The following is a 57671-nucleotide window of genomic DNA, read 5'->3' as shown; positions in this document are numbered from 1 at the left end:
GCGTTTCACAGACATCCGGGGTTTTTCTTCTCTGCGGAGTTGGAATCGCTCTTGATTGAAGTTGCCCAAATGTTGCCAATGGCCAGCAAGCAACCGTGTCATGTGCCATCTACTCATTCTGGGGTAAGCAAGCCTCGCATTCTTCATGTCATGACGAATGCATTTGGCACCGGAGGACATACTCGGCTTGTTGAACGTCTGGTTGTAAATACGTCTGAACAATATGAGCATTTGTTGGTTACAACCGCCCAGCGTGGGCCGTTGCCTGACAGGCTCCGCGGAATATTTTGCAGCGGTTGCAGCAAATGGACTGATCTGGCAGCCTCTGGTGCCGATTTGATTGGACGCAGTCTCAGGTTACGGCAAATAAGTCGTGAAGCTGCCGATATCGTTTTCCTGCATGCCCACCCCTACGATGTTGTTCCTCTGCTTGCGTTCGGCATCCCTGACGGACCGCCGGTTATTGTTCTGAATCACGCCGATCATCTTTTCTGGCTCGGGGTATCGGTTGCTGATGCTGTTGCTGATATACGACTGGCGGGGCAGAATCTGACCTTGACGCGTCGAAATACAAACGTTTCGGAAATTCTTCCCATCCCACTTGTAGAAAGAGAGAGCTCTGTAGACCGCCTGGCAGCCAGGAAACGTTTAGGGATTGACGATGATGCAGTCGTTCTGCTGACCATCGCCAGCCACCTAAAGTATTCTCCTTTGGGCGAGTACAATTTCCTCGACACAGTCACCGCTCTGTTGAAGCGGTCCAAGCAAGCTGTCCTGGTTGCCTGCGGTCCCCAACATGCGGGCGCATGGAAGGAAGCCTCTGATTCGGTCGGCGGACGAATTAAGGCGTATGGTGTCCAAACAAATATTTCAGATTTTCACTCCGTCGCAGATATTTACCTGGATTCCTTTCCCTATGCGTCTCTGACCTCGTTACTGGAGACCGCGTTACATGCTGTGCCTGTGATTGGATTGGCAAATACTGCAGCTCCGATATTTTCCGATGGGTCAACCGTCGAAGGCGATGCTTGGACGCATGCAACCTCGCTTGAGGAATATGTTGACCGCGTCGGTGCATTGATTGCCGACCCTGAATTGCGCAGAGTGCAAGGATCTAAAATCAGAGAGCAGGTTGCCGCACGCCATCTGCTGCCGGGCTGGCAGCATTCTTTTTCTAAATTGATGGAGGTCTTGCCGAGTAGTCATTCTATCTGTATCAAGGCGAAACAGCCACAGAGTGTTGACGCAAATGACCTGTTTCTGGCAAGTATGGGAAAGTTGACATCTGGCAGACATTCAATCAACACATCGCTTCGGAAGCATGGGGGGTGCTTTCCGGTAAAAGATCGATTCACATTGTTGGTAAAGGGGATTCTGGGGATCGATGGCATAAGGGTGCTCCCCGTTTCAACGTATGCTGGAAAAGAGTTTTTTTCGTAAATGACTCAGCTCCTTATCATCGAACCCAACCTCCGCACTCCCAGTGGTCACTATGCTGATTTTGTCCGGGCCGTAGGAGTTCGAGCCGGGGAAGCCAGCCTTGGAGTGTTCGCCCATCCCGCTGCAGACGGCATGCTGGAGGCCATGTCGGGGGTACAGGTCTGCCGGGAGCAGCCGCGCGTCGGTGAGCCGCTTGCCGAGTGGCGAACGATCCTTCGCGCGGTTCGCAAGGGATTGCCTTTCCTGGTCCTGACCGCCGATGGCCGCCATGCTGCCGCGGTTTCCATGGCGGCTGCCAGTGCCGGCTGCAGACCCGACCGTGCACGACTCTTTTTCCATCGCCCACCCACCACGTTCCGCGATAAGTGTTTCCTGCCGCTTGCCGGTCTGGCCCGCAGGCATGCGCTGGCGATCACTTCGACCGAACCGGTTGCCGATGAGCTTCGCGCCAGTGGCTGGAGGCGAGTCGCCTGCGTCCCCTATCCGGCGCTCGCGCCGGCAGAACCGCCGGTGCCGGTGCCGTTTTCGCACTTGCTCATGGCAGGGGCGGCGCGCATCAACAAGGGGCTGGACCTGGTTGCCGGACTCGCGTCGCAATGGGCGAGCGAAGGGCGTGCCGTTCCCCTGGTGGTGCAGGTATCGCAGAAGCATGCAGACCGGCATGGTCATCGAGAGGAGGCAGTGGTGCAGGAGCTCCTCTCGTCGGGCTACCGGGGGCTGCGCCCCGATGATTCGGCCCCTGGCCGCGCCGAATACCTGGCCCGTTTCCGAGGCGCACTGGTGCTGGCCCCCTATGCCCGGGAGCAGTTTGCCAGCCAGGTGAGCGGAATAGTGCTCGATGCCTTGCTGCACGGATCGCCGGTCATTGCAACCCGGGGCACCTGGCCGGGTGCCCAGGTGGAACGCTTCGGCGCCGGCGAGACGATTGCCGAGCGAACGCCCGGCGCCCTTGCTGCGGCCATAGATCGGGTGCTGGCGGATTGGCCCTCCTACGCTGGCCGCGCCTGTGACGCAGCGCGTGTACTCGCCCGGGAGCATGATCCCCGGCGTCTGCTGGAAATTCTGCTCCAGGATGCGTTTCCTGCATGAGAATCCTGCTCATCAAGCCCGGTGCCATTGGCGATCTGCTGCAGCTGTCGCCGGTAATCCGGGCGCTCAAGGAACGGATGCCGCAGGCGCGTATCTCCCTTTTGGTCGGCAGTGCCGCCTCGGTCGATCTGTTCCGGTATAATCCCCTGGTGGACGAGATCCTGATTTTCGACAAGCGGGGTGTCCACCGTTCGTGGCGGGCGTTCGCACGGTTGTGGGGAGAGCTGCGGCAGCGGCGCTTCGATCTGGTGGTCAATTTCCAGCGGAGCAACCTGAAGGCATGGCTGCTGGCGACGGCGGCTCTCCCTTGCCGGGTGCTGGTCTATCACAGGGCCAAAAACCGCATTGTGCATGCGGTGGAGAATCATCTCGAAACAGTGGCGGAGTTGGGGATCGACCCGCGGGCCGCGGACCATCGCCTGGAGCTGCATACCGGAGAAGCCGACGAGCGGTGGGCAGACGAGCTGATCGAGCGGGAATCGTTGACCGGTCGGCAACTGGTGGCCCTGAACCTCGGCGCCAGTCACCCGGTGAACCGCTGGCCGGTCGAACATTTTGCCGCCCTGGCCGGGAGGTTGAACCGGGAATTGTCATCAGCCGTGCTCCTCGTCGGCGGCGGTCAGGACCGGGAGCTTGCCGATGCGGTGGCAGCGCGGGTTGCCGCGCCGGTTATCGACCTGGTGGGGCGCACCTCGCTACTGCAACTGGGCGCGGTGCTTCGGAGATCCGCTGTACTGGTCAGTGGCGATACCGGGCCCATGCACGTGGCGACGGCCGTCGGCACGAGAGTGATCGCCCTGTTCGGCGCGGCAGACCCCGCGCGCACCGGCCCGGTCGGCGAGGGGCATTTGGTGCTCTGTGCCAGGGGAGTTGGCTGCGTACCCTGTCGAAGTCGAAAGTGTACAAATACCCGATACCTCCAGTGCATGGAGGAGATCACCGTGGATCAGGTTTTTGATGCTGTCTCCCACATGCTTGCGGCAGGAAGTTTCGGAGGAAGTGGTGGATGCGGCTCAGCGGGTGAAAACTGTGTTGGAAGTGATAAAACGAGCATGCTTTGAAATTTGCATGGCAAGCTTTCAAATTTCATGGTAAATTCCGGCCGTGCTAATACAACGTGAATATCATTACAGCGAGATATGCAGCGCCCTTGACCGCTCGCCAATAGTGGCCATACTCGGGCCGCGACAAGTCGGCAAGACGACCCTGGCCCGCGAAATTGCTACGCGCTTTGATGCCGGGTATACCCATTTTGATCTTGAAGATCCCGACGATCTTTCCCGGTTGAGTGAACCGAAACTGGCCTTGGGGCGTCTCACCGGACTGGTTGTCATCGATGAAATCCAGCTGCGCCCCGATCTATTCCCACTGCTCAGGGTACTTGTGGATCGTCCTCATCCTCCCGCGCGGTTCCTGATCCTTGGCAGCGCCTCTCCTCAACTTCTGCGACAGAGTTCCGAATCGTTGGCCGGCCGGATTGTTTATCATGAGCTTGACGGGTTTTCTCTTGACGAAGTCAAAGAAAGCGAAAAGCTCTGGCTGCGGGGGGGATTTCCCCCCTCCTTTCTGGCGCCCGATGATTCGGCGAGTTTTCAGTGGCGCCGTGATTTTATCCGCACCTTCCTTGAGAGGGACATCCCTCAACTGGGCATTCGCATCCCTGCCGCCACACTCCACAGATTCTGGAGCATGGTGGCCCACTACCATGGACAGATATGGAACGGCAATGAGTTGGCTCGTGCCTTCGGGATGTCGCATACCACCGTACGTCACTATCTCGATATATTGATCGGGGCTTTGGTGGTGCGGCAACTGTTACCCTGGCACGAAAATCTTGGGAAGAGGCAGGTCAAGGCGCCGAAAATCTATCTTGCCGACAGCGGCCTTCTGCATGCGTTGCTGAAGATCCAGGACCATGAAGATCTGGAGCGGCATCCGAAGGTGGGCGCATCCTGGGAAGGGTTCGTGCTGCATGAGATCAGGCGGCTATACAGGGCAGAACCGGAAGAATGCTTTTTCTGGGCAACCCACGGCGGGGCGGAGCTGGACCTTCTTATTATGCGGGGACAAAAGCGTTTCGGTTTCGAGATAAAACGAACTACGTCACCGAGGCTCACACCTTCCATGATCTCTTCATTAGAGAGTTTGAAGCTGGATCGGCTTGTGGTAATTCATGCGGGAGATCATGAATTCCCCCTTGCCGACGGAATAGAAGCAGTCCCCTTTGCTCGGATGAAAGAGCTGTTGCGGTTCCATGGATAAAATAAACTTGATGAATCCTGAGGCCATGGGAAATACTGCTGCACCCGCCATCAGGATCCCCTGGCTCCTGATGGCCACGGTTACGGTTCTATGGCTGTTCCCCGGCCTCTTTGGCCACGATCCCTGGAAGGCCGACGAACCTTACAGTTTCGGCATGGTGTGGCACATCCTCTCCACCGGAGATTGGGTGGTGCCGACGGTTGCCGGCGTGCCGTTCATGGAGAAGCCGCCCCTCTGCTACCTGACGGCCGCACTTTTTGCCAGGCTCTTTTCTCAGGCCCTGGCCCCCCATGACGCGGCCCGGTTGGCGAGCGCCTTCTTTATGGCCATCACCTTCGCTTTTGTCGCCCTTACAGCCAGGGAGTTGTACGGGGTGGGGCGGGGGAGGGTGGCGATATTGCTCCTGCTGAGCTGCGTGGGACTTCAAACCCATGCCCACAAGCTTATTACCGACATCCCCCTTTTGTCCGGCTTTGCCATCGCCATCTTCGGCTTCGTCCTGAGCCGGCGGTGTCCGGTTCATGGCGGTCTGTGGATCGGGACCGGGGTCGGGATCGGCTTTCTCTCCAAGGGGCTCTTTGCGCCCGGCATCCTGGGGATCACGGCCGTTGTGCTCCCCTTGGTTTCCGGGGACTGCCGGCGGCGCGAATATCTCATGACCCTTGTCGTGGCTTTCCTGGCGGCGCTTCCATGGCTTCTGATCTGGCCGCTTGCCCTGCATCGCCAAGCCCCCCGCCTGTTCCGTGAGTGGCTGCTGGTTCAGAATTTCGGCCGTTTTCTGGGGACCGCCAGGCAGGGTCCGCCCAACAAGCCGGCCTTCTACTTTTACACGCTGCCTTGGTTTGCCTGGCCGGCGTTCCCGCTGGCAGTCTGGGTAGGGTGGAAGAAGCGGCGCGCCGTCGGGGGCGGCTTCCTGCGAAGCATCCCCCTTGTGGCGTTTGCAGTGATGCTTGCCGTTCTTTCTGTTGCCTCGGACGGCCGGGGACTCTACGCCCTCCCCATGCTGGTCCCCCTCTCCATCCTGGCCGTGCCGGCCTTTGACATGGACCCGGGGCGGCCAGGCCGCGCAATCGACAGGTGGGGGGTGGCGCTGTTCGCCGTGGCAGGCCTTCTCCTCTGGCTCGGCTGGCTAGCCCTCATTTCCGGCCATCCCGCCATGGTCGCGGCAAGGCTTCGCGCCATCTCTCCGGCCTATGTCCCATCTTTTGCGCTCTTCTCCTTCGCCGTGGCAGCGGCATACACGGTTGTCTGGGGGGGGATCGCCCTCCGGACGCCAGCCACATGGGGCCATTCGCTTCTCAGGTGGGGGATGGGGACAACCATGGTCTGGGGGCTTTGCATGACCCTTTGGCTCCCGTGGACGGACGCCATGAGAAGCTATCGTTCCATGATCGCTTCCCTGCTGCCGCATATTCCCCGCAACGGGGCATGTGTTGCCAGCATGTCCATAGGGGAGTCCGAAAGGGCCATGCTGGAATATTTTGCCGGCATCCAAACGCACATGGTCGATAGCATCGCCGATGTCCCGTGTGGCTACCTGTTTGTGGGGGGAAGGCGAGGGACCTTGAAGGATAATATCGGGCCGAACTGGACACTGGCATGGCGAGGGGGGCGGCCGGGGAACACAAAAGAAGAGTTCCTGCTTTTCCGGGCTGTAAACCGTCCGCAATCGGCCAATTGAGGTTGAAGACAACAGGCATGTCCATTCGAGTCCTCATCGTCAAAGTTTCCGCCCTTGGTGACGTCATCCACGCCCTGCCGGTGCTCGACTATCTCCGTCAGGCGGTGCCGGGTGTCGAAATCGACTGGGTGGTGGAAGAAGGGAACCGGCAGGTTCTCGACGGGCACCCGCTGCTGCGGAAGGTCCACGTCGTGAAAACCAGGCAGTGGCGCCGGCATCCCTTCTCCGCGGGGACCCGCGGGGAGGTGAAGGCGCTCCGGGAGGCGTTTCGCGAGGCATCCTACGACATCGCCTTCGACATCCAGGGTAACTTCAAGAGCGGGCTCATCACCTGGCTGTCGGGGGCCCGGCGCCGCTTCGGCTTCGACCGGGAGGGGGTGAGGGAGTCCCTCAATCTCCTCTTTACCACCAACCAGGTGCCGCTCCGCCGCCAGGACCACCACGTGAGCTGCCGCTCCCTGCGGGTGGCGAGCGTTCCCTTTGGCAAGGACTACACGGGGATGGTCATCTCCTCCGATATCTTTACCCCTCCCGAGGATGACGCGACGGCCGAGGCCCTGCTGGCAACCCTGTCCGACGGCTTCGCCATCCTTTTCCATAACGGCACCACCTGGACGACCAAGCTTTGGCACGAGGAGGGGTGGGTTGACCTTGGGAGGAAGGTTCTGGAGCGGTTTCCCGAAGCGACCATTCTCCTCTCCTGGGGAAACGAAGGCGAGCGGGTCACTGCGGAGGCGATCGCGCGCGGCATCGGCAGAAACGTGCGGGTGCTGCCGAAACTTTCTCTCAAAGGGTTCTGTGCCCTCCTCAAGAAGGTGGATCTCGTCGTGGGGGGAGACACGGGGCCGATCCACATGGCTGCGGCGGTAGGCACCCCGACCGTATCCTTCTATCGGGCCACCGACGGCCGGCGCAATGCCCCCCGGGGAGAACAGCACGTCAGGGTTCAGTCCCCCCTCAACTGCCATGCCTGCCTCCGAAAGGAGTGCGACCGTGACGCCGAATGCCGCCGGAGCATCACGGTGGATCTCATGATGGCCGGGATCGTAAGGCTCCTCTCATCCTCCTTTCCATCGACGGGGTGATGTGATACACTGCGCACTTTCTGTTGCCGTTACACTTCCCGGAGGGTTATGTCCGCCATGCGCACCGTACTTGTGACCGGAGCAGCCGGCTTTATCGGCTTTCACCTCGCCACCAGGCTCCTGCAGCAGGGGGACCGGGTAGTCGGCCTCGACAACCTCAACGACTACTACGACGTGAGTCTCAAGCTCGACCGGCTCAAGCTCCTGGAAAGGGACGAAGGGTTCCGGTTCGTGAAGGGTGACCTGGCCGACCGGCAGGAGATGGAGCAACTTTTCACCACCGGGCGGTTCGACGTGGTCGTGAACCTCGCCGCCCAGGCCGGGGTCCGCTACTCCCTCACCAATCCCCACGCCTACGTGGAGAGCAACCTGGTGGGGTTCGTGAACATCCTGGAAGGATGCCGTCACCACGGGGTGAAGCACCTCGTGTACGCCTCTTCGAGCTCGGTCTACGGCGCCAACACCACGATGCCCTTTTCGGTCCACCACAACGTGGACCATCCGGTTTCCCTCTACGCCGCCACCAAGAAGGCCAACGAGCTCATGGCTCACACCTATTCGAGCCTCTACGGGCTGCCGACGACGGGGCTGCGGTTTTTTACCGTCTATGGCCCCTGGGGACGCCCCGACATGGCACTCTTTCTCTTCACCCGGGCCATTCTGGAGGGCCGGCCGATCGATGTCTACAATCACGGCAAGATGCAGCGCGACTTTACCTACATCGACGACATTATCGAGGGGGTGACGCGGGTCGTGGACCGCATTCCCGCGCCAGATACCGCCTGGAGCGGCGCCAGCCCCGATCCGGGGACGAGCTACGCGCCGTACCGCATCTACAACATCGGCAACAATAGCCCGGTGGAACTGCTTACCTTCATCGAGACCATCGAGCGCTGCCTCGGTACCACGGCACGGAAAAACCTCCTCCCGATCCAGCCGGGGGACGTCCCGGCCACCTGTGCCGATGTGGACGACCTGATGCGGGACGTCGGCTTCAGGCCGGCCACCTCCATCGAGGAGGGTATCGGCAGGTTCGTGGCCTGGTATCGGGAGTATTTCCACGTATGAAAGCGGAAAAGGGGGGGATATGGCGATACTCGTAACCGGCGGTGCGGGATACATCGGGAGTCACGTGGTCCGGCAGCTTTCGGAGGCCGGATTCACGGTGGTGGTCTACGACAATCTTTCCACCGGCTTTGCTGACGCTCTCGTTCACGGCGAGAAACTCGTGGTGGGGGATCTGTCGGACACCGCGCGGCTCGATGCGTTGTTCGTCGAGTACGGCTTCCGGACGGTCCTCCACTTTGCGGCATCCATCGTGGCCCCCGAATCGGTGTTGCTTCCCCTCAAGTACTACTCGAACAATACGCGCAATACGCTGAATCTCCTCGGTGCTTGCGTCAAGCACGGTGTCGAGCGGTTCGTCTTTTCGAGCACCGCGGCGGTTTACGGCATGCCTGCGGATGGCACTGCCGCCGAGGAGAGCCCGACGGTCCCTATCAACCCCTACGGCACCTCAAAGCTGATGAGCGAATGGATGCTGCGCGACACTGCCGCCGCCCACGGGATGAAGTATGTTGCCCTCCGCTATTTCAACGTGGCGGGGGCCGACCCCCAGGCGCGGATGGGACAGCGGACCCCGGAGGCGACCCATCTGATCAAGGTTAGCTGCCAGGCAGCCCTCGGCCTGCGGGGTAAGGTTTCGATCTACGGGACCGATTATCTGACCCCCGATGGCACCGGGATCCGCGACTACATCCATGTGGAAGACCTGGCCTCCGCCCACCTGGCCGCCCTGCGGTACCTGGAACAGGGTGGGGAGCCGACCGTCGTCAACGTAGGCTACGGTAAGGGGGCGAGCGTCCGGGAGGTGGTGGATGTCGTGCGCCGGGTCTCCGGTGTCAATTTCCCAGCCGAGGAAGCGCCGCGCCGGCCCGGCGATCCCGCCACACTTGTGGCGAAGGCGGAGCGGGTGCGCACGCTCTTTGGCTGGGAGCCCCGTTTCGACAGCCTGGATACCATCGTTGCCGATGCGTGGCGGTGGGAAAGCAAGCTTCAGAACCAGGGACCGGGGACCGGTAATTGAATCAGGCGGGTTAACCGCCCCTTTGGTTTTCGGTCCCGGATTTCAATACGGAGTTCTTCATATGGTAAAGATAAAGAGCATGACCGGCTACGGCAAGGCCGTGGTCGAGGCCGAACATGGCCGCACGACCGTCGAGATCCGCTCGGTGAATCACCGCTACGGCGAGATCGCAGTCAAGGTACCGCGCTCGCTCCTCGCCTTCGAAAACGAGGTTCGCAAGACGGTGGGAGACCGGCTCAAGCGTGGCAAGATCGATGTGTTCGTGCAGCGGGAGGAGGTGGCGGGAGTGGCGAATCTGCCGATGGTGAACCTCCCCCTCGCCAAGGCGTATCGTGATACGTTCGACCAGCTGCGCGAGGAGCTCGGTCTCTTTTCCGAGCCGGTTACTCTTCAGCTTATTCTCTCCCAGCGGGATGTCCTGGCTGCCCGCAATGAGGAGGGAGACGAGGAGCTGCTGCGCGAGGAGCTCGGTCGCGCGGTTCGCGGAGCGGTCGACGCCCTGGAGGCAATGCGACGGCGCGAGGGGGAGACGCTCCTGGCCGATCTGCTGTCACGGCGCCGGAATCTTTCCGGGCTTATCGAGCGGGTGGCGGGACGTGCCCCGGCAGTTGTGACGGAGTACGCGGTCCGGCTTCGGGAACGGCTCAACCAGCTCCTGGCCGGCACTTCTCTCGATGAGGCCCGTTTCGCCCAGGAAGTGGCGATCATGGCGGACCGGGGGGACATCACCGAAGAGCTCGTGCGATTTCGAAGCCATCTGGTGCAGTTCGATGAAACGCTGCAGTTGGAAGAGCCGGTTGGGCGCAAGCTCGATTTCCTCCTTCAGGAGCTGAACCGGGAGGTTAACACCATCGGCTCCAAGGCAAACGACGCCGAGATTGCTGCCATCGTGGTCGAACTCAAGGCAGAGCTCGAAAAGATCCGTGAACAGGTACAGAACATCGAGTGAGGGGGGAAGGGCAGGGAAACGCATGAAACGCGAAGGTGCAATCTTTATAATTTCGGCTCCATCCGGGGCAGGCAAGACCACGCTCTGCAAGGAAATAATTGACATATTCCCTGCCTTGCGGCATTCTGTCAGTTATACGACACGGGCACCCCGGGCCGGCGAAGTCCATGGAAAAGATTATTTTTTTGTCACTCCGGACGAATTCCGGCGGATGGTCGCGGAGGGTGAGTTTGCCGAGTGGGCTGAGGTCCACGGCAACTGTTACGGCACCGCCATACGGACGTTGGAGGAATGCCGTACCAACGGCGTAGACGTCATTCTTGACATCGACATCCAGGGGGCTCGTCAGTTAAAGGAGCGATATCAGGGCGGCGTTTATATCTTTATTCTCCCTCCCAGTTACGATGAGTTGCGTCGCAGGCTCAACGGCCGCTCTTCCGACAGCGACGAAGTCATCAGCCGGCGCATCGATGCCGCTGCCGGCGAGATCCGGGAATCCCGCTGGTATGATTACGTCATAGTCAACGATCAGTTTCCGAGAGCAGTCGAAGAGCTTAAGTCGATAGTCATTGCCGAGCGGTGCCGGACGTTTCGCGTTCTGGAGGCGGTGACGGAACTGTTTGATATCGGCACCGCCGATTGAAGGTTTCTCTCTGCAGGATCGATCATACTGACCGGCAGCCGGTCCCTCGGCCCTCGGTCCCCGAATCAGGAAAGGAGTTGTTTCATGGCACGCGTTACTGTCGAGGATTGTCTCGAGAAAGTGGATAACCGGTTCCTGCTGGTGATGTTGGCATCGAAGCGGGTAAAGCAGCTTTACAAGGGGTCTTCCCCCCTCATCGACAACAGGGGGAGCAACAAGAACGTCGTCCTGGCGCTGCGCGAGATTGCGGCAGGGAAAGCCCAGTACGAACTGACCTCTCGCAAAGGCCGCTGATCCATCTCTCCACGAGGGCAGAAGCACCAAGCTTCCGCCCTTTTTTTGTCTTTTTTCCCCTATGATCAGGCTAAACGACATTCTCGACAAGGTGGCGTCGTATAATCCCCAGGCCGACCTGGATCTGGTGCGCAAGGCGTATGTTTACTGCGCGAAGGTGCATCAGGGGCAGACCCGGCTTTCGGGCGAGCCGTATCTTGTCCACCCGAGGGAGGTGGCGGGGATCCTGGCGGAGTTGCGGCTGGACGCTCCCACGGTCGTGACCGGTTTTTTGCACGATACCATCGAAGATACCCTGACCACCCAGGAAGAGCTTGAGCAGGTGTTCGGGGTCGAGGTGGCAAACCTCGTCGATGGCGTGACGAAAATAAGCAAGATCCACTTCAAGACCAAGGAGGAGAGCCAGGCGGAGAACTTCCGCAAGATGCTCCTCGCCATGGCGAACGACATCCGGGTAATCCTCGTCAAGCTCGCCGACCGCCTCCACAACATGCGGACGCTGCAGTACCAGCCCGAACCGAAGCAGCGCTCCATTTCGCGCGAAACCCTCGACATCTACGCCCCCCTTGCCAATCGCCTCGGAATCTCCTGGATCAAGAGCGAGCTGGAGGATCTATCCTTCCGGTACCTGGAATCCCAGATCTACTACGACCTTGCCTCCAAGGTTGCCAAGAAGAAAAAGGAGCGGGAAAGCTACGTCGAGGAAGTCCGCTCCATAATCGTCTCCAAGCTCGCCGAGCACGAGCTGAAAGGAGAGGTCTACGGGCGGAGCAAGCATCTTTACTCCATCTGGAAGAAGATGCAGAACCGCAACGTCGATATCGATCAGATCTACGACCTTATCGCCATTCGCGTCATGGTAAACGACATCCGCGAGTGTTACGAGGTCCTCGGGATCATCCACTCCACCTGGAAGCCGATCCCGGGGCGTTTCAAGGATTACATCGCCATGCCGAAGGGAAACATGTACCAGTCCCTTCATACGACCGTCATCGGCCCCCATGGCGAGCGGATGGAAGTGCAGATCCGCACCGGCGAGATGCATAGGGTGGCGGAGGCGGGGATTGCGGCCCACTGGAAATACAAGGAGGGGAAGGGGTACGACGAGAAGGAGGTCAAGCGTTTTGCCTGGCTCCGTCAGCTCCTCGAGTGGCAGCAGGAACTCCAGGACTCCCACGAGTTCATGAACACCGTCAAGGTGGAGCTCTTCCCCGAGGAAGTCTACGTCTTCACTCCAAGAGGAGACGTGAAGAGTTTTCCCAAGGGTTCCACCCCCATTGATTTTGCCTACACCATTCACACCGACATCGGTCACCGCTGCGTTGGCGCCAAGGTGAACGGCAAGCTCGTGCCGCTCAAATACGAACTGAAAAACGGCGACATCGTGGAAGTCATCACCTCTCCCCACCACACGCCGAGCAAGGACTGGCTGAAGATCGTCCGGAGCTCGCGGGCGCGGAACAAGATCCGCGCCTGGATCAAGACAGAGGAGCGGCTCCGCAGCATCACCCTTGGTCGTGAGATCCTGGAAAAGGAGTTCAGGCGCTACTCCCTCAATCTGGCAAAGTTGCAGAAGTCGGGGGAGCTGAAACGGGTGGCCTCAGAATTCGGCCTGATTACCGACGACGACATCCTGGCTGCCGTTGGGTATGGGAAGCTTTCCCATGGTCAGGTGCTCGGCAAGCTGATCCCAGAGGAACGGCTTGCCGAGCGGCAGGAGCAGAAGGAGTCCAGGCTCGGCAAGGTGCTCGGCAAGCTTACCGGGAAGTCGACGAGTGCCATTCAGATCGGCGGCGTCGAGGATGTGCTGGTGAGATTCGGAAAGTGCTGCAATCCCGTCCCCGGGGACGATGTCGTCGGATTCATTACCCGGGGGCGTGGCGTGACCGTTCACACGGCCGATTGCCCCGTCGCCCTGGAGAACGATCCAGAACGGCGGATAGCGGTTGCCTGGAACCGGGACCGCAAGGCAGCTCTGCCGGTGAAGATCAAGGTCGCCTGTTATGACCAGAAGGGTATCCTGGCGAACATTACCCTTGCGATCACCAACTGCGAGGCGAATATCTCCAGCGCGTCCATCCAGAGCACCGTCGACAAGCGGGGAGTAAACATCTTTGAAGTTGACGTCACCGACATAGATCACCTCAACCGCGTGATGAACAACATCATGAAGGTGAAAGGGGTCATCAAGGTGGAACGGATAAAGAGCTAGCGAAAAACCAACGGCGAGGCAAAAGGAGTGCTGGTGATGAAACAGATCGTTGCAACCGACAAGGCTCCAAAGGCGATTGGACCTTATTCCCAGGCGGTGAAGGCCGGAGGGTTCCTCTTTCTGTCGGGGCAGATTCCGCTCATTCCCGGAACCGGCGAGTTGGCGGAGGGGGATATCCGGACGCAGACCGCTCAGGTGATGGCGAACATCGGCGGGGTCCTTGCCGAGGCAGGTCTCGGATTCGGGGCGATCGTAAAGACTACGATCTTTCTAACCGACCTCGCCCATTTTGCAGCGGTCAACGAGGTCTACGGCGGTTATTTTGCCGACAATCCTCCGGCACGCTCCACCGTCGAGGTGAAAGGCCTTCCTCGCGGGGCCATGGTGGAGATCGAGGTTGTCGCAGCCGTTTGATCTGTTTTCAGGTTGGCGGATGCGAACGAAAAAAGCCGCAAGACACCAGCGTGTCGCGGCTTTAATTCTTGGGTTGGGCCGGGAGATTCGAAGGGCGCATCCCCCGAATCTCGATGGGGATGTTAAAGGGCTTTGGTTACGTGGCCGGAACGGATACAGCGGGTGCAGACTTTAATGGTCTGGACGCTACCATTTCTGATGGCCTTTACTTTCTGAAGGTTCGGGTACCAGACAGTGCGGGTTTTGTTGTTGGCGTGGCTGACGTTGTTACCGAAACTGGGACCTTTGCCGCAGATTTCACATTTCCTGGACATGGTTCTACTCCCTCCTATGGTGTCTGAAGCTCTCTCTTATATCAGACTGTGATGTCGGTTGCAAGTGAAATGTTTCGATAAGGTGGTGCAATGGCGGTATTTTTCCGGGGTCTCATTTCGCTTTTCCTGGTTTTTTGTGTGGTGATGGCGGTTCTTTTCGTGGACTTCGTTTACAAAAGCTTTTCGCTCCGTCCCCGCGACTTTCGCGCCGATGCGGTAGTGGTACTCGCAGGGGGACGGGGAAGGGTGGAGGAAGGAGTCAGACTCTTTCGTGAAAAACGGGGAGAATATCTCTTTCTCGTTGGCGTCGACCCCCTGGTGAAGAAGCAGGATCTGTTCCGCGATCGGGAGGGGGAGCATCTTTCGGGGCGCGTTTACCTTGAAAAGGCATCGCGAAATACCCTGGAAAACGCGATCTACGGTCGTGAGCTCATCATGCAGAAGAATATCCGTTCCATCCACCTCATAACCTCCCGCTATCACATGAAGCGGGCGACCCTGATCTTTCGGCACCTGCTGCCGAAGGATATTGCCATTTATCCCTACCCGGTCGACAGCAAAAACCTCCGGGTACAATGGTGGAGCCATGGCGGGAGCTTCCGGCTCCTGTTCGGAGAATTCTACAAATACTGCCTCTTTCGCTTCTTCTTTCTCTTCGATTCGGGGGAGATGCGGCCCGGTGCCTCTCCCCTGTGAGGCAAGGGATTTGCGCTGCCTGATGCGAAAGGGCAACCGTTTGGGGTTGCCCTTTCGTCGATTCTATTCGCTTTTTTCCTCGATCCGCGGGAAGAGCGCTTCGGCCTTGGCTATACGAGTTCCCGCCACAAGCCCTCCCCATTGCAGATCTTCGCCTCGGGGGGAGACGCTCCAGCCGAGGTAGCCGAGCGCCTTCGCCGCCGTGCGCGGCATGAAGGCCGACAAGAGAATGTGGACGATGCGCTGGGCCTCTAGAAGCGTGTACATGATGGTGCCGAGTCGCTCTCTCTGGGCCGGGTCCTTGGCGAGGGCCCAAGGGGCGGTTTCGTCGATGTACTTGTTGCCGGCCGAGATTACCTCCCAGATGGCCTGAAGTCCCTTGCTGAAGGCGAGCTCGTCGAGGCAGGTATCGAGCTGCGCCACCATTGTTTCGGTCTTTTCCCTGAACGCGGCGTCCAGTTCGGCGAGGGGGCCGGGCTGGGGTAGAAGACCGTCGAAATATTTGTTCACCATGGCGGTGGAGCGGTTGAGGAGGTTTCCAAGGTCATTGGCCAGGTCGGAGTTGATCCGATGGACGAGGGCTGTGTGGGAAAAATCGCCATCGAGCCCGAAGGGGACCTCGCGCAGGAGGAAATAACGGACGGCGTCAATGCCGTACTTGTCAACGAGCATGTTCGGCTCCACGACGTTCTGGAGGCTCTTGCTCATCTTCTGCCCCTCCACGGTCCACCACCCGTGCGCGAAGACCTTCTTCGGCAACGGCAGCCCGGCGGCCATGAGGAACGTGGGCCAGTAGACGGCGTGGAAGCGAAGGATGTCCTTGCCGATAAGGTGGACATCCACCGGCCAGTATCTGCTGAAATTTCCTCCCTGATCCGGGTAGCCGAGGGCGGTGATGTAATTGGTGAGGGCGTCGAACCAGACGTAGATCACGTGCCGCTCGTTTTCCGGCACCGGAATTCCCCAGTTGAACGAGGTGCGGGAGATGGAGAGGTCGCGCAGCCCCTCTTTGACGAAGGCGATGATCTCGTTGCGCCGGCTCTTCGGCTGGATGAAATCGGGGGTGGCCTCGATGTGGGCCAGGAGTTGATCCTGGTACTTGCTCATCCTGAAGAAGTATGATTCTTCCTTGAGCTTCTCGACGGGGCGGTTGCAGTCGGGGCATTTGCCGTCAATGAGCTGGGTCTCGGTCCAGAAGGTCTCGCAGGGGGTGCAATACCAATCCTCGTACTCTCCCAGATAGATATCTCCCTGCGCCAGGATCTGGCGGAAGATGTGGGTGACCCCCTTCTTGTGCCGTTCCTGGGTGGTCCGGATGAAGTCGGTGGGTGCGACGTCGAGCTTGTCCCAGAGCGCCTGGAAGCGTTTCACCACCCGGTCGGCCAGTTCCAGCGGGGTTTCTCCGGCAGCGTTTGCCGCCTTCTCCACCTTCTGCCCGTGTTCGTCGGTGCCGGTCAGGAAGAAGACCTCGTAACCCTTGAGCCGCTTGTAGCGGGCGAGTACGTCCGCGGCAAGGGTCGTGTAGGCATGGCCGATGTGGGGGACGTCATTAACGTAGTAGATCGGTGTCGTGACATAGAAGGTCCGGCTCATTTCTTCTCCTTTTTATCTCGCTCCCTGCCCCGGCCGCTGCGGCGCTCCCGCCCCTGGCCGTCGGGACGCTGCTGGTCCCGCTGTCCCTTTTCTCTCGGCTCCCGGTCGGCTCCCGCTTTCTGCTCGCGCTCCTTAGGTCCTTCCTTGCGGGGCTGTTTGGGGCGGTCGGCTATGTTCTCCGGCCTGATGTCGTCACCCTTGATTTCCACTTCGCGGTCATCATCGGTCCTAACGGTCACGGATCCTTCAAGGACATTCATCTTGACCACTTCGCCTTCGATTCCGCCGCATTTGACCAGTTTACCGCACTTGGGAAGGCATTTCTTGAGGGAGCAGTAGGTTTCGTACTCGTAGCCGAGGCAGCAGAGAAGCCTGCCGCACTGGCCGGATATCTTGGTGGGGTTCAGGGCCAGGCTCTGCTCCTTCGCCATCTTGACCGATACCGGCTCGAAGTCCCGCAGAAACGACGAACAGCAGAGCTCACGGCCGCAGATGCCGATGCCGCCGATCATCTTCGCCTCGTCGCGAACGCCGATCTGGCGCATCTCGATCCGGGTGTGGAACTGGTGGGCCAGGTCCTTCACGAGTTCCCTGAAGTCCACCCGGCCGTCGGCGGTGAAGTAGAATATCGCCTTGCTGCCGTCGAAGAGATACTCCACCCTGACGAGCTTCATATCCATTCCCCGCTCCTTGATCTTGCGGAGGCAGAATTCGAAGGCGTCCTTCTCGCGGGTGGCGTTTCGGGCCGCCGACTCCACGTCGGATGCTTCGGCGAGGCGGATGATGTTCTTGAGCCCTTCGGGGAGCTGGCTTTCCTCGTATTCGCGCGGCGGCGTGACGACGGTGGCGATGCTCCGGCCCCGCTCGGTTTCCACGATGACCCGGTCACCCGGCTTGAGTTCGAACGAACCGACGCCGAAGTCATAGAGCTTGCCGGCGGTGTGAAACTGTACCTTGACGATGGTTGCCAATTCTATATCCTCCCGGGGGATCCCCGTTGCAAGTCGTTGCTGCGTTACCAGGCAAGGCGCATGAGAAGCACATCCAGCGTGAGCCGCGGATTGGCGTTGCGGCCCAGCGCCTGACGGGCCTCCATGATCCGTGCGATCCGTTCCCCGCTCTGCTCAAGCGTGGTACGACCGGCCTCCTGTTCGAGGAGCGGGAGCAGATCACGATTCACTACGTCCGTGCCTCCCCCCTGGATGAGCATGACGTCCCGCAGGAGCGAGGTGAGCTCATCGAGGGTCTCGACCGCCGTTTCCCGGTTGGCGGAAAGCTCCTCCGCGGCTTCGAAGAGGGGGGTGATGTTGCCAAGAGAAAGGGTGGCAAGCCGTTTCAGCAGTTCGCCGCGGACGGCGGTATCGCTTTGCTCCCCGAGCTCCAGCGCCCGTCCGAGACTTCCTCCGGCGAGCGAGGCGGCCATTCGGGCCGCGGCAGGGGCGGTCCCCCTGCGCAGGAGTTCGTCCTCTATGATCCGTTCGGGAAGCTGCCCGAACCGCAGGAGCTGGCAGCGTGAGCGAACGGTCGGCAATATGCCGGCAAGGCGTGACGTTAGGAGAATTATCAGGGCGTTGCCCGGAGGCTCCTCCAGGGTCTTGAGAAGCGCGTTGGCGGCGGCCGGATTGAGCCGGTCCGCCTCATCGATGATGCACGCCTTCATGGGGGCCTCGACGGGGCGTAGCACTAGCTCCCGCTGGAGATCCCGAATCTGGTCGATCTTGATGAAGGCGCCGTCCGGTCCCACGAGGTGAAGATCGGGGTGCTGACACGATGGCATCTTCCGGCAGGAGGGGCAGTGCCCACATCCTTCGCCGTCACCGCAGAAGGCCGCAGCGACGAGGGCGAGGGCCGTGGTCTTCTTGCCGCACCCTTCGATCCCCTCGAAGAGGTAGGCGTGGGCCAGCTTGCCGGTGCGAAGCGCCCGCCGCAGGACATCGACAGCGGTATCCTGGCCGAGGATGCGGGAGAAGGACATCGTCATCTCCGCGGAAGTCGCCGGGTCAGCATCTCCCGGATCGCGGCACCGGTCTCCTCAATGCCGCGGCTGCCGTCCACCAGCACGAACCGGTCCGGCTCGACGGCGGCAAGTGCCAAAAAACCGTCGTGGATCCGCTCGTGGAACAGGCGCGATTCCTGTTCGAACCGTTCCTCCCGCGCGGCGGTGGTGCCGTTTATCCGTGTCATGGCCCGGGAGAGCCCTAGCTCGACGGGGCAGTCGAGGATTACGGTAAGGTCCGGTTTCACAGTGCCGGCGGCGAGGGTGTTGAGGTGGCCGATAAGCTCCCGGTCCAGTCCCCGTCCATACCCCTGATAGGTGAGGGTCGAATCGGTGAACCGGTCGCAGAGGACCACCTTGCCCGCAGCCAGGGCCGGCGCTATGACTTCGGCGACATGCTGGGCACGGGCCGCGGCATAGAGCAGGAGCTCCGCGAGAGGGACCATGGAGCTGTTGCGCGCGTCGAGGAGAATCGCCCTGATGGCGTCGGCAATGGGGCATCCTCCGGGTTCGCGCGTCACGACCACCTCGTACCCATCCGCGGAAAGCCATTCTGCGACGCGCCGGATCTGGGTCGTCTTGCCGCACCCCTCGATCCCTTCAAATGTGATGAAAAAGCCCATGCTGGCGGCGCCACCCTTTGGTTTCATAAAGGGGGAATTATAGGGAAGAGGGGGGGACAAATCAAGGCAAAAATCCCCGTGTGACGGCATATCTATTGATAAAGACGACGGATTCAGGTTATACTGCTTCGTCTATGCGTGAACCGTCAAACCAAACACCCGATGTGGGGGCGGGCGGCGATCCGGCCGGCCTGGAACGCCGCATCGGCTATACATTCTCGAACGGCGCGCTTCTGGTCGAGGCTCTGACTCACCGTTCCTACCTGAACGAGGTACGGGAATCCGGGGTCAAGGACAATGAACGCCTTGAGTTCTTCGGCGATGCCGTTCTCGGCTTTCTTGTCGGCCGGCTCCTGCTGGAGCGGTTTCCCGAAAGTCGCGAGGGAGTGCTGGCGCGGATGAAGGCCTCGCTGGTCGGCGAGGATACGTTGGCGGAGCTGGCGCGGGAGCTGGGGCTCGGCGCGTATCTTCGGCTCGGGCGCGGCGAGGAGCGAAGCGGAGGACGGCAGCGCAAGTCCCTCCTCGCAGACGCGTACGAAGCATTGTTGGCCGCAGTTTACCTTGACGGCGGCGCGGAGCATGCCGGCCGCATGGTGGAGAGAGCTTTCGGGCCGCTTCTTTCCGGGGTGGCGGATGGGACGTCGGGCCGGGATCACAAGACCGAATTCCAGGAAAAGGTGCAGGCGCTCTGCGGCGCTCCCCCCACGTACAGGCTGCTGGCGGTGAGTGGCCCCCCCCATGACCAGCGCTTCACGGTGGCTGCGTTCGTCGGCGGTGAGAAGGTGGGCGAGGGGTGCGGCCGCAGCAAGAAAGAGGCTGAGCAGGAGGCTGCCCGCGAAGGGCTCGCCTTGCTTGCCTCCGACCATACAGGGAAGCAATGAAACCGCTCATCGTCCCCTTTTTCATCTCGCACCAGGGATGTCCCCGGCACTGCGTGTTCTGCAACCAGCGGACGATCAGCGGTCAGGGGGGGAATCTTCCGGGAAGCGATGAGATGCGCGCCGCCATCGCCGCTGCCGCTCTCTCCGGCAAAGGACGACGGGTGGAGGTTGCCTTTTACGGCGGGACGTTCACCAGTCTTCCCCTCGCCGACCAGCGGCGGCTGCTGGAGCCGCTGCAGCCACTGCTCGCTTCGGCGGAAATTGCGAGCGTGCGCCTCTCCACGCGGCCCGACGCCATCGACGGCGAAACGGCCCGTTTCCTTTGCGACCACGGAGTGAATACCGTCGAGCTGGGGGTGCAGTCGATGGATGACCGGGTCCTGACCGCCGCCGGCCGTGGACATGTCGCCGCCGACACGGAGCGGGCGTTCGCTTTCCTGAAGAAAGCGGGAATCGCGGTTGGCGCGCAACTGATGCCCGGGCTCCCCGGCGATACGGGGGAGACGACTCTGGAGTCGCTGCGGCGGGTCCTGGCACTCGGGCCGGCGTTTCTGCGCATCTACCCGACGGTGGTGGTGGCGGGGACGGAGCTGGCGGAGCTCTGGCTCTGCGGTAGGTACTCTCCGCTGGAGCTCGACGAGGCGGTATCCCTCTGCGCCCGGATGCTTCGGGTCGCCACCCGGGCTGGCGTGCCGGTGATCAGGATCGGGCTCCAGCCTACTGAAGAACTGGAGGCGCCGGGGACGATCCTGGCCGGTCCATGGCATCCCGCATTTCGCCAGCTTGTCGAGGGTGATCTGTGGTGCGAGCTTCTCCTTCGGCTGGCCGCCGGTATTCCGGAAGGGAGCGAGGTGAAACTGGCCTGCGCCCCGTCGCGGGTCTCCGACGTGGTGGGCCAGCGGCGGCGGAACCTGGAGCGGCTTGCCGCTAAGCGCGGAGTGAGGGTTGCCCGGGTTGCCGCGACCCCGGCGTGCCCGCCGTTCGATCTCGAAATATCATATTCCGGCGACACCGTCGCCGGTAGCCTGTTTCCCTGATTCGTAAATCGCATCCGATCCAAGGAGTATCCATTGCCCGATACGCAGTTTCGTTCCGGATTCGTCTCGATCATCGGCCGTCCCAACGTAGGCAAGTCGACCCTTCTGAACCGCATCCTCGGCGAAAAGATCGTCATCACCTCGGACAAGCCCCAGACCACCCGCAACCGCATCCAGGGGATCCATAACCTCCCCGGCGCCCAGATCGTCTTCATCGACACACCGGGAATCCACCGAGCCACGTCGCGCCTGAACAGGTACATGGTGGACGTTGCCCTCTCGTCCATCAAGGAGGTCGACCTGATCCTCTTCCTCGCCGAGGCCCACCGGGACCCCGGCGAACAGGAGCGGGAGATCGTCGGTTTGCTCGGGGGGGCGACGGTGCCGGTCTTCCTCGTCCTCAACAAGGCTGATCTGGCCCCCCAGGAGGATGTCTTCAAGAGAATCGACGCCTACCGGGAACTCTTTCCGTTCCGCGAGATCGTGCCGGTTTCGGCCGAGACCGGCTTCGGGGTGGCGGGGCTCGTGGAACTGGTCAAAAGCCAGCTTCCGGAGGGACCGGTCTATTTTCCCGACGACATCCTGACCGACCTGCCGGAGCGCTTCATCGTGGCGGAGATTATCCGCGAGAAGGTCTTTCGCCTGACCCGCGACGAGATTCCCTATGCCACCGCCGTGGAGGTCGACAGCTTCAAGGAGCGCCCCGACGGCAGCCTCGTCTCCATCGCCGCCACCATCACGGTGGAGCGCGATTCCCAGAAGGGGATCGTCATCGGCAGGAAGGGGGCGATGCTCCGGCGGATCGGCACCGAGGCGCGGCTCGAAATTGAACGGCTCCTCGCCGCAAAGGTCTTTCTGGAGCTCTTCGTGCGGGTCAGGCGGGACTGGAGCGAAAACCCCGCCATGCTCAGAGACCTCGGCTACGAGTGAGGGTGGAAACCTTTGCGCCGTAACGTATTTAATTAACCATGGAGACCATATGATACCGATAGTTGCCATCGTCGGCCGACCCAACGTGGGGAAGTCGACCCTCTTCAACCGGCTCGTGGGGCGGCGCAAGGCGATCGTCGACGACATGCCCGGCGTTACCCGTGACCGAAACTACGAGACCGTCACCCGCTATGAGGTGCCGTTCATCCTGATCGACACCGGCGGTTTCGAGCCGGAGAGCGAAGACCGGCTCCTGCAGCAGATGCGGGAACAGTCCCAGCTCGCCATCGAGGAAGCGGACGTGATCCTCTTTCTCATGGACGGCCGGGCGGGGCTCACCCCCTCCGACGCCGAGGTGGTGGAGATGCTGCGCCGCGTCGACAAGCCGGTCTTCTACGTGGTCAACAAGGTGGACGGCGAGAAGCTAGAGAACGAGGCGGCCGAGTTCTACACCCTCGGCGTCGAGAACATCCACACCATATCGGCCGAGCACAACCGCGGCGTCGGCGACCTGATGGACGAAGTGGTGGCGGCTCTGCCGAAGAAGAGGGGCGCGCTGGTTGACGAGGACGTGACGAAGATTGCCGTGGTGGGGCGCCCGAACGTCGGCAAGTCGTCCCTGGTGAACCGGCTCCTCGGTTTCGAACGGGTGGTGGCGAACCCGACCCCCGGCACGACCCGCGATTCGGTCGACACGCTCTTCACCTGCAACAGGAAGCGCTACCTCCTGATCGACACCGCGGGGATCAGGCGCAAGGGGAAGACCACCCAGAAGCTGGAGAAGTACAGCGTGGTCGATTCGCTGCGGAGCATCGAGCGGGCGGACGTGGTGCTGATCGTCATCAACGCCGAGGAGGGGGTGACCGAGCAGGACGAGCGGATCGCCGGCTATGCCTACGAGGCGGGACGGGGCTGCATCTTCGTGGTCAACAAGTGGGACACCCTTGTGAAAGACAATGCGACGCTCGGCAAATTCGTCGATCAGATCAGGACCGAATTCAAGTATCTGCCGTTCGCGCCGATAGTATTCGTATCGGCCAGGACAGGGCAACGGATCAACAAGGTGATGGAAGAGGTGGAGACGGTGATGGCCCAGTACTCGAAGCGGGTTTCCACCGCCGATCTCAACCGGGCGTTCTCGGAGGCGGTGGAGAAGCACCACGCGCCGCTGTTCCAGGGGAAACGGGTGAAGTTCTACTACGCGACCCAGGTGGGGACGAAGCCTCCTTCCTTCGTCATCTTCACCAACCGTCCCGAGGGGATTCATTTCTCCTATGAGCGGTATTTGATGAACAAGCTGCGGGAGGCGTTCGATTTCACCGGTTCACCGCTTCGTCTCGTCTTCCGCGGTCGGGAGCGCAAGAGGTCGTAAAGGCTGTAAAACACTTTACTTGCAAGGGTTGATGATTTATGATGGGCGCCGTTTCATCCATTGATTTTCCGACATCGGACAACGGCATCGGATGAGTCTTGTCGGTAACCTCGAAGACCTCGGGCTGGGGGAGATCCTTCAGATCGTCAGCCTCTCGCGAAAGTCGGGGATCCTGCGGCTTCGGAGCAGGGGGCGGGAAGGAACGATCCTCTTTCGGCTGGGGCAGGTCATCCACGCGACGTCGACCACTCGCCACGAGAGTATCGGCGAGGCCCTGATCCGCCGGGGCTCCATTGATCCGGCGAAGCTCCGTGGCGCGCTTTCCCTGCAGGAGCGCGAGGGGTTTCGCGATCGCCTCGGGACGATCCTCGTGCAGTATTTCGATGTGTCCGCCTCCGTCATCGACGAGGTGGTCCGGGAACTGATCGAAGACGTGGTTTACGCCCTCTTCGGCTGGGTTGAGGGGACCTTCGAATTCGAACTGCGGGAAATGGCGGAGGCGCTTGACCCCGCACTGATGGACCCGATGCAGTTCATGCTCGACCAGGGATTGAACCCTCAGTACCTGCTCATGGAGAGGTCCCGGCTTGCCGGCGGGAAGAGGGGAGGCGCCGGAGGCGAGAGCAGCCACGACCGTGACGTCGAAGGCAAACCCGGCCCGGGTGGCGTGCCGGAGGGCTCCGGTAGGGAGGGGGTTGAGGGGCCTTCTCCGGGCGAGCTGGTCAATCTAGGCGATCTGCTCCGCCGTGAACTGGGGGACGATACGGCCTCTTCCGCCGGGCGACCGGAGGGGGGGAGCGGGATGGCCCTCCTCCACAGCATGCTCAGGGAGCTCAACGACCCTGCCCTTGAAGGTGGGATCACCCTCCTCGTCCTGCGCTATGCCGCCGAATTCGTGGATCGGGCGGTAATATTCCAGGTAAGGGATGACGATCTCGTCGGCCTCGGCCAATTCGGGATCACCGACCGGCAGGGTCCTGCGGATTCCCTGATCAGGAATCTGCGGATTCCCCGCCACGAGCCCTCGCTCTTCAGCGGGGTTATGGAAGCCGGACATCCGGCAGTCCTCAGGCCCGAACCGGCCGGGTTGAACAGCTTTCTCTTCGAGCGGCTCGGCGACGGGATTCCGGACGAGGTGTTCGTCGGGCCGATCGTCAGTGGGGGAAATGTGGTGGCGCTTCTGTACGGGGACAACCTGCCGGGGCGCACATCGATCGGCGGCACCGAACCGCTGGAGATATTCCTGTCCCAGGCCGGTGTCGCCATGGAAAAGGCGCTTCTGGAACGAAAACTCAAGGAAAACAGCCGGGGGAGAGCGTGAAGAAGATCCTCATTGCCGAAGATTCATCCACCATGCGATCGCTTCTGGCCACCACTATCGAGTCCCTCGGCGGATACCAGATCGTGGAGGCTGCCAGCGGCTTCGAAGCCCTGCGTCTCCTGCCGCGGGAGCCGGTGGACCTGATCATCACCGACATCAACATGCCCGACATCAACGGGTTGGAACTGGTGAGCTTCGTCCGCTCCAGTGACAACTATCGTCATATTCCGCTCTTTATCATCTCCACCGAGGGGAGCGAGCGGGACCGGGAAAAGGGGCTCACCCTCGGTGCGAACGAGTATCTCGTCAAGCCCTTCGATCCCGCCCGGCTACAGGAGCTGATCGTGAAGTACACCGCCTGAGAAGGGACGGTTTCCATCATTCCAGCGTGCAGAGTGTCCCATGACCAATTCACACGATGAATCCGGCCGGGCCGTTGAGGACTTTCTGGCCGAAGCCGAAGAGATTGTCGAGAGGCTCAATACCGATCTGGTCACGTTGAGTGACTGTGCGGACAGCGGTGAGTGCGACCCCGATCTCCTCAATGCGATCTTTCGCGGATCCCACTCCCTCAAGGGACTTGCCGGGATGTTCGGTTTCTCCGACATCCAGCAGCTCTCCCACAATCTGGAAAACCTCCTCGATTCCCTCCGCCTCGGCAAGGTGACGCTCTCCCCCGAGGTGATGACCGTTCTGTTCGATGCCATGGAACTCCTCGGCACCGTGGTGCGGGGTCTGGGTGGCGGAGAAGACTGCTCGGCCGCCATTGCCGACGCGGTTGCCCGTCTCAATGCCTGTGCCTCGGCCGAACCAAGCGCGGGAGAATCCCCCTTGCAGAAGCTCGGCATTCCCGAGCGGATCCTCAATTCCCTTACCGAGTACGAAGAGCACCGCCTCCTGGAGAACGTGAAGAAGGGGCGGACGATCTATTCCATCCATGCGTCGTTCAGCCTCATGTCTTTCGACCAGGACCTGGGGGAAATCACCGAAGCCTTGAAGGGCGCGGGAGAGGTGGTGAGCACCCTGCCGAGTGCCAGTGCCACCCCCGAGTCGATGATCGACTTCGAGATCCTCTACGGAACGGAGCTCGACCGCGATGCCGTCGCCGCCCTCGTCGACCGCGAAAACGTCGAAATCACCACCTTCGGTGCCGCCCCGCCCTCCGCGACCCCTGCACCGGCAGCCGCCGTTTCCGTCCCCCCGGCTCTTTCCCCCTCCGCACCGTCAGCGCCGGCGGTCGTTCCCGCAGCCGGCGGCGAGGAGATGACCGCCAAGAGCATGAGCCGTACGGTGCGGGTCGACATCGGCAAGCTGGATGAGCTGATGAACATCGTCGGAGAGCTGGTCCTCTCCCACTCGACCATATCGGCGCTGGCGACACGGATGCGTCTCGAAGGATTTTCGTCCCTCGCCATCGAGCTCGGCAAGGCGGCCAAGGGGCTGGAGCGGAAGCTGACCGAGCTCCAGAAAGGGGTCATGGAGATCAGGATGATCCCGGTGGGGCAGCTCTTCGAGAAGCTTACCCGGATCGTCCGCAAGGTTTCCAGGGAGCAGGGGAAAAAGGTCGACCTCAAGCTGTTCGGTGCCGATACGGAGCTCGACAAGCTCATCATCGAGGATATCTCCGATCCGATGGTCCATATCATCCGCAACGCCATCGACCACGGACTGGAGCCCCCCGGGGAGCGTGTCGCCGCCGGCAAGCCGGAGCGGGGAACCATCCGTCTTTCCTCCTACCAGAAGGGGAACCACGTCGTCATCGAGGTGGCCGAGGACGGTCGCGGCATCAACATCGAGAAGGTGAAGAAGAAGGCTCTGGAGAAGGGACTCATCAAGACCCTGGAAGGGGTTGCCGACCGGGATGCCCTCGACTTCATCTTCCTCCCCGGCTTCTCCACCACCGACAAGGTGAGCGAGCTCTCGGGGCGCGGCGTCGGCATGGACGTGGTGAAGAACAACATCGCCGCCGTATCGGGAATGGTCGATATCGAGAGCGAATTCGGCCGGGGGACGCGGGTCATCATCACCCTCCCGATCACCCTGGCGATCATCAAGGCGCTTCTCGTCACCACCGCGGGACGCAGTTACGCGATACCGATCACCTCGGTGCTGGAGACGATCATCGCTTCCGACGTGGTTATCGACACCGTCGAGCGCAAGGAGGTCTACCAGCTCCGGCAGACGACCCTGCCGCTGGTCCGGCTGGAGCGTTTCTTCGGCATTGCGCGCCAGGCGCCTCCATCCGCTGAATTTTACATAGTCGTGGTGGGGGTCGCCGAAAAGCGCCTCGGAATCATCGTGGACGACCTGACGGGGCAGCAGGACATCGTCATCAAATCCCTTGGCGACATGTTCAAGGGCTACCGGGGGATCTCGGGAGCCGCCGACCTCGGCGACCAGCGCACGATCCTCGTTCTCGACGTGGGGGGGATCATCGGTGAGGCATTCCGGAGCGGAGGGTAGATGTACCGGGAATTTTACGGGCTGAAGGAAAAGCCGTTCTCCAAGACCCCGGACCCGCGCTACCTCTTCCTTTCCGCGGGGCATCGGGAAGCGCTCGCCCGCCTGCAGTACGCGGTGGAGGAGCGGGAACTGGCGCTTCTCACCGGCGACATCGGCTGCGGCAAGACCACCATCTCCCGAGCTCTCATGGATGCCATGGGGGAGGAGTGCCGGTTTTGCTTCATCGTCAACCCTCGGCTCACCCCCATGGAGTTTCTCCGCGTCGTGGCCCGCAGCATCGGGGTGGAGAGCCCGGGCGTCGCCAAGGACGAATTGCTGAAACAGCTCGGCGAAGCGGTCCTCGTTCTTCGCGCCGCTGGTCGCTGCCCGGTCATCGTGATCGATGAGGCCCAGCTTATCCCGGACCGGGAGCTGTTCGACGAGATCAGGCTGCTGACCAACTTCCAGCTGGATGACCAGAACCTCATGAGCGTAGTGCTGATGGGGCAGCCAGAGCTGCGGCAGATTCTGGCCGATCCGGCCCACGAGCCGCTTCGCCAGCGGATCGCCATGCATTATCACCTCCAGCCCCTGACCCTGGAGGAGACCCTCGAATATATCGATTTTCGACTCGAGGTGGCGGGGGGCCCCCCGGGGCTTTTTTCTCCTGATGCGGTACGCCGGATCTACGATCTGTCGGGGGGGGTCCCGCGCAAGATCAACATCCTCGCCACCAACGCGCTCCTGGTGGGCTACGGGAGAGACGTTTCCTGGATCGACGCGTCGCTGGTGGAGGAGTTGAGGGACGAGGCGAGCCTGTACTGACGGCACGGTGGCTCTTGCAGACCTTGTCAGGTGGGGCCGGGTCCTCCGGATTCCGTTGTCGGCGCGACCTCGTCGTCTTGGACGCTGAACCATGGTATGATTGCAAAAAGACTTCGTGTTACGGGCTTCGGGGCGAGTGATCATGATGGATATTGCCGAAATACGAAAAAAGGCTCAGAGAGAACGGGAACAGGGGAAAGGTGCTTCCCGGCCGGCTGCCGCGCCGAACCTTCGTGAGGAATCGGTTCCGGCGGCGGAGCCGTTCGAGACCGCGGATACCCCGAACTACGACGATTTCTTCCCGTCGCCGTCGCCCGGGCCGTTTCCCGTCGCCGTGCCGACGCTTCCACCGGTCCCCCAGGATCCCCTGACCATTATCCTTGAAGGGCGAAAGGCCGCCCTCGCGGAAGAACTTCTTCCCGCCGACGCTGACGCAGTGACGGTGCAAGAGGGGGTCGAATCGCTGGAAATCCTTTGTTTCCGGGTCGCTGATGAAATCTACGGCATCGACATCATGGAGCTCAGGGAGATCATCAAGCCGCGCGAGACCACGGAGATTCCCCATGCTCCGGCGTTCATCGCCGGCGTACTCTCCCTGCGCGGCATTATCATCCCGGTCTTCGTTCTCAGGCACCGTCTCGGCCTCGGCGAAGCCGCCGTCCGGAGCAAGGAGCGGATCATCGTGGTTAAGCGCGGCGACGGTTTCTGCGGCCTTCTCGTCGATGAAGTGACCCAGGTGGTGCGGATCGATGCCGACTCGGTCGAGCACCCCCCCGCCGTACTTGACGGCATAGATCGCGACTTTGTCGGTGGAATCGGGCGGCACGAAGGGAAAATCATCATTCTCCTCAATCTCGATAAAGTTCTGGACGCGGCCCTCTGCTGAGCGGGGGGAAAGGTACTGATCATGAACAGGAAAAAGATTCTGATCGTCGAGGACGAGGAGAGTCTCCTCAAGCTTGAGAGCATCCTTCTCTCCTCCCGCGGCTACGCAGTCACGGGGGTGCTGAACGGCATGGCGGCCCTTGAGCAGATCGCCGTCGTGAAACCGGATCTGGTAATTCTGGACATCATGCTTCCTGAAATGGACGGATTTGAGGTCTGCCGGCGGATCAAGGCGAATCCGGAAACCAGCCATATCCCGATCATCATGCTGACCGCCAAGAAGAGCAGCCAGGACCAGAAGAAGGGCCTCGACGCCGGCGCCGCCGCCTATGTAACCAAGCCGTTCAAGTCCGCCCGCATCATGGAGATAATACAGGGGCTCATCGCCGGCTGATTCCCGCAGCCGTACCGCAAACGCAAAAGGGATGACGATGGAAAGTGACATCCAGGAAATTCAGCTTGCCTGCTTCCGCATCGGCGATGCCTCTTTTGCCGCCGACATCATGCGGATAAAGGAGATCATCCGCCCCCAGAAAATGACGCGGCTTCCCAAGGCCCCCCCTTTTGTCGAGGGGGTCATCAACCTGCGCGGCAACGTGATTCCGGTCGTCGACTTGCGTAAGCGTTTCGACCTTCCCGAGCGTGCGGCGCTGGAAGAATCGCGGTTGCTGGTGGTTACGGTGGGGCGCCAGATGGTCGGGCTCGTGGTTGATGACGTGACCGAGGTCGTCACGGTCCAGGTCCACGACATAAAACCACCGCCGCAGGTGGTCGAAGGGGTCGGCGCCGAGTACCTCATCGGGGTCTGTCTGGTGCGCGAGGCGCTGATCATGCTCCTCAACCTCGACCGGATTCTCAGCAGCCGAGAGGCATCGGCGCTCGCCGGGATTTCCCTGATGACCGAGGGTGCCGCGGCGCACTGACGAAACCGGATTTGCAGCCGGACAGTCACCCCACCCGTCGGGGGCACTCGGTTTCCGCGCCCCTTGGATTTTCTCATGCTCCGCCGTGGCGCGGAGCATTTCTGGCGGGTCCGGTTCTCCCATCGTCATCACTTGACACCAGGCAGCAATCTCCCCGCAGGCAAGACAAGGAGCTTCTCATTGGACCAACTGCACAGCCTCAACGAACGCCTCCACGCGCTGGACGAGGAGGAGCGCCGCCGAGCGGTAATCAGCCTTGCCTCCCGTCCGTTCGCCGACGTGCGGCATCTTCTCTTCGACGCCATGGGAGACCTCAGCTGGCGGGTGCGCAAAGAGGCGGTAAGCGTCCTTCTCGGCGCTGATCTGGATGAGTCGGCAGTGGAAGGGCTCGTCGGACTCCTTGCCTCCCCCGACAATGCCGGTCTTCGAAATTCAGCGGTAGAGGCGCTGGAGCGACTCGGCAGCAGGGCGGTGTCCGCACTTCTGCGACACATCGACGATCAGGACCGGGATGTCCGAAAGTTTGTCATCGATATTCTCGGCAACATCGCCGATCGTTCGTGCATTCCCTCTCTGGTCGGCGCACTTCGGGACCATGATGCCAACGTCTCCGCAGCGGCTGCCGAAAACCTGGGCAAGATCGGAGATCCCCGTGCCGTAACGCATCTCGTGGATGCCCTGGCGGTGAACGACGTCTGGTTTCGTTATTCGGTGCTGGGCGCCCTCGCCCGCATAGGCGAGGCGGTCCCCTTTGGGGTGCTTGCCCCCCTTGCATCGGATTCCCTCCTCAAACGTCCCGTTTTCGAATGCCTGGGGGCAGTGGGAGATGCCGATGCGGTTCCATTGCTGGTCGAGGGACTCGCGGATAAGGTGCGGGCCACGCGCGAGGCAGCGGCAGTGGCTCTTGTCCGGCTGAGAGGCCGTTTGCCCGCCCCGGTCGCGACGGCAGAAATCGACACCCGGCTTGCGGCACTCAGGGGGTCGGCATGTGTCGACGGGCTGCTGGCTTCGCTGGATACCTCCGACCACGGAGTGCACGAGGCGCTCGTGAGAATTCTCGGCACCATCGGCGATGAACGTGCTGCCGTGGCCCTGCTGCAGGGATGCCGTGACGAGCGGCTCAGGCGTCTCTGTCTCCAGGGGTTCCGGGTCATGGATGAGCGTGGAATGGCTGCGCTGATGGAGTTCTACTCAGCTGCGGACGACGAGGAACGGGCCTACATCATCCAGGTCTGGGGAGAGACCGGATACGCCGGCTGTGCACCCCAGCTCTCGGAAGGGATGCACAGCGATCGGCCGATGCTTCGTCGGGTCTCGGCGCTGGCTGCCGGAAAAATCGGCCTGGTCGGTCTTCTGGAGAATGTGGCGGAGTTGCTTGACGATCACGATCCGGAGGTTCGGGAGGGAGCGGTGTCTGCCCTTGCCCAACTGGCAAACGTCGGGGGGGAGAGCGTACGGGGAATTGCCCAGGCCCTCGCCTCATCGGAGGCTTCCGAGGCGCGACACTCCGCGACGCGGCTCTACGCCGCCCTGGCCGACACGGAGCGTCTGGCGCTCCTCGTGAAGGATGAGGATCCCCTTGTGCGGCGCAGCGCGGTATGCGCATTGGGGGGGCTGCACAATCCCGAATGTCTCGGAAGCCTGGTGATGGCACTCATGGACGAAGACCCCGACGTCCGGATCTCTGCCGTTGCGGGTATCGGGGGGGTGGGAGGAAACGAGGCGCCGGAACCTCTGCTGCTTGCCCTCCGCGACGACGACCCGTGGGTGCAGAGCGCAGCTCTCAAGGCCCTGGGAAGATACGGCGGGAGCAAGGTCCTCGATGCCATCGAAGGGCTTCTTCCCACGGTTGGAGGGGTGGTGCTCATAACTGCCCTGGAGACCCTCGCCGCGATGGAGGGGGAGCGGGCCGCAGTGCTCGTCAGGCAGTGCCTCGACAATCCCGATGAAGAAGTGGTCAAGTCTGCCATCGACATCCTCGCCAAAGGGGATGGGGGATGGATTGAGGAGTATCGCGAGCGGCTCCTCGCCCACCCTCACTGGGAGGTGCGGGCGACGTTCGTCCGCGCAATGGTGCAACTTCTCGGAGCAGGGGCGCTGCCGCACCTGGAGCGTGCCCTGGAGTCCGAGAGCGACGAACTGGTTCGCGTGCAGCTTCGCGATCTGATCGGAAGGTTGGTCTGATGTTCGGCTTCGAATCCGAAATTACCATGAATGATGAGGAGTTCCGCCTCATTCGGGACCTCATCTACAGCCACTGCGGCCTCTTCTTCGACACCGATGCCGCCTATCTCCTGGAGAAGCGGCTTGGAAAGCGGCTGGAGCTCCATCATCTCTCCGGGTTCCGTGACTACTATCATTTCCTCAAGTACAACAGGAACAAGGATCAGGAACTCGCCGATATCATGGATATTCTCACGACCAACGAGACTTACTTTTTCCGTGAGGCGTTCCAGCTCAAGGCGTTTACCGACGAGATCATCCCCGAGATCCGTGAGGCCAAGCTGAAGAGCGGCGACCGTTCGCTCAGGATCTGGAGTGCCGGCTGCTCCAGCGGCGAGGAGCCTTACACCATTGCCATGCTGCTTCTGGAGATGGGGGGATTTGCCGGCTGGAACGTCGAGATTGTCGGAACGGACATCAGCCAGCGGGTAATCCAGCAGGCACGCAAGGGGCTCTACGGCAAGTCGTCGTTTCGCGTGACCGACGACACCTACATCCGCCGCTATTTCACCGAGCAGGACGGTATGCACCGGGTGAACGACAAGGTCCGGGAGCTCGTCACCATCAGTCACCTGAACCTTCTGGACAGCAACCGCATCTCCCTGCTCGGACGGATGGATGTGATCTTCTGCCGCAACGTCCTCATCTACTTCGATCAGTGTGCCCGGCGCACGGTGATCGAGTCGTTTCACCGCACCCTCCGCGACGGCGGATTCCTGCTTCTCGGACACTCCGAGTCGCTCATGAACATCACCACGGCGTTCACCCTGAGGCACCTCAAGAACGATATGGTCTACCAGAAACCCCTGCCGCCAGGCACGGGAGGTCGGCCATGAAGAAGATCAGGATCGTGGTCATCGACGATTCGGCCTTCAACCGCCGGGCCATCACCAGGATGCTGGAGGATATGCCCGAGGTGGAAGTCGTCGGATATGCGGCCGATGGCGAGGAGGGGGTCCGCAAGGTCATCGATCTCAAGCCCGACTTGGTTACCCTCGACCTCGAAATGCCGAAGATGGACGGTTTTACGCTGCTGCGGATCATCATGGGGTACAGACCGACGCCGGTAATCGTGATCAGCGCCAACAGCGACGACGAAAAGGTCTTCAAGGCCCTCGAATTCGGGGCGATTGATTTCGTTGCCAAGCCGACCAGCGCCATTTCCGAAGAACTGCTAAAGATCACCGAGGACCTCCAGCAGAAGGTCCGCAGCGCCCTTCACCTGAACATGGCCGGAATCATCAGGAGGGAGCGGCCGCCGGTTCCGGAACCGGCACCTCAGCCTGTCAGGAAAAGCGCGCCCCCATCCGAGCCGGGAGGGTGCGGACGGTTCGACGTCGTGGCAATTGGTGCTTCCACGGGGGGGCCGCCGGCACTGCAGTCGATACTCGCTTCGTTCAAGGAGCCACCCCCCTTTGCCGTGGTCGTCTCCCAGCATATGCCAGCGGGGTTTACGCGGACCTTTGCCGAGCGGCTCAACCGTCTGTCGGTTCTGGAGATCAAGGAAGCTGCCGACGGCGATCTGGTCCGCCCCGGCCGGGTGCTCATCGCGCCGGGGGGGTGGAACCTGACTTTCGTGAGAAAGGACGATGCCGTTGTGGCGCGCATCGTGAAGCCTGCCAGGAACGATCGCTATATCCCGTCGGTCGACGCCATGCTCTGTTCCTGTGCGGCGATCTTCGGGGCGAGGGTCCTGGGCGTCATCCTCACCGGCATGGGAAACGATGGCAGCAAGGGGGTGCGGGCGGTCAAGGAGTCGGGCGGGATGGTGCTGGCCGAGTCCGAAAAGAGCGCCGTGGTGTACGGCATGCCGAAAGAGGCGGCGGCCACCGGTCTGGTGGACAAGGTGCTCCCCCTTGAACGGATGTTCGGGGAGATCAGGCTCCGTTGCGGGGGAACGGCCGGAATCGGTTGACTGCCGCCGGCGGGGGACCAACGGCAGCGTCGCGCTATCATAGTGGAGACGTTTGTGGGATCGGAGGTACGGGACCATGACCGACAAGAGGATCCTGATCGTCGATGATTCGCCGACCATGCGCCAGCTCATCGCTTTTGCCCTCAAATGGCTCCCCAATGTGGAGATCCTGGAGGCGAACGATGGGGTGGAGGCCTTGAAGAAGCTTTCCGGCGAGCGCTTCGATTTGATTTTCACCGACATCAACATGCCGGTCATGGATGGGCTCAAACTGGTCAGTCTCGTGCGGAGCGATCCCGCCCTGAGCGCCATCCCCATCGCCATCATCAGCACGGAAGGTGCCGTTGAGGACCGGGAGAGGGCACTTGCTCTCGGGGCCAACGATTACATTACAAAACCGATCCAGGCTGCCCGGGTCTTCGCGGTGGCAAGGGAATTGCTTGGCATCTCCTGATACCCTGAAACCCGGCCGTGTCCCGCCATTCGGCGGAATTCGACCGCATCGGGGCCGATTTTTCCGCCGTTCAGAGGAGAAGATTCGTGAAACGCCTGATAGTTCCCTCCCTCCTGCTTCTGTTCATCCCCGTACTCCTGTTCGCCAATGACTATAAAATCGTGACCTTCTCCACCGCGAATGCCGGGAAGGTGCAGTTCAGCCATCCGGTCCACCTGGGGGCCCTGGGGAGTGACTGCACTCTCTGCCACAACTCGGTCTTCACCATAGGCGCCAAGTCGGCTCCGGTCACCATGGCCGAGATGGAGAAGGGGAAGTCGTGCGGCACCTGTCATAACGGCAAGCGCGCCTTTCCCCTCTCGGCCTGTACCCGCTGCCATGTCACGAAGGAGGTGGCGGTCGACATCCCCGATTTCGGCGCCGTGACCTTCAGCCACAAATTCCATCTCGGACTCGGCGCGTTCGGTTGCGGCGACTGCCACAACGCCATCTTCAAGGCGTCGACCGACAATCCCCACGTTACCATGGCCGAGATGGAGAGGGGGAAATCCTGTGGCGCCTGCCATGACGGGAGCACCGCCTTCACCGTGAAGGAAAACTGCACCCGTTGCCACACGGTGCGCAACATAGGGTTTGCGGCCGATGCCCAGTTCAGCCACGCCAACCATCTCGGGCTCGGCACCTTCGGTTGCCGCGACTGCCACAGCAGGCTTTTCGTCGCGGGCCCCAACAGCAAGCGCTACACCATGGCCGACATGGAAACGGGAAAGTCCTGCGGTGGCTGCCACAACGACGTCACGGCCTTTTCGGTCAAGGGGAACTGCGGCACCTGTCACGTCAACGTCAAGGATGTCGGTTTCGAGAAGAGCGATGCCTTCTTCAGCCACCAGGTCCACACCAAGATCCTCAATTGCGACAGCTGTCACAGCGGCATCTTCATCGGCGGCGTGAACAGCAGGCGCTATACCATGGCCGAGATGGAGAAGGGAGAGTCGTGCGGCGTCTGTCATGAGGGGAAGACCGTCTTCGGTGTTCAGGGCAACTGCGACAAGTGCCACGTGAAGACAAAGGATATCCCGTTCAGGACCGCCGCAGCCGGAACCGTGACGTTCAGCCATTCCGTGCACCGGGAGATGTACGGCTGCACCGATTGCCACAACGGCATCTTCACGGCCGGCAAGGGTGCAAAGCGGTACACCATGGCCGACATGGCGAAGGGTAAGTCGTGCGGCGCCTGCCACGATGGGAAGACCGCCTTCTCGGCCACGGCCGCCGATGCCTGTGCCAAGTGCCATCCGCTGCGGGACGTAACGCTGGCCCTGGATGCCCGGTTTCCGCACGCAAAGCACCTCGGGGGATTCAGTTGCGGCGACTGCCACAATGCCCTCTTCAAGGCGGGTCCCGGCAACCGGCGCTGGACAATGCCCCAGATGGAGCAGGGTAATTCCTGCGGCGCCTGTCACGACGGCAAGACCGCCTTCAGCGTGAAGGGGGATTGCGGCACGTGCCACAAGACGACTTCCGACGTTACGTTCAACTCTCCCCAGGCCGGACCGACCGTATTCAGCCACAAGTTCCACCTGGGACTCGGCGCTTACGGCTGCGGCGATTGCCACAACGGCATCTTCACCACGGGGGTGGCGCGGAAAAACCACACCATGGCCGAGATGGAGAAGGGGGAATCCTGCGGTGCCTGTCATGACGGCAAGAGCGCCTTCACCGTCAAGGAAAACTGCACGAAGTGCCATCCGGTGAAGGAGATCACCTTTGCGGCGTCGGGCGCCCGGTTCAGCCACTCCGTCCATATCGGCATGTTCCGCTGCAACGACTGCCACGACACCCTCTACAAGCCGGGAGCGGGGAACCGTCGGGTTTCAATGCCCGAAATGGAGAAGGGCCAGTCGTGCGGTGCCTGCCACGACGGCAAGAGCGCGTTTTCGGTGGCGGGGAGCTGCGAGAAGTGCCATCCGGTTACGAAGGCGATCAAGTTTGAGCTCCCTGCCGGCACGGCGAGCGTAGTGTTCAGCCACAAATCCCATCTGGCCCGCGGCCTGGGGTGCATGGACTGCCACGGCAAGATCGTGACGGCGGGGGTCAGCCGCAAGCCCCATACCATGAAGGATATGGAGAAGGGAGAGTCGTGCGGCGCCTGCCACGGGTTCAGCATGGCGTTCAGCGTCAGCGACCCGATCAACTGCGAGAAGTGTCACCAGGAACGTTTCTAGTCATCTTCCGCTGAAGGGCTGAGCATGGCCCTTCAGCAGCCGTCTGACCGGCCGCCGGCCATGCCGAACAGTTTGCATGGCCGGTTTTTTTGTGCTAATAACAGAACTTTCTGTAAATACCGAGTATGTTGTGGTGCGGAGGTTACCCGTGGAAGAAAAGTACATCCCCAGGAACGTGGAGGGGAAGTGGCAGAGGATCTGGGACGAGGGGAAGGTCTACAAGGTGGGCGAGGACCCGGCGAAGCCGAAGTATTACCTCCTGGAGATGTTTCCCTATCCCTCGGGCCGAATCCACATGGGGCACGTCCGCAACTATTCCATTGGCGATGTGGTCGCCCGCTACAAGCGGATGCGGGGCTTCAACGTCCTGCACCCCATGGGGTGGGACGCCTTCGGCATGCCGGCCGAGAATGCCGCGATCAAGAACAAGAGCCATCCCGCAAAATGGACCTACGAGAACATCGCCTACATGCGGAGCCAGCTCAAGAAGATGGGGCTCTCCTACGACTGGGACCGGGAGCTGGCAACCTGCGACCTCGACTACTACAAGTGGGAACAGAAGATATTCCTCGAAATGTACGAAAAGGGGCTGGTCTACAAGAAGAGCTCCTTTGTGAACTGGTGCCCCGCCTGCGAGACGGTGCTCGCCAACGAGCAGGTCGAAGACGGTGCCTGCTGGCGCTGCGACAGCGAGGTGGTTCAGAAGGAGCTGGAGCAGTGGTTCTTCCGCATCACCCAGTACGCCGAGGAGCTGCTGGAGCAGACCTATCATCTTCCCGGTTGGCCCGAGCGGGTTCTGGTCATGCAGCGGAACTGGATCGGCAAGAGCTTCGGCTGCGAGATCGATTTTCCCGTGGAGGGGAAACTTGAGAAGATAACCGTCTTCACCACCCGCCAGGACACCCTGTATGGCGCCACATTCATGTCCCTTGCTCCCGAGCACCCGCTGGCGCTGCAGCTCACCACCCCCGAGCGGCGCGCTGAAGTGGAGGCGTTCATCGAGAAGGTGAAGAAGACCGACAAGGTGAAACGGACCGCCGAGGATTTCGAGAAGGAGGGGGTCTTCACCGGCAGCTACTGCATCAACCCCGTGACTAACCGCAAGATGCCGATCTATCTGGCGAATTTCGTCCTCCTCGACTACGGGACCGGGGCGGTCATGGCGGTGCCGACCCACGACCAGCGCGACTTTGAATTCGCCCACAAGTACGATCTCCCGCTCCAGGTGGTGATCCAGCCCGAAGGCGAAACCCTCGACCCCGCGACCATGACTGCCGCTTACACCGAGGCCGGGGTCATGGTCAATTCCGGTCCCTTCGACCAGCTCCGGAGCGATGAGGCCAAGGAGAAAATCGCCGACTATCTGCAGAAGGAGAGGATCGGCACCAAAACCGTCAATTACCGTCTCCGCGACTGGGGAATTTCACGCCAGCGTTACTGGGGGAACCCGATCCCGGTCATCAACTGCGACATCTGCGGCGTGGTGCCGGTGCCGGAGAAGGATCTGCCGGTGGTCCTGCCGATGGATGCCGAGTTTACCGGCGAGGGGGGGAACCCCCTGGCGAAGGTCCCTTCCTTCGTCAACGTCTCCTGTCCGCAGTGCGGGGCGGAGGCCCGGCGCGAGACCGACACCATGGACACCTTCGTCCAGTCGTCGTGGTATTTCCTCCGCTACTGCTCCCCCGATTTTGCCGCAGCCCCCCTCGACAAGGCCCGGGCCGAGTACTGGATGCCGGTGGACCAGTACATCGGTGGCATCGAGCACGCGGTGCTCCATCTCCTCTACGCCCGCTTCTTCACCAAGGCCCTCCGCGACCTCGGCTATGTCGATGTCGACGAGCCGTTCCGGAATCTCCTCACCCAGGGAATGGTCATCAAGGATGGCGCCAAGATGAGCAAGTCAAAGGGAAACGTCGTCGACCCCGACGCCCTGATTGACCGCTACGGTGCCGACACGGCCAGACTCTTCTCCCTCTTCGCCGCTCCGCCGGAAAAGGACCTCGACTGGAGCGACCAGGGGGTGGAGGGAAGCTACCGCTTCCTCTCCCGTGTCTGGCGTCTGGTGTATGAGACGCTCCCCCTGATCGCGGCGGCCGGTCCCGTTGATGCGACAGCCCTCACCGCCGATGCAAAGGTGCTGCGCCGGGTGGTCCACAAAACCATCCGCAAGGTGACGGACGACGTGGATGAGCGGTTCCATTTCAACACCGCCATTGCCGCGGTCATGGAGCTGGTGAACGCCCTCTATTCCTTCGAGCCGAAAAATGTGCCCGAGAATGCCGCTGTCCTGCAGGAGGCGGTGGAGAGCGTAGTTCTCCTGCTTGCTCCCTTTGTCCCCCACATGGCCGATGAGCTTTGGGAGTCCCTCGGGCATCGAGGGGGGATCGAGGCGGCGGGGTGGCCGGTGTGGGACGAGGCTGCCTGCGTCGAGGAGGAGCTCCTGGTTGTCGTTCAGGTGAACGGCAAGCTGCGGGGGAAGGTTACGGTCCCTGCCGCAGCCTCGGAGGAGGAGGTTAAGGCAGCGGCCTTCGCCGACGATAAAGTAAAGCCGTGGCTTGACGGAAAGCAGATCCGGAAGGCGATCTACGTCCCGGGAAAGCTTTTCAATATCGTGGTCGGGTAGTGGCGGGGGTAAAACGGTGAAGGTGCGTACGATGCGCGCATGGTTGCCGACGGCGCTTTGCGCGATGCTCATCTCCGGTTGCGGCTATCATGTTGCGAAGGTGAACCAGGAACTCGCCGGCAAGACGGTGGAGATAGCCATCTTTGCCAACAAGAGCTACCGCCCCAATATCGAGGCGAAAGTGGCCGATCTCCTGGTGGACGAATTCGTCAGGCGGGAAGGGGGCTCCGTCGTCGAGTCGGGGGGGGAAACCGTCATCGAGGGGACGATTCTCTCCTACGGGACGACGGCGGTTTCCTATACCGCAGCCGATACGGTCAAGGAGTACCGCGCCACCATGACGACCGAAGTCATCATCAGAAAGCGGGAAACCGGCCGGGTCCTCTGGAAGGGGACCCTGGCGGCAACGCAGGACTTTCCCGCCAACGATGATCTCGTGCTGCAACAAAACAGCGAGGATACCGCCATCAGGGAGATCTGCCGCAAGCTTGCGCGCGACGTATTCATGCACGTCGTCGAGGATTTCTGAACCATGAAAGTCGAAGAATTCGACAAGGCATCCGCACGGGGGGAAATTGCCCCCCTTTATTATTTCTATGGTGATGAGCCCTATCTCATGGAACGGGCGGTAAAGCGTCTCCAGGAGCTTGTGGTTGCGCCGGATTTCAGGGACTTCAATCTCGATGTCTTTCACGGCAATGAATGCAAGGGAGACGAAATCGCCATGGCGGCCCAGACCCTGCCGATGTTCGCCGACCGCCGGCTGGTCCTCGTCAAGCGGGCAGGGGAGCTCTCTGCCGCCGCCTTGGAGACCCTCACCCCCTGCATCACCGACCCGTCGCCAGGAACCTGCCTCGTTTTCGTGGGGGAGAAGATCGATCAGAGGAAAAAGTTTTTCCTGGAACTGAAGAAGCGGGGAGAGCTTGTGGAATGCAAGCGCCCCTACGAGAATCAGCTTGGCAACTTCATTCGGGAAGAGGCGCGGGGGCTGGGGAAACGCATCGAGCCGGCGGCCGCCGAGATGCTCGTGTATCTCGCCGGGAACAATCTGAGCGAGCTTGCCGCGCAGCTCGGGAAGGTCACCACGTTCGTCGGTTCCCGCGATACGGTGACGGTGGGGGATGTTCGCGAGGTGGTCTCCGACACCAGGGTGGAGAGTGTCTTCGATCTTGCCAACGCGCTCGGCGAGCGCGACCTGGCCAGGTCGCTCCGCAGTCTCTCGACAATCCTGCGCGATGGAGAGGCGCCGCTCATGCTCCTGGCCATGATCGCCCGCCATTTTCGCCAGCTCTGGCGCGTCCGGGAGCTCTTGGCGCAGAAGGTGTCACCTCCGGATATTGCCAGGGCAACCGGGATCAATCCCTACTTTCTCAAGGGGGTGGTGGAACAGGCGCGCAAATTCACCGTCAGGGAGCTTGCGGCTGTTTTCGAAGCGCTCTACAAGTCCGATCTGGCCCTCAAGGGGGGGGAGCGAAAGCCGGCCCTGACGATGGAGCGACTAGTCATGGATATCTGCGGAGGGCGCTAAAGGGCGCTTGCCGACAGGGCTGCTGCGGGTGGAAACAAGAAAAGGGGCACCACGGGAGGTGCCCCTTTTCTTGTTGTGTGCGAGCTTCCTGTCAGCCGAGGGTGTTTACGAGCTTGGAGAGGCGGGAAACGTTGCGCGACGCGTTGGAGCTGTGGATGATCCCCTTGGAGGCTGCCTTGTCGATGACCGGTATGGCTGCCTGGAGAGCTTCCTTGGCAAGGGTGGCGTCTTTAGCCTCTACAGCCTCGCGTACACGCTTTATGAAAGTCCGCAGGGTAGAGCGGATATGTTTGTTTCTCAGGCACTTCTTCTTGTTTTGCTTGATTCTCTTAAGGGCCGACTTGTGATGAGCCAAACTGCACCTCCGTTGCGTATGTGTCTATGGTGATTGAAGTGATTATCGAAAGTGAAATAAATATCACCGGGGTGCCTTGCTGTCAATAAAAAAATACCCGAGGACGGGGCGGCGTGGGAGAAAAAAGAGGGGGTGGGAAGTCCCACCCCCTGATTGCAGGAAGGAGGTTACTGCGGGTGTTACCAATCTTCTTGCTGCTTCTTGATCATAAAGTTGAAGTAGATCTCCGGATTGGTCAGCTTGCTGATCTCCTTGTCCGAGTAGCCAAGGGCCTTGAAGTTGAGCACGCCGTTGACGCCGTGGCAATTGACGCAGTTCAGCGCCTTGCTCTTGGTTATCAGGTGATTGCTGCCGAAATAGATCGTCTGCCAGCCGGGGACCGGTTTGTAATCCTTGATTCCCAGCGTCTTGGCGGCGGAGGCTACGCCGGCAAGGGTGTCGCCGGTCGCCATGGGGGGGGCAAAATCCATCGACATTAGCTTGCCGTCTTTCTGATTGTAAAAGGCCTTGCCGATAAAAATCTTGAACGGATAGATCTTGCTCGACTTGTCCTTGCGGCTCCCCTTGGGGCCGATGAAGTGGGGGGTGTTGCTGACCGTCTTGTTGTACCATGCATAGACTGGCACGGTTTCGTTCGCTTCTTTCTTGAGGGTGGTCGGTTCATAGAAGCCGTCGGAACCCTTCTCCCACTTGGTGAAATCCTTGGCTACGGCGCCGCCGGTCCTGGGGATGTGGCAGGTCTGACAGGCGATGCGCGCCGTGTGACGGTTGTATGCTTCATCCTTGTGGGGCTTCTCGGTGTGACAGCCGACGCAGCTTAAATGAACGCCGTCGTTGGCCCAGTTGTTCGGATCGAAACCGGTCGGGATCTTGTGGTCCCTGGTCTTATGGCAGTCGACGCAGGTCATCCCTTTGGCGGCATGCACATCGGTGTCAGCGGTGAAGGCAAAGCCGCGCTTCACCAATACCCCGCCGCCGGCCGACTCGTGACAGACCATGCAGTTTTTCACGGTCGGTTTGGTAATGCTGAGGGCCGCCTTGGTGCTGCGGTCCTGCCCCATGACGATCCGCCCCTGCTCATCCTTGGAAGGCTTGCGCTGACGGAAGTCGTAGCTGCCAGAATGGCAGACGAGGCAGTCGATGGCCTGTTCCGCCTTCTTCCCCGTACTCCCTACATCGGAGAGGTGGTTGCCGGGGTGGCAGGTGTTGCACCCCGTAAACTTGGTTTTCCCTTCCGCGTTCTTGGGGATTTCCTTCAGGTTGTTGACGATGTCGTTGCCGTTGCACATGGTGTAGATACGGTTCTTCATCCCGTACTCTTCTTTCGGGTCCAGGTTGTCGACGTTCGTCACCTTGGAGGCGTGTTTCCAGTGAACGGTATCGAGAAACTTCCTGGCCGTGTCGGGGTGACAGGTCTCACAGGTTTCCGGGCCTTTGTACCCGTTTTTTTCGATGTACTCTTTCCCCGGATGCTCTGCGGCGCTTACTGCTATCGCCGTCAACATCGACAGCGAAATCACGGCTAGTGTGGCTGTTGTTTTCATCTCTACCTCGCGTTTGATGTGTGTTCAGAGTGAAGTTTAGGTTCAACTAATAATTCATATAAGCATATAATTGCAGCAAGAAAATTGCAGCCTCGGGTCTGGAGGCTGCAGGTCATAGCATCCGATATCCGGCGGTGTTCCCTCAGCAGCCGGCGGTTTTGCGGAAAAGTTTGCTGTGATTTTTCCCGCCCTCAGTCTCAAACTTGCAGCGGATTTCGTCCCCTTCCACGATGCGGTGGTCCTTAAACTTGTCGAGGGTCAGATCGTCGGTAATGGAAATGACGACGTTCTTACTGGACTTGTTGTCCTTCAGGGTGGCGGTGGCCGACTTGCCGCCGGCGGCCAGATCGATTTTCTGGATGACCCCGATCATCTTCACTTCTTCTGCGTGGGCTACGCGGGAGAACGAAACGGTGCCGAGGGCCATGAGGGTGAGTGCCATGACGACGGAGACTGCTTTTTTCATTGTTCTGCTCCTTTTCTGTCGGCCGGATGTCGGTCTTAAGACCGTGGCCTTGTACTGATGGCGGGGGGAGATCCCCCCACCGTTGGTCAATGGGTGTCCTTCGAACTGTGCCACTCAAGGGCGGCTTCCTTCGTCAATGCTAGAAGTGTACCTCGAATGTTGCATAGATATCCTGTGCATATTTTACCGGGGTCAGCAGAAGCATGTCGGACTGCTTGATGTCGGCGATCTTCACCGGTGCGCCGACCCAGTTGTTGCTGCCGGTGTACTCGAAGTCGTAGTACTGGTAGCCGAGGCGGAAGAAGACCTTGCTCAGGTAGGAGGAGATCGGCTTCAGGTTCAGCTCCTGGATCAGGTAGCCTTCATAGACGTTGCCGCGGGTCCCCAGCTTGGAGGTCCACATGTCGTCGGCTGCGGGGGCGAAGGTGATCCAGTTCTTGGAGCCGTGGTTGTACTCGAAGCCGAGCTTGGTATTGGTCGGCGTGTAGTCGTAGCGGGCGCCGACATAGGCAGCCCAGCCGGTCTTGTCGCTCGGTGCCTCGGGCTGGAAGAAACCGCCGGTCAGAAGTCCCTGGAAGCCGGCATTGGCGGAAACGTTGTTGTTGGGGTGGGTGATGCTGACGCCTAAGTCGCCGAAGAAGTTCAGCTTGCCCGGACCGATGTCCTTCAGGGTGCTCATGGCGCCGGCGCCGTACCAGTCGATGTCGCCGAGATCAACCGACGGGGCGGTATTGCCGAATGCCGTGTTGTTCATGACCGGGAAGTCGAAGATGTTGAAGCCCCGGTTCCATTGCAGCCAGACCCGCAGCGGATCGGTGTCGACCGGAACGATGGCGACGCCGAGCATGTCGGTGTCTTTCAGGCTGTTGGAGGCGGCGAGGGAGTTGCCGACGAAGCCGTTCTCATAGCCGCGGCCGTAACAGACCTTGGCGTAGGCACCGGGAAGCGCCTCGATGTCCGGGGCCCAGCCGAGGGTCATCCCGTCAAAGGCGTAGTCGACCAGCAGCGCCGGGGTGCCGCCGTTGCCGGGACGTTCGTTGTTGAGGCGCAGGTTGGACGGTGCTCCGCCGGTGGAGGGGCGGCGGCCGACCGGAGAACCAGATCGGCTGGTCGGCGATGTTGGACCAGGTGGCGTAGGCGCGGTCCACGTCGAGGAAGCCCGACGATGGGATGTGGCCGAGGGTGCCGTCGAAGACCCCGACCCGGTCGGCAAAGAACGGGGTGCTTCCGCCGTTGGTCACGGCCGAATCATCCTGGGAGCCGAAGGTCTTGTAGGCGAGGAGCCGGACATTGACCGTCACGTCCTGGGTCGCCTTGGCATGGAGGTCAAGGCCGAAGCGGTTGGTGTAGAGGGTGTCATTCTTCGGCTTGAAAGACGGAACCTGAGCGGCAAACTGCCCCAGTCCCTGCACGAGACCGGCATTCATCGGGTTTGTCATGAAAGCTGCCGCCTGGCTGTAAGTCGTGGCAGCGTTCATGCTTTGCTGGAATTGCGAAAGAGCCGTAAGCGCGCCAGCAGTCGACATATTGAAGGGCGCGGCGCCGAAGTAGGTGGAGGAGCCGGCAGCCGTGGAAGGATTGGCGAAAAAGTCGGCTTGCAACGCGTTCTGAGCGTTGGTGAAGGTGCCATTGACGTCCGTATACGCAGCGGTCTTGCCCCGCAGCGAGTCGACCCGGAACCGGTAGTCGCCGCCGATGGTCAGCCATTTGCTGAGGGACTTGCCTTCGACCCTGTCCACCTTGCGGTCCGCGTCCTTCATCTGCTGCTTCAGGCCCTCCAGCTCCTTCTCCAGGGAATCGACCTTCTTCTGCAGCTCCTGATCGGCCGCAAGCGCTGCCAGGGGCTGGCAGAGGCCGAGGAGTACCGCCCCGGTGAGGATTTTGCGGGTGGTGCGTTTCATGTCTTCTCCTTTCTTGTACTGTTTCTGTGCTGCTGAAATGTCCGCCGATGCGGGAAAAGAGCCGGCAGTCGCCCTTGACCGATCACCTCCTTGATGACGGCCCTTTTCTCGTGTCGCCACATCAGCGGCGCGCAATGCATTCATGTATATGAATGAAGCAACTGGTGTGCCGATTCGTAACTATTCGAAAATATGTGGATACGAATATTCGAAGTGTCAATTATCTCTATAGATTGACGTTTTTTGGCGGGCCGATACGGTTTTTTGACGCAGTCGCTGGGGACGGGGAGATAGGCGCAAATCGCAGTTGACGCATTGCGCGCAAATCCCGTAGTATCAAACGGATTATCAAGGGGAAAAAATTACGGTGACAAACGAGAAACTGCTCTACATCGAAACCTTCGGCTGCCAGATGAACGTGAGCGATTCCGAAAAGATCGCATCGCTTCTGAAGGGGCTCGGCTATACATCAACCGACGATTCGTCCCGGGCGGACCTGATCATCCTCAATACCTGCAGCGTCCGGGCGAAGGCGGAGGAGAAGGTCTACGGACATCTCGGCAGCTTCAAGGGGATGAAGCGGGAAAAGAAAGGGCTGCTGCTCGGCGTCGGCGGCTGTGTCGCCCAGCAGGAGGGGGAGCGGCTTCTGAAGAAGGTGCCGTGGCTGGACCTGGTCTTCGGTACCCACAATCTTCATCTCCTGCCGGAAATGGTGCGGGCTGCCGAGCATGGGGAGCGGCGCGCCGAGGTCCAGTTCATCGACAGCGATACCCGGCTCGACCTCTTCCCCGGGGGGGAGGCCGATGGCGGCATCACCCGCTTTGTGACCGTAATGCAAGGGTGCGACAATTTCTGCTCCTATTGCATCGTTCCATACGTGCGCGGCCGGGAGGTCAGCCGCCGCTCCTCCGATATCTTCGCGGAGATCTGCAGTGCCGTTGCCGCCGGTGTGAAGGAGGTGACGCTCCTCGGCCAGAATGTCAACTCCTACGGGCTCAATGCGGATGGTGAGATTTCCTTTGCGGAGCTGCTGCGCCGGATTGCCGCCATCGACGGTCTGGAGCGGATCCGCTTCACCACCTCCCACCCGAAGGATATCTCGCGGGAGCTCATCGCCTGTTTCGCGGAGCTCCCGAAGCTGTGCGGACACATTCACCTGCCGGCCCAGGCGGGGAGCGACGCGGTCCTTGCGCGGATGAACCGTGGGTACACCCGGCGGCAGTATCTCGGGATGGTTTCCGACCTGAAGAGGGCTCGCCCCGGGATCCAGATCACGGGGGACATCATCGTCGGCTTTCCCGGCGAGACGGAGGAGGATTTCGAGCAGACCCTCTCCCTGGTGGAGGAGGTGGACTACGCCGATCTCTTTACCTTCATCTACTCGGAGCGCCCCGGGACGAAGGCCGCCGAGCTTTCCGGCGCCATCCCGCGTAAAGAGAAACAGCAGCGTTTCGACCGCCTGCAGGAGCTGCTGCGGGTCATGACGCGCCGTCGCAACGAGAGTTTCGTCGGCACGCGCCAGAAGGTTCTCGTTGAAGGGGTGAGCAAGCGGGGAGACCAGCTCTTCGGACGCACCGACGGTAACAGGGTTGTGAATTTCCCAGCCGATCCGGCGCTTGTGGGGGAAATCGCGGAGGTGGCGATCACCTTCGGTTACCAGAATTCACTCTTGGGGGAACGGGTCCATGACTGACACTGCCGGGGCAAAGGGTACCACCGACGGTCGCCCCTCCTATGTGAAGATGTCCATTTACGGTTTCGCCCTCGATTCGATCGCCCAGATGCCGGTCGTCATCCTCAAGGATGCCGATGAGGAGAGCACGCTTCCCCTGTGGCTCAACAGCACGGACGCCCTGTACATGGTGGCCGAGCTGATCAGGAATGACGCCTCTGCCAAGAGTGACCGGAAAGACCTCCTGGCGGCGCTGCTCGATTATCTCGGAACCGAGGTGGCCGAAATTGCCATCGACGACATGAAGGACGGGCTCGTCACTGCATCGGTCAACCTGGAGCTTGGCGGGGAGATGGTAAAGCTCGGGGTCCGCACCTCAGAGGCCCTCGTCCTCGCCCTCAAGCACTCCCTGCCGGTCATGGTCGCCAGTTGCCTCCTCGAGAATTCTCCCGTTGTCTCTGACGAGCCGGAAGGACGGTTCACGAAGCTTGACGAGCGCCGTTTCGTCGATTTCCTGGAAAACCTCGATCCGGCCGATCTCGGCAAGTACCCGATGTAATAAGGTAATAAGGTGCCTGGTCCATCGCCAAGCGCCGGCACACGTCCCAGGAGGGGGGCATCCATGCGGCCAGAATCTCTCGATTTCCTCACGCGTCTCGTCGAGGCGCCGAGTCCGTCCGGATACGAACAGCCTGCCCAGCGGATCTTCCGCGAATACATCTCGCCCTTCGCCGAGGTGACGACCGACGTGATGGGGAACGTCATCGGCCGGATCCCGGGGGACGGCGAGGGGGTGCCAAGGGTGATGCTCGTGGGGCACTCGGACGAGGTCGGCTTCCAGGTGAAGTACGTCGACGACAACGGTTTCATCTACTTTGCCGCCATCGGCGGCGTCGACGCCCATCTCACCCCCGGCAAGCGGGTTCGCGTCCATACGGCACAAGGGGAGATTGCCGGTGTCATTGGCAAGAAGCCGATCCACCTCATGGAGGAAGAGGACCGGAAGAAGGTGGTCCGGCTCGATGCCCAGTACATCGACATCGGCGCGGTCAATAAGAAGGAGGTTCAGGAGCTTGTCCGGGTCGGTGATGCCGTGACCTTTGCCGACGGCCTGGAGCGTCTCCTGGGCGACCGGGTAGCATCGCGGGCCTTCGACGACAAGGCGGGAAGCTTCGTGGTGGCCGAGGTGCTCCGGACGGTGGCCCAGGCGGGTGCGAAGCTCCCGGTCGACCTCTATGGCGTCTCCTCGGTGCAGGAGGAGATCGGCCTGCGGGGTGGCACCACCAGCGCCTACAGCGTCAATCCCGACGTCGGCATCTGCGTGGAGGTCGACTTCGCCACCGATCAGCCTGACGTGGAGAAGAAGCACAACGGCGAGGTGAAGCTGGGGCAGGGGCCGATCCTGCCCCGGGGGGCGAACATCAACCATCCCCTTTTCGATCTGCTTTCATCGACCGCCGGGCGCGAAGGGATTCCGGTGCAGTACACCGGCATCCCCCGTGCCTCCGGCACTGACGCCAACGTGATGCAGATCTCCCGTGGCGGCGTCGCCACCGCCCTGGTAAAGATTCCCCTCCGCTACATGCATACACCGGTGGAACTCCTCTCCCTCTCCGATCTGGAGAATGCCGTCCGGCTCATCGTCGCAGCGCTGCCGGGGATGGCGGGAGACTTCATCCCGCGGTGATTTGCGACGGTTTGACATCATCCCTGGTTTTGACGGTCACGGGTCACGGTTACGAGTAACCGACTTTAATTCCTTTTAGCTTGACTCTGTATCCCCCCTCCGTTAGTCTTTCCGGTTAATATTTTGAGAGTTATTCACAAAGGAGTCCGTGATGCTAGATGAAACGATTCCGGAAGGGCTGACCTTCGACGATGTCCTCCTTGTTCCCGCCCACTCCCAGATCCTCCCGCGCGACGTAAACCTCACCACACGCCTTACGAAGAACATCCACCTCAACATCCCGCTCGTCTCGGCCGCCATGGATACGGTCACCGAGGCCCGCACCGCCATTTGCATGGCGCGAGAGGGGGGGCTCGGCATCATCCACAAGAACCTCACCGTCGAGGAGCAGGCGATGGAGGTGGACAAGGTCAAGAAGAGCGAGTCGGGGATGATCGTGGATCCGATCACCATGCGCCCCACCCAGAAGATCCACGAGGCTCTTGCCATGATGGAGAAGTACCGGATCTCCGGTGTCCCGATCACCAACTCGAAGGGGAAGCTGGTCGGCATCCTTACCAATCGGGACCTTCGCTTTGAAACGAATCTCGATCTTCCCATTTCCGCCCGCATGACCAAGAGACGCCTCGTCACCGTGCCGGTAGGCACCACCCTCGAAGAGGCGAAGGAGCACTTGAAGAATACCCGGGTCGAGAAACTCCTCGTGGTGGATGGGGACAAGAACCTGAAGGGGCTCATCACCATCAAGGACATCGAGAAGGTGAGGAAGTATCCCAACGCCTGCAAGGATGCCCTCGGGCGCCTGCGGGTCGGTGCCGCCGTAGGCCCCACCGGCGACATGGAGGCCCGGGTCGACGCCCTCGTCAAGGCGGGTGTCGACGTGATCGTGGTCGATACGGCCCACGGGCACTCCCAGGGAGTTCTCGACGCCATCAGGACCGCCAAGGCGAATTTCCCGGGGATAGACCTGATCGCCGGCAACATCGCCACCGCCGAGGCTGCCGAGGCCCTCATCAAGGCCGGAGTCGATGCCATCAAGGTCGGGATCGGTCCCGGCTCCATCTGCACCACCCGCGTCGTGGCCGGGGTGGGGGTACCCCAGATCAGCGCCATTGCCCAGTGCGCGAAGGTAGCCCGCAAGTACGACATCCCCCTCATCGCCGACGGCGGCGTGAAGTACTCGGGTGACGTCACCAAGGCGGTGGCCGCCGGGGCCGACGTCATCATGATCGGTTCCCTCTTCGCCGGCACCGAGGAGTCGCCGGGCGACACCATCCTCTATCAGGGGCGGGCCTACAAGAGCTACCGCGGCATGGGCTCCATCGGCGCCATGAAGCAGGGGAGCAAGGACCGCTATTTCCAGAGCGACGTGGAGAGCGAAGTGAAGCTCGTTCCCGAGGGGATCGAGGGGATGGTGCCGCTGCGGGGACCGCTGGGGGCCAACGTCCACCAGCTCATGGGGGGCTTGAGGGCCGGCATGGGGTACACCGGCAGCCACAGCATCAGGGAACTCCAGGAGAAGGGGCGCTTCATCCGCATCACCGGGGCGGGGCTCAAGGAGTCCCACGTCCATGACGTCATGATCACCAAGGAGGCCCCGAACTACCGGGTCGAAAATGTCCGATGAACATCGACATCCATAGCGAAAAGATTCTCATTCTCGACTTCGGTTCCCAGTACACCCAGCTCATCGCCCGGCGGGTGCGCGAGGCCCACGTCTACTGCGAGCTCCACCCCTTCGACATGGATCTGGCGGCGATCCGCGCCTTCGCACCTTCGGGAATCATCCTCTCCGGCGGCCCCAAGTCAGTCTACGAGGAAGGGGCGCCGTCGGTGACCGAGGAGCTCTTCGAGCTGGGGGTCCCGGTGCTCGGGATCTGCTACGGGATGCAGCTCATGAGCCGCCACTTCGGCGGCGAGGTGGTGCCGGCCGGCAAGCGGGAGTTCGGCCACGCGGAACTTCTGGCATGCGGTCTGCCCGGTCCCCTCTTCGACGGCTTCTTCGTCGAGGGGAAGAGCCCGGTCTGGATGAGCCACGGCGACCACGTCTCCCGGGTCCCTGCCGGGTTCGAGGTGGTGGCGGAGACCGCCAATGCCCCGGTCTGCGCCATCCAGGATGTAGCCCGCCGCCTTTACGGCGTGCAGTTCCACCCCGAGGTGAACCATACCCCCCGGGGGGAACTGCTGATCGACACCTTTGTGCGGAAGGTCTGCGGCTGCACCGGCAGATGGACCCCCGGCCAGATCATCGAGGACGCCGTGGAGCGGATCCGGAGCCAGGTGGGGAGCGACCGGGTGATCCTCGGCCTCTCCGGCGGGGTGGACTCGTCGGTGGCGGCGGCCCTCATCCACCGCGCCATCGGCGATCAGCTCACCTGCGTCTTCGTCGACAACGGGCTTCTTCGCCTCGGCGAGGGGGACCAGGTGATGGCGACCTTTGCCGAAAACCTGGGGGTGAAGGTGATCCGGGTGGATGCCGAGGAGCGGTTTCTCTCGGCCCTGGCCGGTGAGGCCGATCCGGAGAAGAAACGCAAGATCATCGGGAACCTCTTCGTGGAGATCTTCGAGGAGGAGTCGGCGAAGATCGAAGACGCGAGGTGGCTCGCCCAGGGGACCATCTACCCCGACGTCATCGAGTCGGCAGGCGCCAAGACCGGCAAGGCCCACAACATCAAGAGCCACCACAATGTCGGCGGTCTTCCCGAGTACATGACGCTGAAGCTCCTGGAGCCCCTCCGGGAGCTGTTCAAGGACGAGGTGCGGGCCATCGGCGAGGAGCTGGGGCTGCCGCACCAGATGGTCTGGCGCCATCCGTTCCCGGGCCCGGGGCTCGGCGTGCGGATCCTGGGCGAGGTGCGGAAGAAGTACGCCGACATCCTGCGCCGGGCCGATGCGATCTATATAGAGGAGCTCTATGCCGCCGGCCACTACGACAAGATCAGCCAGGCCTTTGCCGTCTTCCTGCCGGTGAAGAGCGTCGGCGTCATGGGGGACGGGCGCACCTACGAGTACGTCGTGGCGCTGCGGGCGGTGGAGACCAAGGACTTCATGACCGCCGGCTGGTATCCGTTGCCCTATGATGATATGGCCCGGATCAGCAGCCGGATCATCAACGAGGTGAAGGGGGTCAATCGCGTGGTGTACGACATATCCAGCAAGCCCCCTGCCACCATCGAGTGGGAGTAGGAAGTCCGGAGAATGAATCGGAAGGCGCCGGAAACGGCGCCTTTTTTCATGCCGTTTCCATCGGATGCGCCGCCGCGGGCGCCGCTGCTCTGCCCGGGAATTCCCCATTTGTGCTATACTTTTTATACAAGAGATGAAAAGCGCGAAATTCCAGGGAAGGGAGGGAGAAGTATGAACATCTTCGACTGTGCGCTGAAAATGGAACAGGATGCAAAGGCTCATTACGAACAACTGGCCGAGGCGGCCCCGGTGCCGGAGCTTAAAAATCTGTTCGGCATGCTCGCGGCGGCGGAAACGGAACATTACGACTCGCTGATGAAGATGAAGGAAGATCCTTCTTCAGAAGGGGGAGAATTCAAGGCTCTGAAGGAAGCGGCATGCGCCTTTCGCCCCTTGCTCGACAAGCGGGACGTGATCGCCGGACTGAAAGGAGATGAGGACGGTTACCAGCACGTCGTCAAGGAAGAGGAAGATAGTGTCAGGTTCTATGAAGAGCTTCTCGGGAAGGCAGAAGACGAGAGAACGCGGAACCTCCTGCAGGCGCTGATCGAGGAGGAGAAGCGTCATCTGAGCATCATCGAGAATATCTATGCATTTGTCGAAACGCCCCAGACCTATCTGGCGTGGGGTGAGTTCAGCAACCTGAAGGAATACTGACTCCGACCCCATGGCGTGGTGGCCGGCCTGTCCGCCTGAGCGGGCAGGCTTTTTTCTTGCGACCTGCTTGGCAGTCCCGTTATAGTTAAGCGATTAATCAACTCTCCGGAGTAACGGCGTGCCCAATTCCGCAGAACTTATCATCTTCGACCTTGACGGAACGTTGATCGATTCCCTTGCCGACCTGACCGACGCCACGAACCAGATGCTCGCTTCCTGCGGCAGGGGGGCGCTGTCGGAATCCGAGGTGCGCCTGCTCGTGGGGCAGGGGGCGCGCCGGCTCGTGGAGCGGGCACTGCCGGGGGCACCTCCGGGCGAGATCGAGCGGGGGCTCGAACTCTTCATTGCCTACAATTACGCCCATATTGCCGACAAGACGCGGCTTTACCCAGGCGTCCGCGAGATTCTCGACACGCTTCTTTCCCGCGGCAGGCGGCTTGCCGTAATTTCCAACAAGAATGTCTCCCTTTGCCGTGAGGTTCTGTCGATTCTCGGCGTGGGTCACCTGTTCGAGGAAGTGCTGGGTGCCGACTCGCTACCCTTTCGCAAGCCTTCCCCCGAGCCGGTGATGAAACTGCTGGCGGATTTCGGCGTCGGGCCGGAGCGGGCGGTGATGGTCGGCGACAGCATCAACGACATCGCGGCGGGTCAAGGCGCCGGTGTTGTCACGGTCGGCTGCACGTGGGGGTACGGAGAGCCCTCCGAGCTGGCCGGGGCCGACTACCGGGTTGACAGCGTAGCCGATCTGCTGCATATCGGCGTTATTGCCGGATAAGAAGGTAAGTATATGGTGTCAAGCGTGAAGACTTTGGGGTGGACGGAAACCGTACTCCGGGTCGACTTGTCCGCACGGAAATCGTGGCGCGATGCGATACCCCGGGATCTTCTCCACGCCTACCTGGGGGGGCGTGGGCTCGGGGTGCGGTTCATGCGGGACCATTTCCGGCTCAATCCCTTCGATGCGGAGATCCCCCTGATCTTTTCCGTCGGCCCCCTCTGCGGCACACCGGCTCCCACCGCGGCACGTCTCACAGTGGTCACCCGTTCACCGCTTACCGGCACCATCTACGACTGCTCGGCCGGCGGCCGTTTTGCCTGGCGCCTGAAGGGGGCTGGGCTCGATGCCGTGGTGGTTACGGGTAGGAGCGCGGTCCCGGTCGCGCTGGTCATCTCTCCCGATGGGGCCGAAATCGTCGAGGTGCCGCAGCTCTGGGGACGAACGGTGCCCGATACGGTCTCGGCCCTTTCCGGGCGCGGCAGCGTGGCTGCCATCGGACCCGCCGGCGAAAAAGGGGTCCTCTTCGCCAACATCATGATGGGGGAGGGGAACTCGGTCGGTCGCGGGGGGCTTGGCGCGGTTATGGGGGCCAAGAACCTCAAGGCGGTCGTCGCCAGCGGCGACCGGCAGACGGGGATCGCCGATCCCCAGCGCTTCGACGTCGCCCGGCAGGACGTGATGCGGCTCTTCAGGGCCTCGCCCATCATCTTCGGCGAACTCGGCATCTCCGAATACGGCACCCCGGCGCTTGTGGATCTCATGCGCCAGCGGCGGATGGTCCCCACCGAAAACTTCCGCCGGACGGTCTTCGAGGCGTCGGGAAACTATTCCGGGCCCGCCATCCGCCGTGATTACAACGCCCGGAAGGACGGCTGCTACGGCTGTCCCATCCAGTGCAAGAAGAGCACTCCCGAGGGTGAGCCCCTTCCGGAGTACGAAACGGTCTCCCACTTCGGGGCGTTGAACGGCATCGCCTCCCTTGCCTCCATCGTCAGGTCCAACACTCTCTGCAACGAGCTCGGCCTGGATACCATCTCGGCTGCCGCAACCCTCTCCGCCTGGGGGGAGGCACGGGGGAGGTTTCCCACCGCCGACGAAGTGCCGGGGCTTTTGCGCGACACGGCAATGCGCGTCGGGGAGGGGGAGCTGCTGGCCCTCGGTTCGTGCCGGGTTGCGGAGCGCCTGGGGCGGCCCGAGCTCTCCATGAGCGTCAAGGGGCTGGAGCTTCCCGCCTACGACCCGCGCGGCGCCTACGGCATGGCGCTCGCCTACTGCACGAGCAACCGGGGCGGCTGCCACCTGCGGGCCTACCCCATTTCCCACGAGATCCTGAGAAAGCCCGTCCCCACCGACCGCTTCTCCTTCTCGGGAAAGGCGCGGATCATCGCCATCGCCGAGGATACCAACGCCGCGGTCGACTCACTGGTGGCATGCAAGTTCTCCTTTTTCGGGGCGACCCTGGAGGAATATGCCGAGCTCCTCGCCGCCACCACCGGCGTCGACTACTCCCCTCAGTCGCTGAAGGAGATCGGCCGACGGATCTGTCTCACCGAGCGCTTCTACAACTGCACCAACGGCTTCGGCATGAAGGACGATCTTCTTCCTGAGCGCTTCTTTGCGGAACCGGGTTCCAGTGGCGAGGGGATCGAGATTCCCCCCGTCGATCGAACGCGGTTTGCCGAGGAGCTGCAGAAGTACTACCGCATCCGGGGGCTTACCACAGAAGGGACGTTTGACGATCCGGACTTCTTGCTGAATCAACCGTAAAAAAGCCGTTAACCACGGGGGGCACAGAGGGTCACAGAGGAAGCCACGTCTTTACCTCCTGGTCCTCTGCGGTTCAATCTATTGGGGTTTATGAAATGCCGGAAAGAACACTTGATGTGCAATCAAAACATGTGAGACGGTAATCGGGTAAGTATATGCTTGGCCAGATCGCCAGATTTACGAACAAGCTCATCGCCGACCACTCGGCCCATCCGCGGGAGATCGCCTTCGCTGCCCAGGACGATATCATCGTTGCCGACGGCAACCCGGAGCTGGCTCGGCTCGCCGGCGAGCTCCTCTCCCGGCTCTCCTGTCTCGGGATGGCGGTGGCGCGTCCTGCGCTCCCCTTCGCCGACTTCCTCGTGGCCCGGACGCCCCGGGATGAGTCCCACATCGTTCCCCGCGACACGGAGACGCGCACCTTTCTCCATGACATCCCGTTTCTGCGGCGCGGCGCGCTGGGAGATGATCCCGCCGCGAAAATCGCGCGGCTTCTCGGCAACCGCAAGGGGATCATCGTCGAGGGGACCGGGATTGTCGCCAGCGGCGCTCTCACGGTGGAGCAGGCGTACATCAACTGGTCTTCTATCTTCCACTCCGCCTTCGTCAAGTATCTGCAAGACGTCCTTCACGGCGGTTTCCTCCTTCCGGGAGAGGCGGAGGCCTTTGACGCCTTCAGGAGAGGGTGGCTCCGTCCCCTGACTGCCGAGGGGCTCGTCTTCAGGGAAGGGCCCCTGACCGACCCCGGCGAGATACTGGACGAGATCGCCGCCGTCGGCCGCTACACGGTGGAGCGGGGGCTGGTGGATTCGTTTTTCGGCAACATCTCCTGCAAGTCCGGCGGGGTCATCTACATCTCCCAGACCGCGGCGAGCCTCGATGCCCTCGATGGCTGCATCGACCCGGTGCCGACGGACAATTCGTCAACCTTCGGCATCACCGCGTCGAGCGAACTGCTGGCGCATCGCCGCATCTACGAGCAGTCAGGCGCTTCGACCATCCTGCACGGCCATCCCAAATTCGCCGTGGTGATGAGCATGGAGTGCGCCGAGCGAAATTGCACGGTCACCGACTGCTGGAAGGACTGCGACAGGGTCCGCTTTCTGGGCGATACGCCGGTGGTGGCGGGGGAGATCGGGGCGGGGGGGCTTGCGAAACGGGTTCCGCCTGTGATCGCGGGGCCCCGCAAGGCGGTGGTCTATGGCCATGGGGTCTTCACGGTCGGGGAGCGCGGCTTTGGCGATGCCTTCCGGTCGATGGTCGAGGTTGAGAACTGGTGTCGTGATGCCTATTTCAGGGCGCTGGAGGGGAAGCTGGCGAAGGGGTGACTACCGGTTAGTGGTCGTGCTGGGAAAAGAGTTTGGGGATGGTGATGCGGAAGGTGGTTCCCTCCGGCTCCCTGCTTGTGAAGGAGACCTTCCCCTTGAGGTACCGTTCTCCGAACAGCCGCACGCTGTAGGTTCCAATGCCGCGCCCGGTGCTGCTTTTTGTGCTGAACGAGCGCTGAAATATCTGCAACTGGACTTCCGAAGGCATCTCCCCCGCGTTGTGGACCGCGAAGGTGATCGTGTCGCCGTCGTCCATGCTTGACAGGGTAACCGTTTCGCCCCGGTCTGACGCCTCCAGGGCGTTCTTGACCAGGTTGCCGAGAATCCGGCGAAGGATTGCCCCATCGCTCTCTATCAGGGCCGGAACAATCGTCCCCAGAACGAGGTTGCGTCCCGCGGCGATGTCGTGACTGGCATACAGGGCGTGCATCTCCCGCATCAGACCGGGCACGTCGACAATACCCACCTCGGGAATGAATTCCCCTCTTTCCGCCGCCAGAAGTTTCCGTTGATGGTTGATCTCGTCGATGAGACGGTTCGAGAGGAGGACCATCCACTCCTTGTACTGCCGCTCCTTTTCGGGCGACAACTCGGCGTTCTCCACCAGCATGGAGGCGATGCCGTGGATTCCTCCGGCAGTATTGACCACATCATGGAAAAAGACCCGTTCAAGGATGCTGCGGCGCTTCTGGTCGCTGATGTCGCGAAGGATGCAGACGGTCAGGGGGATGCCGTCGACCGTGGCCGGGGCGGCGGTAACCTCCAGGTCGAGGGAGGTCCCGCCGTCGCGCGCCAGGGAGAGATGGCACTCATGGCAGCTCTGAACCTTGCGTTCCTGGCATTCGAGGATCGAAAGGAGGGTACCGCAGACCGAACAGTGGCTGGAAGTGCCGCAACCATCCGGACCAACGGTCGAGAAGATGCAGCCAAGGGCTTCGCCGGAGCGCTCGGCAAGGATCTGGCCGATGTTGTTGAAGCCGAACGCGTCCAGCAGGCGGGTATTGGCCGACACCACTTGCCGTTCGCGGTTGAGAACCAGCACGTAGTCCGGCAGTGCGTCGATCAGGGACTGCAACGTTGCGTCCGAGAGGATGCGCCGATGAGTTGCGGAGACTTCCTCCATGCCGGCACGGCGCGGTGACGCGTAGTACGTTTTCGGTGTTTCCGGGGAGGTAATATTCATCGCCGTTATCTCGCCTGCTGCCAACGCTGGATGTCCATTTCCTTTTTCGAATCTATCGGTTCTTTACGGCTCAGTCAATCCTGTTAATGCACGGCCGGAACAATTCGCGGAAGCACATGGGAAGGGGAGATGTGAAGAGAGGGAGTGTGTCGGTAAATTGACTAAAAGAGGGCATTTTCGTAAATT

General features: G+C 61.3%; 51 protein-coding genes and 1 pseudogene (1 of these 52 running past the window's edge). 42 read left to right on the top strand and 10 right to left on the bottom strand.

Translation table 11 applies throughout. The features are described from left to right. The 13 genes from M6689_RS13265 to M6689_RS13205 all read left to right on the top strand — a co-directional run. Positions 1 to 1440, top strand: the 3' portion of a protein-coding gene (locus M6689_RS13265) for a hypothetical protein (protein ID WP_298272590.1). Its footprint begins 147 nt before the window's first position; 1440 of the gene's 1587 nt are visible here — the last part of the coding sequence; the start codon falls outside the window, past its left edge; it ends in the stop codon at positions 1438 to 1440. Between the two features lie 132 nt (positions 1441 to 1572). Continuing rightward, complete coding sequence (locus tag M6689_RS13260) at positions 1573 to 2529, top strand: hypothetical protein (RefSeq protein WP_298272588.1); 957 nt, start codon at positions 1573 to 1575, stop codon at positions 2527 to 2529. Further along, positions 2526 to 3590: a glycosyltransferase family 9 protein gene (locus M6689_RS13255; RefSeq protein WP_298272586.1), complete on the top strand. Its 1065-nt coding sequence runs from the start codon at positions 2526 to 2528 to the stop codon at positions 3588 to 3590. Before M6689_RS13260 ends, M6689_RS13255 begins: the two co-directional genes overlap by 4 nt. Positions 3591 to 3693: 103 nt before the next feature. Then, positions 3694 to 4791 (top strand): ATP-binding protein, encoded by a 1098-nt coding sequence (locus tag M6689_RS13250; RefSeq protein WP_366949749.1) that lies wholly within the window; start codon positions 3694 to 3696, stop codon positions 4789 to 4791. A 25-nt stretch (positions 4792 to 4816) separates the two neighbouring features. Continuing rightward, complete coding sequence (locus tag M6689_RS13245; protein ID WP_298272582.1) at positions 4817 to 6472, top strand: glycosyltransferase family 39 protein; 1656 nt, start codon at positions 4817 to 4819, stop codon at positions 6470 to 6472. A 17-nt stretch (positions 6473 to 6489) separates the two neighbouring features. Beyond that, a complete protein-coding gene (gene waaC / locus M6689_RS13240) occupies positions 6490 to 7557 on the top strand; it encodes a lipopolysaccharide heptosyltransferase I (RefSeq protein ID WP_298272580.1) in 1068 nt (355 codons plus the stop codon). Positions 7558 to 7614: 57 nt separating this feature from the next. After that, the gene (locus M6689_RS13235; protein ID WP_298272576.1) at positions 7615 to 8625 is read left to right on the top strand and encodes an NAD-dependent epimerase; all 1011 of its coding nucleotides are present in this window, start codon (positions 7615 to 7617) and stop codon (positions 8623 to 8625) included. A 19-nt stretch (positions 8626 to 8644) separates the two neighbouring features. Beyond that, the gene (gene galE, locus M6689_RS13230; protein ID WP_298272574.1) at positions 8645 to 9643 is read left to right on the top strand and encodes a UDP-glucose 4-epimerase GalE; all 999 of its coding nucleotides are present in this window, start codon (positions 8645 to 8647) and stop codon (positions 9641 to 9643) included. Positions 9644 to 9704: 61 nt separating this feature from the next. Beyond that, complete coding sequence (locus M6689_RS13225) at positions 9705 to 10592, top strand: YicC/YloC family endoribonuclease (protein WP_298272572.1); 888 nt, start codon at positions 9705 to 9707, stop codon at positions 10590 to 10592. Positions 10593 to 10614: 22 nt separating this feature from the next. After that, a complete protein-coding gene (gene gmk / locus M6689_RS13220) occupies positions 10615 to 11235 on the top strand; it encodes a guanylate kinase (protein ID WP_298272570.1) in 621 nt (206 codons plus the stop codon). A gap of 84 nt (positions 11236 to 11319) precedes the next feature. After that, positions 11320 to 11529, top strand: coding sequence for a DNA-directed RNA polymerase subunit omega (gene rpoZ, locus M6689_RS13215; protein ID WP_298272568.1), 210 nt, complete (start codon positions 11320 to 11322; stop codon positions 11527 to 11529). A 61-nt stretch (positions 11530 to 11590) separates the two neighbouring features. After that, positions 11591 to 13741, top strand: a complete 2151-nt coding sequence (locus M6689_RS13210; protein ID WP_298272566.1) for a bifunctional (p)ppGpp synthetase/guanosine-3',5'-bis(diphosphate) 3'-pyrophosphohydrolase — start codon at positions 11591 to 11593, stop codon at positions 13739 to 13741. A 36-nt stretch (positions 13742 to 13777) separates the two neighbouring features. Beyond that, positions 13778 to 14155: a RidA family protein gene (locus M6689_RS13205; protein ID WP_298272563.1), complete on the top strand. Its 378-nt coding sequence runs from the start codon at positions 13778 to 13780 to the stop codon at positions 14153 to 14155. A 122-nt stretch (positions 14156 to 14277) separates the two neighbouring features. Here M6689_RS13205 and rpmB read toward each other — a convergent pair whose 3' ends face one another. Next, positions 14278 to 14469, bottom strand: a complete 192-nt coding sequence (rpmB, locus tag M6689_RS13200) for a 50S ribosomal protein L28 (protein WP_039742897.1) — start codon at positions 14467 to 14469, stop codon at positions 14278 to 14280. Positions 14470 to 14559: 90 nt separating this feature from the next. Here rpmB and M6689_RS13195 point away from each other — a divergent pair, with 90 nt between their 5' ends. Then, complete coding sequence (locus M6689_RS13195) at positions 14560 to 15165, top strand: YdcF family protein (protein ID WP_298272559.1); 606 nt, start codon at positions 14560 to 14562, stop codon at positions 15163 to 15165. Positions 15166 to 15228: 63 nt separating this feature from the next. On the opposite strand, the gene metG is transcribed toward M6689_RS13195, so the two are convergent. Genes metG through tmk form a run of 4 tightly spaced genes read right to left on the bottom strand, consistent with a single transcriptional unit; the run spans position 15229 to position 19377 of the window. Continuing rightward, positions 15229 to 16758: a methionine--tRNA ligase gene (metG, locus tag M6689_RS13190; RefSeq protein ID WP_298272557.1), complete on the bottom strand. Its 1530-nt coding sequence runs from the start codon at positions 16756 to 16758 to the stop codon at positions 15229 to 15231. After that, positions 16755 to 17729, bottom strand: a complete 975-nt coding sequence (locus tag M6689_RS13185; RefSeq protein WP_298272555.1) for a stage 0 sporulation family protein — start codon at positions 17727 to 17729, stop codon at positions 16755 to 16757. Before M6689_RS13185 ends, metG begins: the two co-directional genes overlap by 4 nt. A 44-nt stretch (positions 17730 to 17773) precedes the next feature. Next, positions 17774 to 18733 carry a DNA polymerase III subunit delta' gene (holB, locus tag M6689_RS13180; RefSeq protein WP_298272553.1) on the bottom strand — a complete coding sequence of 320 codons (960 nt, stop codon included), beginning with the start codon at positions 18731 to 18733 and terminating at the stop codon, positions 17774 to 17776. Between the two features lie 2 nt (positions 18734 to 18735). Then, positions 18736 to 19377: a dTMP kinase gene (tmk, locus tag M6689_RS13175; RefSeq protein ID WP_298272551.1), complete on the bottom strand. Its 642-nt coding sequence runs from the start codon at positions 19375 to 19377 to the stop codon at positions 18736 to 18738. A 134-nt stretch (positions 19378 to 19511) separates the two neighbouring features. On the opposite strand from tmk, the gene rnc reads away from it, so the two are divergent. The 19 genes from rnc to holA all read left to right on the top strand — a co-directional run bounded on the left by rnc (position 19512) and on the right by holA (position 40961). Continuing rightward, positions 19512 to 20258, top strand: coding sequence for a ribonuclease III (rnc, locus tag M6689_RS13170; protein WP_298272549.1), 747 nt, complete (start codon positions 19512 to 19514; stop codon positions 20256 to 20258). Next, the gene (locus tag M6689_RS13165; protein ID WP_298272546.1) at positions 20255 to 21295 is read left to right on the top strand and encodes a radical SAM protein; all 1041 of its coding nucleotides are present in this window, start codon (positions 20255 to 20257) and stop codon (positions 21293 to 21295) included. Before rnc ends, M6689_RS13165 begins: the two co-directional genes overlap by 4 nt. A gap of 33 nt (positions 21296 to 21328) precedes the next feature. Next, on the top strand, positions 21329 to 22225 hold the full coding sequence (gene era / locus M6689_RS13160) for a GTPase Era (RefSeq protein WP_298272544.1): 897 nt from the start codon (positions 21329 to 21331) through the stop codon (positions 22223 to 22225). A 49-nt stretch (positions 22226 to 22274) separates the two neighbouring features. Next, positions 22275 to 23597 carry a ribosome biogenesis GTPase Der gene (gene der, locus M6689_RS13155; RefSeq protein WP_298272541.1) on the top strand — a complete coding sequence of 441 codons (1323 nt, stop codon included), beginning with the start codon at positions 22275 to 22277 and terminating at the stop codon, positions 23595 to 23597. A gap of 91 nt (positions 23598 to 23688) precedes the next feature. Beyond that, entirely contained in the window at positions 23689 to 24918 is a 1230-nt protein-coding gene (locus tag M6689_RS13150; protein WP_298272539.1) for a DUF4388 domain-containing protein, read from the top strand. Further along, positions 24915 to 25280 (top strand): response regulator, encoded by a 366-nt coding sequence (locus M6689_RS13145; RefSeq protein ID WP_298272537.1) that lies wholly within the window; start codon positions 24915 to 24917, stop codon positions 25278 to 25280. Before M6689_RS13150 ends, M6689_RS13145 begins: the two co-directional genes overlap by 4 nt. Before the next feature lie 40 nt (positions 25281 to 25320). After that, the gene (locus tag M6689_RS13140) at positions 25321 to 27381 is read left to right on the top strand and encodes a chemotaxis protein CheA (RefSeq protein WP_298272534.1); all 2061 of its coding nucleotides are present in this window, start codon (positions 25321 to 25323) and stop codon (positions 27379 to 27381) included. Further along, complete coding sequence (locus M6689_RS13135; RefSeq protein ID WP_298272531.1) at positions 27382 to 28185, top strand: AAA family ATPase; 804 nt, start codon at positions 27382 to 27384, stop codon at positions 28183 to 28185. Between the two features lie 142 nt (positions 28186 to 28327). Further along, positions 28328 to 29071, top strand: coding sequence for a chemotaxis protein CheW (locus M6689_RS13130; protein ID WP_298272529.1), 744 nt, complete (start codon positions 28328 to 28330; stop codon positions 29069 to 29071). 21 nt (positions 29072 to 29092) lie between these two features. Next, on the top strand, positions 29093 to 29464 hold the full coding sequence (locus M6689_RS13125) for a response regulator (protein WP_298272527.1): 372 nt from the start codon (positions 29093 to 29095) through the stop codon (positions 29462 to 29464). Positions 29465 to 29501: 37 nt separating this feature from the next. Continuing rightward, the gene (locus M6689_RS13120) at positions 29502 to 29993 is read left to right on the top strand and encodes a chemotaxis protein CheW (RefSeq protein ID WP_298272524.1); all 492 of its coding nucleotides are present in this window, start codon (positions 29502 to 29504) and stop codon (positions 29991 to 29993) included. Between the two features lie 180 nt (positions 29994 to 30173). Beyond that, a complete protein-coding gene (locus M6689_RS13115) occupies positions 30174 to 32177 on the top strand; it encodes a HEAT repeat domain-containing protein (RefSeq protein ID WP_298272522.1) in 2004 nt (667 codons plus the stop codon). Continuing rightward, positions 32177 to 33052: a protein-glutamate O-methyltransferase CheR gene (locus M6689_RS13110; RefSeq protein ID WP_298272519.1), complete on the top strand. Its 876-nt coding sequence runs from the start codon at positions 32177 to 32179 to the stop codon at positions 33050 to 33052. The genes M6689_RS13115 and M6689_RS13110 overlap by 1 nt, the downstream gene beginning before the upstream one ends. Then, on the top strand, positions 33049 to 34131 hold the full coding sequence (locus M6689_RS13105) for a chemotaxis response regulator protein-glutamate methylesterase (protein WP_298272517.1): 1083 nt from the start codon (positions 33049 to 33051) through the stop codon (positions 34129 to 34131). The genes M6689_RS13110 and M6689_RS13105 overlap by 4 nt, the downstream gene beginning before the upstream one ends. Before the next feature lie 76 nt (positions 34132 to 34207). Continuing rightward, positions 34208 to 34585, top strand: a complete 378-nt coding sequence (locus tag M6689_RS13100; protein WP_298272515.1) for a response regulator — start codon at positions 34208 to 34210, stop codon at positions 34583 to 34585. A gap of 86 nt (positions 34586 to 34671) precedes the next feature. Further along, on the top strand, positions 34672 to 36810 hold the full coding sequence (locus tag M6689_RS13095; RefSeq protein ID WP_298272513.1) for a cytochrome c3 family protein: 2139 nt from the start codon (positions 34672 to 34674) through the stop codon (positions 36808 to 36810). A 148-nt stretch (positions 36811 to 36958) separates the two neighbouring features. Beyond that, positions 36959 to 39433, top strand: a complete 2475-nt coding sequence (leuS, locus tag M6689_RS13090) for a leucine--tRNA ligase (protein ID WP_298272511.1) — start codon at positions 36959 to 36961, stop codon at positions 39431 to 39433. A 31-nt stretch (positions 39434 to 39464) separates the two neighbouring features. Beyond that, complete coding sequence (locus tag M6689_RS13085; protein ID WP_298272509.1) at positions 39465 to 39962, top strand: LptE family protein; 498 nt, start codon at positions 39465 to 39467, stop codon at positions 39960 to 39962. A gap of 3 nt (positions 39963 to 39965) precedes the next feature. Then, positions 39966 to 40961 carry a DNA polymerase III subunit delta gene (holA, locus tag M6689_RS13080; RefSeq protein ID WP_298272507.1) on the top strand — a complete coding sequence of 332 codons (996 nt, stop codon included), beginning with the start codon at positions 39966 to 39968 and terminating at the stop codon, positions 40959 to 40961. Positions 40962 to 41052: 91 nt separating this feature from the next. Here the strand turns inward: holA and rpsT are convergent, their stop codons facing one another. From rpsT to M6689_RS13060, 4 genes and pseudogenes are all read right to left on the bottom strand, one after another. Continuing rightward, a complete protein-coding gene (gene rpsT, locus M6689_RS13075; protein ID WP_298272505.1) occupies positions 41053 to 41316 on the bottom strand; it encodes a 30S ribosomal protein S20 in 264 nt (87 codons plus the stop codon). 179 nt (positions 41317 to 41495) lie between these two features. After that, positions 41496 to 42860, bottom strand: a complete 1365-nt coding sequence (locus tag M6689_RS13070; RefSeq protein WP_298272503.1) for a cytochrome C — start codon at positions 42858 to 42860, stop codon at positions 41496 to 41498. A 142-nt stretch (positions 42861 to 43002) separates the two neighbouring features. Continuing rightward, positions 43003 to 43326 carry a hypothetical protein gene (locus M6689_RS13065; protein ID WP_298272502.1) on the bottom strand — a complete coding sequence of 108 codons (324 nt, stop codon included), beginning with the start codon at positions 43324 to 43326 and terminating at the stop codon, positions 43003 to 43005. 139 nt (positions 43327 to 43465) lie between these two features. Beyond that, a pseudogene (locus M6689_RS13060) lies at positions 43466 to 45227 on the bottom strand (DUF3373 family protein). A gap of 367 nt (positions 45228 to 45594) precedes the next feature. On the opposite strand from M6689_RS13060, the gene miaB reads away from it, so the two are divergent. From miaB to M6689_RS13015, 9 genes are all read left to right on the top strand, one after another. Continuing rightward, positions 45595 to 46920: a tRNA (N6-isopentenyl adenosine(37)-C2)-methylthiotransferase MiaB gene (miaB, locus tag M6689_RS13055; protein WP_298272500.1), complete on the top strand. Its 1326-nt coding sequence runs from the start codon at positions 45595 to 45597 to the stop codon at positions 46918 to 46920. Next, positions 46913 to 47458, top strand: coding sequence for a bifunctional nuclease domain-containing protein (locus tag M6689_RS13050; protein WP_298272498.1), 546 nt, complete (start codon positions 46913 to 46915; stop codon positions 47456 to 47458). Before miaB ends, M6689_RS13050 begins: the two co-directional genes overlap by 8 nt. 63 nt (positions 47459 to 47521) lie before the next feature. Next, positions 47522 to 48586, top strand: coding sequence for a M42 family metallopeptidase (locus M6689_RS13045; protein ID WP_298272496.1), 1065 nt, complete (start codon positions 47522 to 47524; stop codon positions 48584 to 48586). A 151-nt stretch (positions 48587 to 48737) separates the two neighbouring features. Continuing rightward, the gene (gene guaB, locus M6689_RS13040; protein ID WP_298272494.1) at positions 48738 to 50213 is read left to right on the top strand and encodes an IMP dehydrogenase; all 1476 of its coding nucleotides are present in this window, start codon (positions 48738 to 48740) and stop codon (positions 50211 to 50213) included. Next, positions 50210 to 51772 (top strand): glutamine-hydrolyzing GMP synthase, encoded by a 1563-nt coding sequence (gene guaA, locus M6689_RS13035; RefSeq protein ID WP_298272492.1) that lies wholly within the window; start codon positions 50210 to 50212, stop codon positions 51770 to 51772. Before guaB ends, guaA begins: the two co-directional genes overlap by 4 nt. Positions 51773 to 51784: 12 nt before the next feature. After that, positions 51785 to 52429: a ferritin family protein gene (locus tag M6689_RS13030; RefSeq protein ID WP_298272490.1), complete on the top strand. Its 645-nt coding sequence runs from the start codon at positions 51785 to 51787 to the stop codon at positions 52427 to 52429. Positions 52430 to 52547: 118 nt separating this feature from the next. Next, positions 52548 to 53204, top strand: coding sequence for an HAD-IA family hydrolase (locus M6689_RS13025; protein ID WP_298272487.1), 657 nt, complete (start codon positions 52548 to 52550; stop codon positions 53202 to 53204). A 12-nt stretch (positions 53205 to 53216) separates the two neighbouring features. Further along, positions 53217 to 54974 carry an aldehyde ferredoxin oxidoreductase family protein gene (locus tag M6689_RS13020; protein WP_298272485.1) on the top strand — a complete coding sequence of 586 codons (1758 nt, stop codon included), beginning with the start codon at positions 53217 to 53219 and terminating at the stop codon, positions 54972 to 54974. Between the two features lie 155 nt (positions 54975 to 55129). Further along, entirely contained in the window at positions 55130 to 56302 is a 1173-nt protein-coding gene (locus tag M6689_RS13015; RefSeq protein ID WP_298272482.1) for a class II aldolase/adducin family protein, read from the top strand. A 7-nt stretch (positions 56303 to 56309) separates the two neighbouring features. Here the strand turns inward: M6689_RS13015 and M6689_RS13010 are convergent, their stop codons facing one another. Further along, positions 56310 to 57485: a PAS domain-containing sensor histidine kinase gene (locus M6689_RS13010; RefSeq protein WP_298272480.1), complete on the bottom strand. Its 1176-nt coding sequence runs from the start codon at positions 57483 to 57485 to the stop codon at positions 56310 to 56312. Between the last annotated feature and the right edge of the window lie 186 nt (positions 57486 to 57671).

The organism is Geobacter sp., from assembly GCF_027327745.1.
Classification (GTDB): domain Bacteria; phylum Desulfobacterota; class Desulfuromonadia; order Geobacterales; family Geobacteraceae; genus Geobacter.
This window is presented reverse-complemented; position numbering and strand designations above follow the sequence as displayed.

Coding starts and splice junctions, on each gene's coding strand:
- M6689_RS13030 (WP_298272490.1), top strand. CDS start 51,785: ATGAATCGGAAGGCGCCGGAAACGGCGCCTTTTTTCATGCCGTTTCCA.
- holA (WP_298272507.1), top strand. CDS start 39,966: ATGAAAGTCGAAGAATTCGACAAGGCATCCGCACGGGGGGAAATTGCC.
- der (WP_298272541.1), top strand. CDS start 22,275: ATGATACCGATAGTTGCCATCGTCGGCCGACCCAACGTGGGGAAGTCG.
- waaC (WP_298272580.1), top strand. CDS start 6,490: ATGTCCATTCGAGTCCTCATCGTCAAAGTTTCCGCCCTTGGTGACGTC.
- holB (WP_298272553.1), bottom strand. CDS start 18,733: ATGTCCTTCTCCCGCATCCTCGGCCAGGATACCGCTGTCGATGTCCTG.
- M6689_RS13255 (WP_298272586.1), top strand. CDS start 2,526: ATGAGAATCCTGCTCATCAAGCCCGGTGCCATTGGCGATCTGCTGCAG.
- M6689_RS13150 (WP_298272539.1), top strand. CDS start 23,689: ATGAGTCTTGTCGGTAACCTCGAAGACCTCGGGCTGGGGGAGATCCTT.
- M6689_RS13105 (WP_298272517.1), top strand. CDS start 33,049: ATGAAGAAGATCAGGATCGTGGTCATCGACGATTCGGCCTTCAACCGC.
- M6689_RS13010 (WP_298272480.1), bottom strand. CDS start 57,485: ATGAATATTACCTCCCCGGAAACACCGAAAACGTACTACGCGTCACCG.
- M6689_RS13050 (WP_298272498.1), top strand. CDS start 46,913: ATGACTGACACTGCCGGGGCAAAGGGTACCACCGACGGTCGCCCCTCC.
- M6689_RS13165 (WP_298272546.1), top strand. CDS start 20,255: ATGAAACCGCTCATCGTCCCCTTTTTCATCTCGCACCAGGGATGTCCC.
- rpoZ (WP_298272568.1), top strand. CDS start 11,320: ATGGCACGCGTTACTGTCGAGGATTGTCTCGAGAAAGTGGATAACCGG.
- guaB (WP_298272494.1), top strand. CDS start 48,738: ATGCTAGATGAAACGATTCCGGAAGGGCTGACCTTCGACGATGTCCTC.
- guaA (WP_298272492.1), top strand. CDS start 50,210: ATGAACATCGACATCCATAGCGAAAAGATTCTCATTCTCGACTTCGGT.
- M6689_RS13135 (WP_298272531.1), top strand. CDS start 27,382: ATGTACCGGGAATTTTACGGGCTGAAGGAAAAGCCGTTCTCCAAGACC.
- M6689_RS13205 (WP_298272563.1), top strand. CDS start 13,778: ATGAAACAGATCGTTGCAACCGACAAGGCTCCAAAGGCGATTGGACCT.
- M6689_RS13195 (WP_298272559.1), top strand. CDS start 14,560: ATGGCGGTATTTTTCCGGGGTCTCATTTCGCTTTTCCTGGTTTTTTGT.
- galE (WP_298272574.1), top strand. CDS start 8,645: ATGGCGATACTCGTAACCGGCGGTGCGGGATACATCGGGAGTCACGTG.
- M6689_RS13020 (WP_298272485.1), top strand. CDS start 53,217: ATGGTGTCAAGCGTGAAGACTTTGGGGTGGACGGAAACCGTACTCCGG.
- M6689_RS13260 (WP_298272588.1), top strand. CDS start 1,573: ATGCTGGAGGCCATGTCGGGGGTACAGGTCTGCCGGGAGCAGCCGCGC.
- M6689_RS13125 (WP_298272527.1), top strand. CDS start 29,093: ATGAACAGGAAAAAGATTCTGATCGTCGAGGACGAGGAGAGTCTCCTC.
- M6689_RS13140 (WP_298272534.1), top strand. CDS start 25,321: ATGACCAATTCACACGATGAATCCGGCCGGGCCGTTGAGGACTTTCTG.
- M6689_RS13245 (WP_298272582.1), top strand. CDS start 4,817: ATGGGAAATACTGCTGCACCCGCCATCAGGATCCCCTGGCTCCTGATG.
- M6689_RS13100 (WP_298272515.1), top strand. CDS start 34,208: ATGACCGACAAGAGGATCCTGATCGTCGATGATTCGCCGACCATGCGC.
- M6689_RS13225 (WP_298272572.1), top strand. CDS start 9,705: ATGGTAAAGATAAAGAGCATGACCGGCTACGGCAAGGCCGTGGTCGAG.
- M6689_RS13085 (WP_298272509.1), top strand. CDS start 39,465: ATGCGCGCATGGTTGCCGACGGCGCTTTGCGCGATGCTCATCTCCGGT.
- tmk (WP_298272551.1), bottom strand. CDS start 19,377: ATGGGCTTTTTCATCACATTTGAAGGGATCGAGGGGTGCGGCAAGACG.
- M6689_RS13235 (WP_298272576.1), top strand. CDS start 7,615: ATGCGCACCGTACTTGTGACCGGAGCAGCCGGCTTTATCGGCTTTCAC.
- M6689_RS13110 (WP_298272519.1), top strand. CDS start 32,177: ATGTTCGGCTTCGAATCCGAAATTACCATGAATGATGAGGAGTTCCGC.
- M6689_RS13015 (WP_298272482.1), top strand. CDS start 55,130: ATGCTTGGCCAGATCGCCAGATTTACGAACAAGCTCATCGCCGACCAC.
- rnc (WP_298272549.1), top strand. CDS start 19,512: ATGCGTGAACCGTCAAACCAAACACCCGATGTGGGGGCGGGCGGCGAT.
- M6689_RS13045 (WP_298272496.1), top strand. CDS start 47,522: ATGCGGCCAGAATCTCTCGATTTCCTCACGCGTCTCGTCGAGGCGCCG.
- M6689_RS13070 (WP_298272503.1), bottom strand. CDS start 42,860: ATGAAAACAACAGCCACACTAGCCGTGATTTCGCTGTCGATGTTGACG.
- metG (WP_298272557.1), bottom strand. CDS start 16,758: ATGAGCCGGACCTTCTATGTCACGACACCGATCTACTACGTTAATGAC.
- gmk (WP_298272570.1), top strand. CDS start 10,615: ATGAAACGCGAAGGTGCAATCTTTATAATTTCGGCTCCATCCGGGGCA.
- M6689_RS13210 (WP_298272566.1), top strand. CDS start 11,591: ATGATCAGGCTAAACGACATTCTCGACAAGGTGGCGTCGTATAATCCC.
- M6689_RS13120 (WP_298272524.1), top strand. CDS start 29,502: ATGGAAAGTGACATCCAGGAAATTCAGCTTGCCTGCTTCCGCATCGGC.
- M6689_RS13130 (WP_298272529.1), top strand. CDS start 28,328: ATGATGGATATTGCCGAAATACGAAAAAAGGCTCAGAGAGAACGGGAA.
- rpmB (WP_039742897.1), bottom strand. CDS start 14,469: ATGTCCAGGAAATGTGAAATCTGCGGCAAAGGTCCCAGTTTCGGTAAC.
- M6689_RS13065 (WP_298272502.1), bottom strand. CDS start 43,326: ATGAAAAAAGCAGTCTCCGTCGTCATGGCACTCACCCTCATGGCCCTC.